Here is a 42,618-nt window from a genome sequence, read left to right as displayed (position 1 = left end):
TGGACCCGACGTTCGCATCTGCGAGCGACCCGCCTTCCAGCCCCGGCGACAGGAATAACGTCCTTCCAACCCGACTTCTTCAGCAGCCTGCTAATCCCAACTGTTCGCTGGCCCATGGCAGCCTCGGCACTGCGCTCGCCATTTCCGGACGGACCGACGAGGCGATTAGCCGGCAGGAGATCGCGATCCGGATGAACCCGCGCGATCCGAGCATATTCTTCCGGTTCTCCGGCCTTGCGCTGGCACATTACCAGGCCGGGCGCTACGCGGAAGCCGCGGATTGGGCGGGAAAGTCCGCCCGCCGAATGCCGCGCTGGTATTTCGCGCATTTCGTACTGGCCGCAAGCCTTGTCGCCTTGGATCGGGTGGAAGATGCCCGTCAGGCCGCTACGATCTGCCGCGAACATCTGCCCGATGTCAGCTTGGCCGATCTTCAACGCATGCCGCTTCGGAACGAGGAGAAAATGGCCTGTCTGCGCGTACGGTTGAAGACTGCCGGCTTCGGTATCGTATCTTGAGATACCTCAAATAAGATGTCACCCGGGGTCGTATCGCGGTTCGGCTGACGTCGGTCGTTCAATGAGATAGGCACCTATGTCGGCTCTGGGCCGATCGCGATGGGCGCGCCGAGGCTGCAAGGGCGATCACACCCAAGATCGACGCGGTCAGTTTAGGCTCTCAGCCGACTTGCGGCGGTGCAGAAGTTCACACAAGCCTCGGTAAATCTGAATGTCGGCTTCCGCTTCCGCGGGCTGGCACGCTCGACACCGCGGCGAAAGTCCGGAACCCGCCCTTCTTGCGCAGGACCTCGCGGATGCCGTGTAAACTGAGCACGTGCGGCGAACGGCAGAAAGGTCCGCACTGCGGACTTTGACCTGCTGGGCGATGCTGAACGCAGCCGGGAACGAACGCTTTGGGGGAACTGCGTCGCAGCGACGTCCACCTTGCCGAATGTCTGCAGTTGGTCCGGAGCCACGGTCGCCACCTCCGAGACAGCCAGCGCCCTCCGCGCTGAAAAATCCACAACTCTCTGCCCAACCTGATCCTTCTACGACGCGCAGCAAATGACCGGTTCCGTGCCTGAATTCCGTGCTATCCTTCACTTACCGATGTTCTTGCGGCGCCAAGTGCTCGGCCACGTTGTTCCAGAACCTGTTGGGATTAACCTCTTCCGTTCCCGAGATGTGGGGTGTTCGCACGCAAGGCTCCACGAAGACCACCGGCTATTCGTAGGGATGCGATGAATAGATGGTCTTGCGAAGCTGAATTTTTGTTCCTCGTCGCATCCCCGCGGCCCCTGTTCCAAGAGGGACGGCACATGCGAATGGCATGTAGGTTGGCAGCGGTCATAAGAGGTTCTCCCAGCCGACACGCCATACCACGACACCAACCCGACATTTGTAAAGCCAAGTTGCCACGGTCATCTAGCCCTGCGGCGACGGCTGCAACGAAATGCGTGATCGTCGGGGACGATGCCTAAAGTTGCGGCTGGCAATCGCGCTCGCTCCGTTCCCCCGGAGCGTGCAAGTCCAGACATCCGCGCCCTTTCGCGTAAATTATAGTATCGTAGAGTAGCCGACCCGTGACGAGCGGCCTTTAGAAGAGTTGACAACCCGAGGATGGACAAGCTCTCCGTTATGCACGCGTTCCGCCGCATCGTCGAGCGCGGCAGCTTCGCCCGGGCGGCGGAGGATCTTGGCGTGTCGCCCGCGCTTCTGAGTCGCGAGGTGAAGCTGCTCGAGGATAGCCTCGGGACTACTCTTATTACGCGCACCACGCGCGCCATGTCGCTGACCGACGCCGGGCGGCTCTACTACGACGAGGCGAGCGGCGTCCTGGATGCAGTGGCCGGGGTCGAGACGCGCATCCGCGACGGCGCCGGTGCGGTGCGCGGGCACCTGAAAGTCAACGCGTCCAGTTCTTTCGGACAGACGATGATTGCGCCAATTTTGCCCGGATTTCTCGACGCCTATCCCGACTTGCGGCTAACCTTGTCCATGGACGATCGCGTCGTGGACATGGTCGAGGGCGGATTTGATGTCTCGATCCGGATCCGGGCGACGATGCCCGACTCGGCACTCTTGGCGCGTAAGATAGGGACGATGCACCAGCGGGTCTTCGCTGCACCCTCCTACCTGGAACGCGCGGGTATGCCGTCGACGCCGGATGACATCGCACGGCACCGCGTGATCGGCTTCCTGCTTGCGGACCACCTCACATCCTGGGAGTTGCAAGGCCCTTCCGGCACGACCACGATCGACCTCGACCCGCCGGTTCGGGTCGGCAACAGCCTTGTCCTGCGCGATCTCCTGATCGCCGGCCAGGGCATCGGCACCTTGCCGGACTTCGTCTCGAAGGAACTCGAGGCTCGGGGCGAGCTTGTCCGGGTTCTGCCCGACTGGGAGCTTCCGGCCCCCGGGATCTTTGCCGTGACGGCGTCCCGGCTCGGCATGGACGCGAAGGTCATGGCATTCCTCGACCACTTGGGTGCTGCGCTGCGGTCCTGACATTCTTCAACCACCGTAAATAATGAAGTGACAGCCGGCCGGTTATTCCGGCCCGGCCGATCCCCGATGCTCTCAGGCAAGAAAACCCAAACCCTGAGAGGATCCCATGACCCGCGTTCTCGTTCTTTACTATTCCAGCTATGGCCATGTCCGCGCGCTCGCGCGGGCCGAGGTCGAAGGCGCGCGATCCGTGCCCGGCACCCATGTCGACCTGCGCCGTGCGCCCGAAACCGTCCCCGAGGAGATCCAGCGGACGGCCGGTTTTCAGCCCGACGACACGCCTGTCGCCAGCCCGTCCGATCTCGAGGCTTACGACGCCATCATCTTCGGCACCCCGACGCGCTTCGGCATGATGGCCGGACAAATGAAGTCCTTTCTCGATCAGGCCGGCGGGCTCTGGGCACGAAACGCGCTGGTGGGCAAGGTCGCGGCGGTCTTCGCATCCACCGGTTCGCAGCATGGCGGGCACGAGGCGACGCTGCTTTCGTCCCAGATTCCGCTGCAGCATTTCGGGATGCTTATCGCCGGCATGCCCTACACGTTTGCAGGTCAGACCACGGCCGAGGGCATCGTCGGCGGCGCCCCGTATGGCGCAGGCACCATCGCCGGGGCGGACGGCTCACGGATGCCCACCGAGACCGACCTTGCCGGTGCGCGGTTTCAGGGCGCGCATGTGGCGCGGATCGCAGCGCGGCTAGCCGGAGGCAAACTGGCAGAGGAAGCCGCGTGATGGCCGTCCTTACCATCGACTTCTTCCACGACGTCGTCTGCTGCTGGTGCTTCAACATCTCGTCGCGGATGCGCGTTCTGTCGACCGAGTTCAACCTCGGCATACGGCACCGCACCTTCGTCCTGCAGGACAGCCCCGCCGAAATGGCCGAGCGCTGGGGCACGCCGGAGGAGGCGCGCGAGATCATTCTCGGGCATTGGGCCGCCTGCCGGGAGGTCAGTGATCGGCCGGAACTCGTTGATATCGACGCCATGCGCCTGGCCCCGTTCGACTATCCCCACGGGATGACGGCCGCGCTTGGGTGTAAGGCGGCGGAGCGGCTCGGGGGGCAGGCCGCGCACTGGGATATGTTCGACCGCCTGCAGCGCGCGCATCTGGCCGAAGCCCGGAACATCGCAGATCCTGCAACAGTGCTGCACGTGGCTCGGTCCCTCGACTTTGAGGCAGCGGTCTTCGCAGAGGTGTTCAACGATCTTGAAACCATGCGAGCCGTCGAAACTGATCGGCAACACGCCCGCGCGCTTCAGGTCCGGTCCATCCCCGCCCTCATCGTCCGCGACACCGGCGCGCGGCTCGTCAACGGACCGCGCGAGGATCTGGCTGCGCAACAGCGCGCTGCCCTCCGCCTCGTCGTCTGAAAAGCGCCTTCCAATGACCATCCCGTTCCTCCACCGCAAAGCTCCGGGTCGCTGCCGTATTCTTCAAAGCGGGCCCTGTGATCTGTCGCCCCACCTGATGCGCGACATCGGCCTCGATCCGGGGCCGGACCGTCCACACTTGCCTTTGCGCTCGCTCTGGTGAGCCCCGTCAGGAGACGCACCCATGTCACGCACGACCGATATTCTTCTCACGGCCCTCGCCCCGGCGATCTGGGGCAGCACCTATCTGGTCACGACCGAGGCGCTGCCCGCAGGCTATCCCGTAACGCTTGCCGCGCTGCGCGCCCTTCCAGCCGGGATGCTGCTGCTCGCCCTTACGCGCTGTCTGCCGCCCCGCGCCTGGCTCGGCCGTGTTTTCCTTCTCGGCTGTTTCAACTTCGCGCTGTTCTGGGCGCTGTTGTTTGTGGCCGCATACAGGCTTCCTGGCGGGCTCGCCGCCACGCTGGGGTCGCTGCAGGCGATGATGGTGATCTTGATGGCGCGCGGGTGGCTCGGAACGCCGATCCGGGCGGGCGCGGTTGCGGCGGCCGCGGTCGGCGTCTTGGGCGTAGCCCTGCTGCTGATCGGCCCCGAAGCAGCGCTTGACCCCGTGGGTGTCGCCGCAGGGCTTGGCGGCGCGGCGTCCATGGCGGCGGGCACTGTCCTCAGTCGGAAATGGCAACCGCCCGTCTCGGCGCTAAGCTTCACCGCGTGGCAGCTGACTGCGGGCGGATTGATCCTGCTTCCATTCGTGCTGATCATGGAGCCGGCTCTGCCGCCACTGACGATGACCAACATCGCCGGCCTCCTGTGGCTCGGCCTCATAGGCGCGGCGGCGACCTATGCGCTCTGGTTCCGGGGCGTTGCCCGGATCGAGCCCGGAGCCGTCTCCATCCTCGGCATGATGAGTCCCGTGACGGCCGTGTTTCTTGGCTGGGTGCTGTTGGGTCAGACCCTGTCGCTCGTGCAGGGCATCGGAGCGGCAATCGTTCTCGGCGCCGTCTGGGCGGGACAGCGGGCAAACCGCCCGCCCGCCGGGGACGCTACGGCGCGCCCGGCAATGCGTGCGCGATCGCCATTCAAGACAGGAGTTTCCGGATGATAGTGCTGAAACTCACTAAAGACGTTGCGCGCGACGCGCGGCTCCCTGCGGCGGGAAAAATTCTCTCTTCAACGGTTTACAGGACTGAACATGCCCGTGTATGCCTCGGAGGCCCTATGTAAGTGCTTGAAATGTCATTATAAATTGACTTTCTCGAGTCTCCCGTGCGCGGACTGGGCATGGTTACGCTCATAATTGTCGAAAACACGGAGAAAAAGCAGTTTCGGCGGAAAAAAAAATGTGCGCATGGGAGGGGTGCGGGTCTGCGGCAAAACCGCGTTTCAGGGATTGACCCCACCCCTCCCCCTGTCTCTTAGGGGCGGTGCTCCGTGAACAGCCGCTTGCGAGGTTTCGTCCGGATCAGCGCTGCGCACTCCATGCGACGCTCACGGCGCGGCGCCTCCGGCTCCATCGCGCGGCCCGGTGCGCCCGCCTTAATGCCGGCCAGCGTGGCCCACAGTGTTTCAATCAGCTGCTTCGGCTCACCTTTCCCGATCGGCGGCACGCTCCTGCCGCTGTTTCTCGCGGTCGCGCCACTCCTTCGGCACGGACTGCAGGCTGTTCCGATCCCAGACCAGTGTGGGTTCGCCGCTGTGCGGGCGGATATTGTGAATGACCGAGCTATCAGGCGCCGGGGCCTTGTCTTTCTGCAGGATGCTGGTTTGCCGGCAGGTCCAGTTGTCGCGCTCCAGGAGTTCCAGGCGCAGCTGGCGCCAGGCTTTCGTGTTGCAGAGCCGGCGCAGGTTGTCGCCCTGGGCGCCGCACCTTGTCGCGCAGCCGTTCCGCCTGGGCACGATCCGTTGGACCAACCGCCCCGGGCAGCGCGCCCAGGCGATCGGGCAGCTTCGCCAGCCGGGATACGGGCGCGTCTCCCTTGGCCCTCGACCCCGGGCAGGACCAGGCCAGGCCTTCGCCGCCAGCGACCTGGCAGGCCCGGACATCGGGGACCAGCGACAGCGCCGACCAGGTGCCGGCCTCGATCGCATAGAGGACGAACACGTCGCCGTTGTCGCGCTCTGCCACGGCCACGCGGCGGGCGTTGCATTCGGCCCGCGCCAGCAGGGCGGCGCCGTCGACGGCGCACCATTGGTTTTCGCTTTCCAGGTGCGTCTCGGGCAGATCAGCCAAGGCGACGAACGGCCAGGCGAGACAGGCGGCCAGCAGGGCCGCGAACGTCAGCGTGCGCATTAGCGATCCTCCAGAAACACAAACGGCCGCGCGCCCTCTCGGGCTGCGGCCGTTTCCTCTTGGCGCATTTCTGCACTGTTGGCCTGTTGCTAGTCCGCGCCGTTATCAGCCGTCAAGCCTGGCGCGCAGGCGACGGTACTAACCGCCCAGCCGGACAGACACGCGGTCGAGCATATCCAGCACGTTCTGGCCCAGAGCGCGGGTGTATTTCGACTGCACCGACCAGCCGTGCGCGCGCAGGATATCCTGCAGATCGCGGCCGTGGACGCACACCGCCAACAGAAGCGGAAACGCATTGATTTCCTGGCGTTCGCCGATTCGGCGCTGCACCTCAAACACCACTCGTTCTGGGCCGCGCCTGATCCGCCCGGTGGCCGTGTCGACGGTCCAGCCGTTGGCCACCGCCTCGACCAGGTGCAGCCGTGCGGCGTGCTTGCTCCGGGTCGTCGCGCCGCCGTCCGACTGGCCGCCCTTGCTATCGGTGCCCTCCAGGCTCGCGCCCTTCACGGCGCCGATCCGCTCCACTGAATTGCCGACCAGCTCGGCCGCGATCCGGCGGTGATCGGTCTCCGGCAGGGCGGCCAGGACGCGCGGCAGCGCCCGGCGGGCGGTGCGATAGCCCAGCGGCGTAATGCGCTCCTGCCCATTGGACCGCCGTTCCGACAGCTCCGCCAGCTCCACCGGCGCCCGCGCGCCGTCCTGGTAATGCCGCTGCCGCCGCCGGCCCGCCGCCTGGATGATCGCCGCGTTGACGCGCTGGAGTTAGGTTGTCGCCGCCGCCCGGCTGTTTCCATTCTGGATCATGCGCAAACCCCTATATGTTGTGGCTCCACCTATGTATAGCCCTATCTCTCGCTTGTCCTGTTCCCATTTGGGAACAGGATGGGAATAGAATGGGAGTAGAGGGAAGCGCGCAAGATATTGAGAATAAAGCCAAAATACGCAGCGTGGGAGTAGCGGGAGTAGAAATCTCGCCTCACACGCGAGGCGCTATCGCGTCATCCCTGACCCCTTCACGCATATATGGAAAAGGTCGCAACTCTGTTCCCGCTACTCCCAAAATGGCGCAAGATCTTGAAAATATTGCAATTTCTAATCCCATCGCTGTTCCCAAACCCTGGGATTATGGGAGTAGACGGTGGGCATTGGCGCAGTTTGAGGGATCGGGGGGAGACGGGGGAGGAAAGGCTCAGCCGGGCCGGCACTGCACGTCCCGCGCGTGTGCGGCACCGCTGCCGCGTAGATTTGCGCGGACAGTGGACCGTTCAGGCCGGGCAGCGGTGCGGATCGAGGAGAACTTGTGGTCGGTTCAAATGCCACGACACGGTGTGCTCGCGAATGCTTGAAACAGAAATAATTAGTCGTACGTCACGCAATGTGGGCGACAATTCATTGATAAGGCGCCTATATCTCGGCAAACTCGACGCTGTCGACGACATTTTGCTGTCGCCCATGAACGCAGTTCCCGGGGAGGATCAGGTTGCCGCTAAAGCTCTTTCGCCGGAAACCGGGGGGACCGTGGTACATTCGCGGAACGATCCAAGGACGTCAGATCTACGAGAGCACGGGCTGCTTTAAGAAGGCCGAGGCGGAGGCGCTCAGGCTTCGGCGGGAAACCGAGATTCAGCATCGGCATGCCTATGGCAAGGCGGCAACGCTGACTTTCGCCGAGGCCGCACTAGCCTACATGGAGACGGGCGGGGAGCCACGCTTCCTCGAGCCGATCCTCCTTCATTTCGGCCCGGATACGCTCCTTGCAGACATCGACAACGCGGCCGTTAACGAGGCGGCCAAGGCAATTTATCCAACGGCGGCGGACAGCACGATCAACCGCCAGCTCATCACACCGATATCCGCGATTGTCAGCATGGCGGCTGCGGAGGGGCTCACCCCGTTTCGCAAGTTTCGTCGGCGCAAGGGTAGTCGCGTCCGGACACGTTGGCTGACCCCCGAAGAAGCCGAGGCCCTGATCGGGGCCGCCGGACCTCACCTTGTGCCGATCCTCGGTGTGCTGCTGGGCTCCGGCATGCGGGTCAGCGAGGCGCTCAATCTTGATGTTGCGCACTTCTACCCTGTCACGGCTGAAGCCTGGGTGGCGGATACGAAAAACACCCACCCGCGCATGGTGCGGATGCCACGGAGAGCGGTTGACCTGATCCTGACCTGTCCCTTGCCGGCGTCGGGACCGCTGCTACGGAAGCCCAATGGTCTGCCATATGCTGGGCGCCAATCCGAGGGCAGCCAGATCGTCAATGCGTTTTCTCGGGCCCGCGACAAGGCAGGTTTGGGCCGGGACGTCACGCCGCATGTCTGTCGCCATACGTGGGCGACCTGGTACAGCGCGGCGACCGGCGATTTCGGCACACTTCTCGATCTCGGGGGGTGGAGGAATGCCGACATGGCGCAGCGCTATCGCAAGATCGCGCCGCGCGATCTTGCTGACCGACTTCTGGAGCACGGATGGGATTTCCAGGGGACTGGCGGCGGCGAGGCGGAACGTAAGCCGGGACGCGTTCGCGCGGTGAAGTAGACTGCGCGAGAAAGCGGCCGGTCGTCACGCTTCGCGCACCATGCCCGGATGTCGCCAATATCGGTCGGGCGAGGGCCAGCGCAATCTGGCGCGGCAGGTTGTGCTCGCAAGTTCCGCTGTCAGCAAATGTCACCCGGCATGACGGCTGCGTGTGGACTGTCTCCCGCAACAGGCGACCGCGACAGGCCGTAAAACGATGATTGCTCGGGTGCCGCCCGCCACTCCGTGCAAAATCCGTGCACTGCGCTCCTAGCTCGAGGCTTAGTATTTGATTTTATAGGGAAAATCTTGTCTGCGGCGTTCCCTTACCAAGGGAGTGCTCTACCCCTGAGCTACGGCAGCCCCGTGTCGTGCGCGGCCTATTAGACGCAATCCGCCAATCGCGCAAGGGCAATCTGGACGCTCCAACCGGCCTCATGTAGACAGGATGCATGAGCAGAAAACAGGGGCAGTCATCCTCCGGCGCGGCCGGGAAAACGCGCGAAGACAGGCTGAAGGCCGCGCTGAAGGCGAATATCGCCCGGCGCAAGGCCCAGGCGAAGGCGCGGGGCGGGGACGGCAAGCCCGGAAAGTGAGGCAGGCATGGATTCCATTCTCGTTCGCGGCAACGGCGCGTTGGCCGGCGACATACCGATCGCGGGGGCGAAGAACGCCTGCCTGACGCTGATGCCGGCGACGCTCTTGAGCGACGAGCCGCTGACCCTGACCAATGCGCCGCGGCTGTCCGACATCCGCACGATGACAGAGCTTCTGTCCTCGCTGGGCGCCGAGGTGACGCAGTTGCAGGACGGCCACGTGCTGGCCCTGTCGAGCCACGCCATCGACAACCTGACGGCCGAGTACGACATCGTCCGCAAGATGCGCGCCTCGATCCTGGTGCTGGGGCCGATGGTGGCGCGCTACGGGCAGGCGCGGGTGTCGCTGCCCGGCGGCTGTGCCATCGGCGCGCGGCCGGTGGACCTGCACCTGCGCGGGCTGGAGGCGCTGGGCGCCGAGCTGGAGCTGAAAGAAGGCTATGTCGAGGCGAAGGCGCCGGGCGGGCTGAAAGGCGCGGTCGTGGAGTTTCCCTTCGTCTCGGTGGGGGCGACGGAAAACGTGCTGATGGCGGCGGTGCTGGCCAAAGGCACAAGCGTGCTGAAGAACGCCGCGCGCGAGCCGGAGATCGTGGATCTGGCGCGGTGCCTGAAGAAGATGGGCGCGCAGATCGAGGGCGAGGGCAGCCACGAGATCACCGTGCAGGGGGTCCAGGCGCTGCACGGGGCGACGCATCCGGTGGTGCCGGACCGGATCGAGCTGGGCACCTACATGCTGGCGCCCGCCATCGCCGGCGGCTCGGTGGAGTGCCTGGGCGGGCGGATGGAGCTGGTCTCGGCCTTCGCCGAGAGGCTGGACGCGGCCGGCGTGCAGGTGGAGCAGACCGAGCGCGGACTGAAGGTGACCCATTCCAACGGCCGGGTGAAGGCGGTGGACGTGGAGACCGCGCCGTTCCCGGGCTTTCCGACCGACCTGCAGGCGCAGATGATGGCGCTGATGTGTACCGCCGAGGGGACCAGCGTGCTGGACGAGCGGATCTTTGAGAACCGGTTCATGCACGCGCCGGAACTGACCCGGATGGGCGCGCGGATCGAGGTGTCGGGCGGGACCGCCACGGTGACCGGGGTCGAGAAGCTGAAGGGCGCGCCGGTGATGGCGACGGATCTGCGCGCCTCGGTGTCGCTGATCCTCGCCGGGCTCGCGGCGCAGGGGGAGACGCTGGTCAGCCGCGTCTATCACCTGGACCGCGGCTACGAGGATGTGGAGCGCAAGCTGTCGGCCGTCGGCGCGCTGATCGAGAGGGTTCACGGCGCATGACCGACGACGCCCGGTTCGAGGATGCGCATGAGCGGCCGCTGCGGCTGAAGGCGCTGGAGCCGGACGACCTGCCGGTGATCTCGGCGCTGGTGCAGGACGCGGTGTTTCCGGTGACCGAGATGTCCTGGCTGCCCGCAAAGCGGCGCTTCGCGGTGCTCCTGAACCGGTTCCGGTGGGAGGATCTGCCGGCCGAGGAGCGGCGCGGGACCTACGAGCGGGTGCAGTCGCTTTTGGTGGTCGAGGACGTTCTGAAGGTGTCGAGCCAGGGCGTGGACCGGCGCGACACGGACCTGATCCTGTCGCTTCTGTCGCTGGCCTTCACGCCGGGCGAGGACGGGGCCGGGCGGCTGGAGCTGGTGCTGGCCGGAGACGGCGGGATCGCGCTGGAGGTAGAGGCGCTGGAGGTCTCGCTGACCGACGTGACCCGGCCCTATGTGGCGCCGTCCGGGAAGGCGCCGCGGCATCCAGACTAGGGTGTCCAAGGTTGGACGGGGGGTCAAGTCCCTGATCTTGTTATAGATAGCGCTAACTGGTCCGTGGACGTCCAGGCGGCATGACGCCGGATCGGGCGTGCGCGATGGCCGCGCGCCCCCCCGTCCCGCGCCGCCGCACGGCCGGGGTGCACGACACCGCGGGTCGGGCCGCCGTCAGGTCGCGGCGACCCCCGGTGCGCCGGCGTCGCCTTTACCGTCTTCGTCGCTGAAGGTCAGATAGCTCTCCAGCTCGGCGCGGACGTCGGGGGCCAGCGCCTCGGAATGCAGGACGCGGGCGTAGAACAGGGTGAAGTAGATCACCTTGACCGCCGTGACCACGCGCTTGAACGCCGAGGAAAACAGCTTGCCGAGGAAAATGCAGACGAAGAGCGGAAGCCAGTTGAAGACGCTGTCGGCCGAGACCGGCAGGTAGTCGAAGGCCTCGGGCGGCAGGACCTCGCCCAGCCGGCCGGCCTCGAAGGCGGCGGGCATGGCGCCGCTGGCCCAGACGCCCACGACCAGGCCGAGCAGCACGAGCAGCGTGTAGAGCGGGGCGACGATGGTGGCGACGACGCGGCCGATCACGTCGATCCCGAAGACGCCGACCAGGGTTTCGGGGACGTTCTCGCGCGTGGCGCGCAGCTTGCCCATGCCGTCGCGGAAGCCGACGCCGTCCACCGCGATAGCGGGCAGGAGGAAATGGTTCACCAGATCCCAGCCCTCGGTCATCGCGCCGAGGACGAGGTTGGTCAGCAGCCCGTTGTTCTCGCTGTCGCGGCGCCGCCAGGCGATCCAGGCCGCGGCCATGTCCAGCAGGGCCAGGATGCGGATCTGCCCGCCGAGCGTGCCGGCATGGCCGGCGGCCTCATCGTAGCTGCGGTCGCGGCCGGCGGCGGTCTCGAAGACCAGCCAGCTGAGCGCCAGTTCCTGCCGGTTGAAATAGAAGAAGTGGTAGATGCCCACGACGAGCCAGGCCAGCAGGAGCAGCGTGCCGGTCGTATCGGCCTCGGCCACGTAGGCGGCGATCATCGCGAAGAACAGCGTCACCAGGATCAGCGAGAACAGGATCATCCGGATCACCGGCGTGACGATGTCGCGATCCCGGCCGACGATGGTGGCCGTGTTCTTGAGAAGGTAGCCCAGTTGCGAGAAGCGCTCGCTCAGGCCCGGTTTGCGAAATCGTGTCATGGCAATCCCTTTGGTCGTATCGGACATGTTGGCTCCGGCGCCCGGACCCTCGCGGAAAAGTCCTGACGTATCAAGGCCGTGTCGTGCGGGGCACGATGCCCGGCCGGTTGACGCCCGCGGCCCGGTCTGGTCAGGCTTCGCGCAGGACCATCGGCCGCGGACCCCGTGCGCGGTTGCCATCGAGGGTGGCGGCGCGGGCCATACGGCGGCGGATGCAACGCGCGAAGAGGAGATCCCATGGCCGCGGCGCAGACTGCGATGAGCCGAATCGGCGGGTGGCTCGCCGTCCTGTCGATCGGGGCGGGGATACTCTACGTCCTCTACGTGCTCTACTGGTCGGGCGACGAGGTCGCGGCGTTCGAACTGGAGCCGCGCGGCCGTACCGATGAGCTGGCGGTCCGGCTGGACCCCGCGATGACACCGGTCCGGGCGATCCTGTCGCTCGATTATTCCGGCCGCCGGGGCGGACGCATCGCCAGCTATGACGTGGCGATCGGCGGCGATGCCGAGGCGGGCATCAAGGACATCTTCACCGAAAGCGGGATCGCCAACGATACGAGCGACGACACGAGCCGGTCCAGCCGGGTGCGGACGCAGAACATCAACCTGGGCAGCTTCGAGGTGCCGCTGGAGGCGGGCTATCTGCTGCGCGCCGAGATTGCGCCCTCCGGGCGGGTGGATGTGGAGGCCGCGCGGATGACGCTTGCCGCGAACAGCGCCGTCTGGGACGCCCGCATCATCGCCGGGCTGGTCGGGGCGATGGTGCTGGGCTTCGGGCTCGGGGTCGCTGGCCGGAGGTCGGACGGGTAGGGCAGGGCGGCAGCTCTGCCGTCAAGCCTGCCGCGGGGCATTCGGAGTTCGTGTCGGCGGCCGTGGGCTGCCCCCGGCCGCGGCCGGGACGTGCCGCTTGTGGTGCGGCGGCACGGTCGCTAAGGCTTTGGGCCGAAGGAGTTGCCGATGCCCGTTTTCCTGTCCACGACCGAGGCCGATTTCGAGGCGCGTTTCGCCGCGCTGTTGTCGATGAAGCGCGAGGAGAGCGCGGATGTCGACGACACCGTGCGCGCGATCATCGACGACGTGCGGGCGCGGGGCGACGCGGCCGTCATCGAGCTGACGGCGAAGTTCGACCGGCTGGAGCTGACGCCGGAGACGCTGGCGTTTTCCGACGACGAGATCGAGGCGGAATGCGCCAGGGTGCCTCCCGAGGAGCGGCAGGCACTGGAGATCGCGGCGGACCGGATCCGCAGCTATCATGCGCATCAGTTTCCCGAGGACGAGCAGTGGTCCGACGCCGCCGGCGCGACGCTGGGCTGGCGCTGGACGCCGGTGGCGGCGGCGGGGCTGTACGTGCCGGGCGGGCTGGCCTCCTACCCCTCGTCGATGCTGATGAACGCGGTGCCGGCGCAGGTGGCGGGCGTGCCGCGGCTGGCGATGTGTGCGCCGACGCCCGACGGCCAGGTGAACCCGCTGGTCCTGCTGGCGGCGAAGCTGTCGGGGGTGGGCGAGGTCTATCGCATCGGCGGCGCGCAGGCGATTGCCGCCATGGCCTACGGCACCGAGAGCATCCCAGGCGTCGACAAGATCACCGGGCCGGGCAACGCCTTTGTCGCGGCGGCGAAGCGGCGGGTGTTCGGCCGGGTGGGCATCGACATGATCGCGGGGCCTTCGGAGATCCTGGTGATCGCGGACAAGCACAACGAGCCGGACTGGGTGGCGCTGGATCTGTTGAGCCAGGCCGAGCATGACGAGAGCGCGCAGTCGATCCTGATCACCGACGACGCCGCGTTCGGGCAGGCGGTGGCCGACGCCGTGGAGGCGCGGCTGCCGACGCTGGCGCGGCGCGCGATCGCGGGGGCGAGCTGGCGCGACTTCGGGGCGGTGATCGTGGTGCGCGACCTGGCCGAGGCGGCGGCGCTGTCGGACCGGGTGGCGCCGGAGCACCTGGAGATCTGCACCGAGGATCCCGAGGCGCTGTTGCCGGAGATCACGCACGCGGGCGCGATCTTTCTGGGGCAATGGACGCCGGAGGCGATCGGCGACTATGTCGGCGGGCCGAACCACGTGCTGCCGACGGCGCGGTCGGCGCGGTTCTCGTCGGGGCTGTCGGTTCTGGACTTCGTCAAGCGGACCACGGTGGCGCAGATGACGCCGCAGGCGCTGCGCGCCATCGGGCCGGCGGCCGAGACGCTGGCACAGTCGGAGTCGCTTCAGGCGCACGGGCTGTCGGTGCGGGCGCGGCTCGACCGGCTGAACGAGGGGGTCTGAGGATGAGCGACGCCACCATGGACCTGCGCTCGGTCACCATCGACGACAGCGGGCTGCCGCCGCCGACGCCGGAGATCGAGCAGGAGCGGAAGGTGGCGATCTTCGATCTGCTGGAGGACAACTCGTTCCGGCTGCCGGGGCGCGCGGGGCGCGACGTGCCGGCGCCGCCCTACGACCTGGAGCTGTGCATCCGCGACCGGCGGCTGGTGTTCGATCTGTCGGGCGATGACGGGCAGGTGGCCGAGTTCCACCTGTCGCTGGGGCCGTTCCGGCAGGCGGTGAAGGATTACTACCAGATCTGCGACAGCTATTTCGACGCGGTGAAGAAGCTGCCGCCGAGCCAGATCGAGGCGATCGACATGGCCCGGCGCGGTATCCACAACGAGGGCGCGCGCATCCTGCAGGAGCGGCTGGCGGGCAAGGCGGAGGTGGACATCGACACGGCAAGGCGGCTGTTCACCCTGATCTGCGTGCTGCACTGGGGGGGCTGAGCCGGTGCCGCGCGCGCTTCCGCACTCGGTGTTGTTCTGCTGCGACCACAACGCCGTGCGGTCGCCGATGGCCGAGGGGCTGATGAAGAAGCTCTACGGCACGGATGTCTACGTGCAGTCGGCCGGGGTACGCAACGACCTGGAGATCGACGGCTTCGCCATCGCGGTCTGCGACGAGGTGGGGGTGGAGCTGTCGCGCCACCGGTCGCGGAGCTTCGAGGAGATGAAGCAGTGGGGCGACGACCTGTCGAGCTTCGACCTGGTGGTCGCGCTGTCGCCGGCGAGCCAGCGGCAGGCGCTGGAGATGACGCGGCACTATCACATGGACGTGGAATACTGGCCGATCCTCGACCCCACGGGGCTGGGCCACATGCGCGACGAGAAGCTGGACGCCTATCGCCAGACCCGCGACCAGATCGCGGGCCGGATTCGCATGCGGTTCGGGCCGCCGACGGCGGAGGAGGCGGGGTGACGTTCGTCGGGCCCGCGGCGCCCCGGTGGGGCGGCGGGCCCTTCTCACGGCATCCCGACAGCTGGAACGTTCTCCGCGCGCGGGGTGCCGGCAAGGGGGAGCGAAAGCCATCGAGGGATATTGGCGCGGGGTGCGGCGAAGGCCGGCAAGGAGCCTATACTGACCACTCCCGGCAGAGCCATGTTCGCGCGTGCAGCCAGACGCGCTCCGATGCGAGCGGGTCCGTACCGGCCCATGGCCATGCCGTAGACCGCTCCGGTGCAGCTTCACCTGAAGGAGCGTAACCGCAATCCGGGTGCCGAGGGCAGTGTGCAGCAAAAAGAACTTTGCTACACACTACCGGCTGTGTGTATCAATCTAATATTTGATGCACACAAACGAAAGGCAGGGGTCAGATGGGTCCGGTATCGCACTCCCGCGCAGCCCAAGTCGCTTATCAGGATTTGCTGCGCATGCATCTCGACGAGGCGGCGTCGGAGATCGTGGGCAGCATCGAGGCGCGTCAGCGCAACGGGCGGACCTATCTCTACGACCGGTTCCGGATCGGGACCGAGATGAAGAGCCGCTACCTCGGCGAAGATAGCCCCGACTTGCGCGATCGCCTGGCGCGCGCGGCCGATCTGAAGGCAGAGGCGCAGGAGCGAAAGAAGCGCATGTCGCGCCTGGCGCGCGTCCTGAGGTCCGAAGGGATGATCGGAACGGACCGGGAGACAGGCTCGTTGCTTCTGGCCTTCGCGCGCGCCGGCGTCTTTCGGCTGGGCGGCACGTTGATCGGGACCGGAGCCTACGCGCTCTATCAGGGGGAGCTTGGCGTACGCTTTGACTCTGACGAACTTGCCCAGACGGGGGACATCGATTTCGCGAGCTTCGAGCGGCTCTCGGTGGCTCTGGGCGACCGCGTCGAGGAAGAGCCGGGGGATATTCTTCGGTCGATGAAATTCGAGGCTGTCCCCGGGGTTTTCGACCGGCGGATCTGGAAGTGGTGTCAAAGCGGTGGCGAGGCCATGGTCGAGTTCCTGACGCCGGCTTTCGGCGACGAAGGCATCAAGCCGCTTCCGGCGCTGGGAGTAAGCGCACAGGCGCTGAACTACCTCAATTTCCTGATTGCGGAGCCGATTCACGCGCTGGCGCTCTACCGCTCCGGCGTCCTCGTGCAAATCCCGCGCCCCGAGCGCTTCGCGATCCACAAGCTGATCGTGGCCGACAGGCGGCAGAGCGGCCCGGACGAGGCGAAGGCGCGGAAAGATCGGGCACAAGCCGAGTTCCTCATCCGCATCCTCGCGGAAGATCGGCCCGACGATCTTGCCGAGGCATACGAGCACGCGCTGTTGCAGGGCCCCCGATGGCGCGAACGGATCGCCTCAAGCCTCGGGCGCATGTCGGCGACAAAGGATCTCCTGCACGGGCTCGCGTGAGCTGGTGCGGATGGTCGTGCTCCGCGGATCGACAGATCTGTTCGGCGCGGCGAGAGACTTCGTCGGGGATCGTCCCGACGCGCTGTCTGGCGAACATGATCTCAAGTGAGATGTCGGTGAAATTCGACAGTCCGGAACGTCATCGTGCATGCAGTGAAAGACAGCTACCCGCCGTCCTGAAGACGGCCCGTTTGATCCCGAGCGCCGGTGTTCAACGCGCGGGCATGATCGGCGTCGATGAGGCCGGGGGTCGGGTCGCGTGCCGGCCCCCCGCCCGCGGCGGTCTTGACCCCGGCCCGGGCGGGAGGCTAGCAGCGGCGGCGTTGTCTACCGATGGAGCCCCGCGATGCCGCTGGATCTGCGACCCCTGACCGGAGAGGCGGTGGAGGCCGCGCTGGACGATCTGGCGCGGCTGCGGATCGCGGTGTTTCGCGACTGGCCGTACCTGTATGACGGCGATCTCGGGTACGAGCGGGACTACATGGCAAGCTATCGCGACAATCCGCGGGCGATCCTGGTGGGCGCGTTCGACGGCGACCGGCTGGTGGGGGCGGCGACGGGCACGCCGATGGAGGACCATGCCGAGGATTTCGCCGCGCCCTTCGCGGGGCGGGACCTGGCGGAGATGTTCTATTGCGCCGAGAGCGTGCTGTTGCCCGAGTACCGGGGGCAGGGCGCGGGGCATGGCTTCTTCGACGCGCGGGAGGCGCATGCGCGGGCGCTGGGGCGGACATGGTCGGCCTTCTGCGCGGTGGTGCGGCCGCAGGATCATCCCTTGCGGCCGGCCGAATACCGGCCGCTCGATGCGTTCTGGCGCAAGCGCGGCTATGCGCCGGTCGAGGGCGCCGTCGCGTATTTCCGCTGGAAGGACGTGGACCGCGACACGGAGACCGAGAAACCGCTGCAGTTCTGGATGAAACGCCTATGAAGATCGCCGCCGCCGCCTATCCCGTCGACTGGCACGACAGCTGGGCGTCCTACGCGGACAAGCTGTCGGCCTGGGTGGAGCAGGCGGCGGCGCAGGGGGCCGACCTGCTGGTCTTTCCCGAATACGGGGCGATGGAGCTCGCGTCGCTCGCGGGCGCGGAGGCGGCGGCGGATCTGGCGCGCTCGGCCCGGGCGGTGGCGGAGCGGATGCCGGAGGCCGACGCGCTGAACGCCCGGCTGGCGACGGCGCACGGGGTGCATGTGCTGGGCGCCAGCGGGCCGGTGGCGGATCGCGGCCGCTTCGTGAACCGCGCGCGGCTGTTCGCGCCGGACGGGACCAGCGGGTTCCAGGACAAGCAGATCATGACCCGCTTCGAGCGCGAGGAATGGGGCATCGCGGGGGCCGCGCCGTTGAAGGTCTTCGACACGGCGCTGGGTCGGCTCGGGGTGCTGATCTGCTATGACAGCGAGTTTCCGCTGCTGGGCCGGGCGCTGGCCGAGGCCGGCGCGGAGATATTGCTGGTGCCGTCGAACACCGAGGCGGCGTCGGGCTATCACCGGGTGCGGATCGGCGCGATGGCGCGGGCGCTGGAGAATCAGTGCGTCACGGTGCTGTCGCCCACCGTCGGCGCCGCGCCGTGGTGCGAGGCGGTCGACATCAACACCGGCGCCGCCGGCATCTACGGCCCGCCCGACCATGGATTTCCCGAGACCGGCGTGCTGGCGCAGGGCGCACCAGACGTGGCCGGCTGGGTCACCGCCCGCGTCGACCTGGCCGCGGTGGCGCGGGTGCGCGCGGAGGGGCGGGTTTTCAACCATGCCGACTGGCCGCAGCAGGATCTGCCCGCAAAAGGCGTGGAAATCTGTCACATGCGTGCGTGAGACCTTGAAAAGAACGGCGTTTGGGGCCATTTAAGCGGCGCCCGCAATGACGCGGGCACGCTGACACGGAGTGACCATGGCCAAGGAAGAACTGCTCGAATTCCCCGGCGTCGTGAAGGAACTCCTGCCGAATGCGACGTTCAGGGTCGAGCTGGAAAACGGCCATGAAATCATCGCGCACACGGCGGGAAAGATGCGCAAGAACCGGATCCGGGTGCTTGCGGGCGACAAGGTGCAGGTCGAGATGACGCCCTACGACCTGACGAAGGGTCGTATCAACTATCGCTTCAAGTAGTCCTTGCCTTTCGCGGCGAGGTTTCGAACCGCTGGCGCGGTCCGACCGGCCGGGGGGCTGCGCCCCCCGGGTTTTGCGTATTTGGAACGAGAAGAAGCTGCGGGTGTGGTGCTGTCGGGGGGGACGGGACGCCTCTGGCGGGAGTATTTCTGCCAAGATGGAGCGGCGTTCGGTGTTCCGGGCGGTGCGGCATGCGGCTGATCCTGGGCTCGGGGAGTCCGCGGCGGCTGGAGCTGCTGGGCCAGCTGGGCCTTTCGCCGGACGCGGTGTGCCCGCCCGAGGTGGATGAGACGCCGATGAAGGGCGAGCTGCCGCGGGACTATTGCACGCGCATCACGCGGGCCAAGGCCGAGGCGCTGGCGGGCGGGGCGGATGACGTCATTCTCTGTGCCGATACCACCGTGGCCATGGGCCGGCGGATTCTGGGCAAGCCCGCCGATGCCGGCGAGGCGGCGGCGTTCCTGTACGCCCTGTCGGGCCGGCGCCACCGGGTGATCACGGCGGTGGCGGTGAAGCGCGGCGATCGGCTGTGGAAGCGCGACGTGGTCACGCAGGTGAAGATGAAGCGGCTGTCGGACGGGGAGGTGAACGGCTATCTCGCCACCGGCGACTGGCAGGGCAAGGCCGGCGCCTATGCGATCCAGGGGCCGGCCGGGGCGTTCGTGCCGTGGATCCAGGGGTCGTTTTCCGCCGTCATGGGGCTGCCCGTGCATGAGACGGCGCAGCTTCTGCAGGCGGCCGGCTGGCCGGTCTGGCCGCGATGAAGGGGAGTGTCGTGGCCCTGGGCGCATGGCGCGGGCGGGCGGCGGTCGCGCGGCTGGTCGACGGGCGGCTGGAGGATCTGCTGGTCGATCCGGGCGGGGACGCGCCGCTGCCGGGCGCGATCTTTCGCGCCGTGGCCGACCGGCCGATGAAGGGGCAGGGCGGCGTCACCGTGAAGCTGCCCGGGGGCGCGCGCGGATTTCTGCGCCAGACGCGCGGGCTGCGGCCGGGGCAGGCGCTGCTGGTGCAGGTGTCGACCCATGCCGAGCCCGGCAAGGCCGTGCCGGTCTCCACCCGCCTGATCTTCAAGAGCCGCTTTGCCATCGTGACCCCGGGCGCGCCGGGGGTGAACGTGTCGCGGCGCGTGCGGGACGCGGCGCTGCGCGACCGGCTGGCCGGGGCGGTGGCCGGGCTGGTGCCGGAGGGGGCCGGGCTGATCCTGCGCTCGGCCGCGGCGGAGGCGGGCGAGGACGCGGTGATCGCCGACGCTGCCGCGATGTGCGAGCTGGCGCGCGACGTGACGGCCGAGGCGGCGGGCGGGCCGGAGTTGCTCCTGGACGGGCCGGACGCGCATCTGCTGGCCTGGCGCGACTGGCCGGAGCCTGAGTTGGTGGCCGAGGGGGCCGGGGCCTTTGCCGAGCACGAGGTGGAGGAACGGATCGAGGCGATGCTGCGCCCGCGCGTCGACCTGTCGGGCGGGGCCTATGCCTTCGTGGAGCCGACGCGGGCGCTGGTGGCGGTGGACGTGAACACCGGGGGCGACACCTCGCCGGCGGCGGGGCTGAAGGCGAACCTGGCGCTGGTGCGCGACCTGCCGCGGCAATTGCGCTGTCGCGGGCTGGGCGGGCAGGTCACGGTGGATTTCGCGCCGTTTGCGAAGCGCGAGCGGCGGCAGCTGGAGACGGCGCTGGGTGCGGCGTTCCGCGCCGATCCGATCGAGACGGCGCTGGCCGGCTGGACGCCGCTGGGGCATTTCGAGCTGCAGCGCAAGCGGGAGCGGGCGCCGCTGGCGGAGGGATAGCGTCGGGGCCGCGGAAAAATGCGGCGCACCGTCTGGACAGCGCGCGCTGCCGGTTATAGAGAGTGCCGACCCGAGCGGATACCGCTCACCCGTGCCCGGGTAGCTCAGGGGTAGAGCAGTGGATTGAAAATCCTCGTGTCGGTGGTTCGATTCCGCCCCCGGGCACCAATTCTCCCCTTATCCAACAATCAGTTGATGAAATTGGGCCAAAAATCATCCGTTTTCCACTCCCGCTGGACATTCAGGGAACCAAAAACCCTTGTCATGAGGGACTAAAAACAAAAAGCTAATATTAGCCAGATAATTAGCTAAATGTTGTATATCCGAATTTTTTGTGGTAATCCTCCTCTCGGTTACCACAGATTACCACGCGGATTACCACACAGGTTACCACGCCGCGTTACCACGAGAGGAGCGGGCCCGAATGGCACCCAAGCGAACAGAAACCGATTCCCGCGAGTTCCATTCCGTAGAAGCCGAGCGCGCCTGGAACCACTTGGAGAGCGCTGCCGCCGAGGTTGGCGGCCTCGGCCTCCGGCAACTCGTCGTCGATGTCCAAGCGGTCATGGACGCGCTGAACGACGAGTGCGGCGTCCCGCCGGAGGACTCCTGATGTCGCTCACCGAGGCTCAAATCTCGAAGGTCCAGCCGACCGGAAAGACCCAGAAGCTCTACGACGGCAGCGGCCTCTACCTGGAAGTTCGGCCTTCGGGAATGCTGATCTGGCGCATTGCCTGCCGCGTGAACCGGAAGCCCAAGACCGTCACGCTCGGCGACTACCCCAAGCTCAAGCTGCGCGCTGCGCGGATCGAGGCGATGAAGGTGCTGGACAGCATCAACTCCGGGCTGGACCCGTCCGCGCCGCCGGGGGAGCCCGACCCGCTCGACGACTTCCTGGATTTCTCTGGCGAGGAGGTCGACCCGCGCGATACGTGGCGCGGGCTCTGCGAGGACTGGTTCGAGAAGCGGCTCCGCGAGGGGATCGCCGACCTGACGCAGAAGAAGACGCTGATCCTCCTGGCGAAGACCTACCCCGGCATCGGCAACAAGCGCGCCCGCGACCTCGGGCTGCGAGACTTCGTGCCGATCCTCCAGGCCGAGGCCGACGCCGGGCGGCTGGAGACAGCGAAGCGGCTGCGGTCGGTTTGCTCGGCCGTGCTACGGTACGGCGTCCAGACCGACCGGGCTGACCGCGACTTCATGCACGAAGCGCGCGATGTGACGCCGGCACCCCAAGTCCGCAACCGGCCCGGGCTCACCGACCCCCGGCAAGTCGGGTCGCTCATGCAAGCGCTCCGCGACTATTCCGGCTCGCCCCAGACCCGCGCGGCGCTCCTGATCCAGGCGTATTGCTTCCAGCGCCCGGGTGAGACCAGGACGATGGAGTGGGCCGATCTCGACCTCGATGCCGCGCTCTGGACAATTCCAGCCGAGAAGATGAAGCGGAAGCGCCCGCACATCGTGCCGCTGGCCCGGCAGGTCGTCGAGGTGATTGACTGGATTCGGCCGGTGACGATGCGGTCGAAATGGGTCCTGCCGATGGGTCGGGATTGGGGCCGTCCGCTCTCCGAGGCGACGATGAACCAAGCCTTAGTGCGGCTCGGCTTCGAGAAGAGCGAGCACGTTCCGCACGGCTTCCGCACGACGGCCTCAACGATGCTCTACGAGCACGAGTGGAATGGCGACTGGATCGAGCTTCAACTATCTCACGTCGAGGATAACAAGGTTAAAGGCGCCTACAACAAGGCGCTTCACCTGAAAGGCCGCACCGAAATGATGCAATGGTACGCCGATCATCTGGATCAACTGGCGGAAGAGTAAGGCGGCGACTGGAGATACAGTTCGAGTACGGGAGGCACGGGGCGCGACTGCCGGTGCGAGCGCAGTCTCCAAGAAAAAGTCACTTCAATATCAAAGCCTTGAGGCTTCGATCCGCGGACCTAAAGGCGCGTGGCTAAAAAATCTATTTGACAGTCGCATGTTTGAAGCCGCAGCATATTCAATATGCCGAAGCACTATTCAAATAGAATAAAAGACGAGGAAGCGGGGGTTCGGCCGCTTTCGACCGTTTTGCGGACTCTGGAACTCATCGACTTCTTCGCGGCGCAGACGCGGCCGCAGAAGCTATCGGAAGTCAGCCAGGCGACGGGCCTGTCGCCGGCAACCGCCTATCAGCGGCTCTTCACCCTGATCTCCGCTGGATGGCTGGAACAGGACGATGTTGGCCGCTACCGGCTCAGCATGCTGGCCACTCGGCTGGCGGCGGCGGCACTGGAGCAGGCCGATATCGGTATGCGATCGGAGCCCGCGCTGGCCCGTCTCGTCTCGCGAGTGGGAGAGACGGCTTCCCTCTCGGTGATCGACCGCGGCTTGCCGTGCATCGTGGCCCGCGTGGAATCCGACAGCCTGCTGCGCGCCGATCAGAAGCTCGGCACGCTGATGCGGCTGAACGACTCGGCGTCGGGACGTGTGCTTGCGGCATTCGCGGATGCCGCCACATTGCATCGCCTGCGCGAGGGTGATCACCCGCTCCCGTCCGATGACGTCCTGGAAGAGGCCCGGGAAAAGGGCTTCGCCGTGTCCACCGGCTACACGAACAGCGGTGTTCTGGCCGTGGCGGCGCCGGTCTATGACCTGCACGGGCGCTGCCGGGCGGCGGTCTCGCTGGTCGTGCCGGAAATGCGCTTCAACCTGGATCGTTTCGTCGACCCGCTTCTCGAGGCGGCGTCCGAAATCACCGGTATTCTCAACGGTAGCGAGACCGAATGACGACAAGCATTCACACCCGCGACGCTATGGGCCGGCCCGGCCTCCGCGACTGGCGCGAAGTCATGAAGCCGAAACGGCTCGCGGCGATGCAACCCAGCAGACTGAGCGGAACGCGCGCCTTCATGGCGAAGATGATCCGCGAGCGCTGGGACATCTCGCTGGAGCGCTTCGACATAAACGCGGATGCAGAGGGTACGGTCGTCTATTCGATCAAGGCACCGGGGCAGGAGTTCAGTTTCATTGCCTTCTCCTACCCGCCGCGCCCCGAGGGGCGCACCGGCCGCATCATCGGCCGAGCGTGGGACATGAAGGGGACGCTGAACGAAGGACCGGCGACCGAAGCAGACATCGAGCGCGCACGCGTCCACCTTCCACTGCTGTATCGCGGACGTGCGACGCCGAATGCGCTCGTCTGGTGTCGGTCGAACCGGTCGATGCGGGCGTTCAACGCGACGCTCGACGCGCTGGCCGAGGGGCGGCAGCCCGAGATCGGCGAGCTCAATACCGTTTGCTACTTGATGCGCAACACGGGGCTGGACGGCAATGGCACATTCGGCACACGGTCCTTCCCGTCGCTTGGACTAGATCACGCGCTGGGCGGTGTCCTTGAGGCGCAGCTGCTGGTCGCCTACCTGATGCGCGAATTCTCCTGCGATCTGGTCGAGCATCTGGCGCGGCTGCGCTCGGAAAAGGCGGTGGCACTGGATCCGGCTCTGCGCCGCTATCTTGGCGTCGGGAATGGATCGGCGCTTGGTCTGATCTTCTTTGTGCAGAAGCATCCGCGGCTGGTGAATTCGTGGATATCGGCGCGCGAACAGGCCATTGCGGCCGCCTGCGGGCTGGAGCCCGTACCGGGCGACCCGCGGATCGCGGACCTGGTCGGGCTGGTACGACGCGCGAGCACGTTCCGGGCACAGGACCGCATGGTCTATGAGACGTTCACGTCAAGCGCCGAGGTCGCGGCCGACCTGCGTGGGCTGCTGCCGCCGCTGGAAGAACTGCGCGACGCGGGCACGGTCGACGGCCGGGCCGAGCGTTTTCCGTTCGACGCGCTGGCGCGCCGGGCCGAGGCCACGATGGCGCCGGAAAGCTACGAAACCTTCCTGTCGCTGCTGATCGAGCTTGTCCCCGATACGGCTCAGGCCCTGTCGGCAGAAATCGGCGGCGCGGACGAGATTTCCGTTGATCCGGCGATGACGGCCGCCGAACTCGCCGCGCTGATCGACGCAGAATACGGCTGGGCGTTGGAGATGGACATGTCTGCGCCCGACGCTCAGGACTACATCTGGTACAAATCCGAGACCGCCGAAGAGCCGCGCCGCGGCCTGCGGCACGAGGCGCCGGAGGCACGCGATCTCGGTCTCGACCTGCCCGGGGACATCCAGCGGCTGCGCGCCGACTTGGCGTCGGCGCCGGCCGACCAGCCGATGGCGCATTTCCTGCTGATGCATCCGGCGCACCGCCTGATGGTGGCACGGACGCAGTCGCTGGCCGGCACCCGTTTCCACACACCGCATGCCAACATCAACGCGGCCGGTTTTGTGCCGATCGACATCGTGCGGCTGATGAACGTGACGTTTCACGGAATCGACAAGACCCGCGATTTTCTGCAGCGCAACCTGCGCGGCGTCCTGTACCACGGTGCGCCCACCCGCGATGACATCCGCGCAGGGCGCGGCGACCGCTGGTTTTATCCCGAGGAGCCCCGGCAATGAGCGAGGCCGAGACGCTGCGCGTGATGCCGCGCGAAATGCGGATGATGAGCGAGCGCATCCTGTCGCTGACAGCGCTGCCCAAGGGATTTGCCCTGATGGCGAGCGACGTCGTGATGTATTCGGAGGCGATGGGGCTGGGCGGCTTCGCCCTGCTTCTGGAGCGCCTGGAGGCGTTGGAGACCGCCGATCCGTCGCGGATCGCGCTTGACGGGACGCGGCTCGACGCGAGCGGGCAGCACGCGTGGGTCGCTATTCCGTCACTGATCGACCTTCTGGGGCTGGCGGCGGCGCGCGACGGGACGGCGCGGATCGAGGTCGCGAACGCGGCGGCTTCGAACGAGTTGCGCATCGCGGAAGGGCTGGGGGCCCGCGAAGGGCTGGCCGTGACCGTGGAAAGAACCATCGTGACGGCGACGCCGGGGGGGGGCGGCGACCGGATCCTGGACCGCGTGATGCGGGACGGCTGTGCGATGCCGGCGGAGTTATGGTGGCGGGTCTACGACCTGGCGCAAACCGCGCTCACCCCCGATTCCGTGGTCTCCCGCCGCCATGCCGGCCCGGTCATCGTGACCGAGGACGGCAAGGTCATCGGGCGCAAGGACAACGACGACGACACCGACGTGAGCTTCATCGGTTCGGTCGAGAAAAGGAAGACGCAGGGTAAGACGGCATGACCAATATCATCGACGGGCTGCAATGCGGCCATTTCGACCGCGACAGCTTCACCGCGCTGCAGTCGGCCGGGCTGAGCGGCGTGGTCGTGACCTGCGGCTTCTGGGAAGGAACGGTCGAGAGCCTGGATAGCCTGGGCCGCTGGCGCGACCTGATCGCCGAGAATTCCGATGTCACGACCATCGCGCTGACGCCAGACGACATCGTGCAGGCAGGCCGGGACGGCAAGGTCGCCGCGATTCTGGGCTACCAGAACGCCAACCTGTTCGAGGGGCGTATCCGGTTCGTCGAGCTGTTCGCCGAGCTTGGCGTGCGCGTCGTGCAGTTGACTTACAACAACCAGAACGAACTGGCGGGGTCCTGCTACGAGGCCGAGGATTCCGGCCTGGCCAGGTTCGGCAGGGAAGTGATCCTGGAGATGAACCGCGCCGGGATGCTGGTGGATTGCAGCCATGTCGGCAACCGGTCCACGCTCGACGCGATCGAGGCGAGCGAGAAGCCCATCGCGGTCACTCACGCCAATGCCGACAGCCTGTTTGCGCACAAGCGCAACAAGACGGACGACGTGCTGCGCGCGCTGGGCGAGACCGGCGGCGTGATCGGCTGCGCCGCTTACCGCAACATCACCGGCGACCACTACTGCAAGAGCATCGAGAACTGGTGCGAGATGGTGGCCCGCACGGTCGAGATCGCGGGCATCGACAGCGTCGCCATCGGCACCGACCGCAGCCACAACTTCACGGCGCCGGACTATGCCTGGATGCGCATGGGGCGCTGGACGCGCGGCATCGACTATGGCGCCGCCTCGGCCGCGCGACCGGGCAAGGCGCCACCGCCGGATTGGTTCCTGACGCTTCAGGACATGGACAAGATACCCAACGGCCTCCGCAGCGTGGGCTTCTCGGAAGAAGAGGTCGAAAAAATCGCCCACGGCAACTGGTTGCGCCTATACCGCGCCACCTTCCGCAACTCCGACAGCTGAGAGGAAAACCGATGACAGCCAAGCAAAGAAGCATGCTCGTGCGGCCAAGCCGCCGGCGATTCCTGCAGGGTACCGCGGCCGCAGCCGCGACCACCCTTGCAACGCCGCACATCGCCCGCGCACAAAATACCGAACTCTACATCAACTCCTGGGGCGGGCCTTGGTTGGAAGCGGCCACGGCCAACCTGTTCGATCCGTTCACGGAAGAGACGGGCATCAAGATCAACACGGTTTCGCCCGTGTCCTTCGCCAAGCTGGCACAGCAGGTGCGCACCGGTGTCTACGAGTTCGACGTGACCACGCTGGGCGGCGGCGACATCGTGCGTGCGAACGAAGCCGGGCTTCTGGAGGACATCGAGCCGCCCTATGAAGGCGCCCTGTTCCAGAACGGTGCTGCGAGCCATGCCTTCGCGACCAAGCTGGCATGGCGCACGGACGCAGGCTGGGACGGCACGCCACAGAATTGGGCCGATTTCTGGGATGTCGAACGCTTCCCCGGCTCGCGTTCCCTGCAGCGCTATGCCGCGCGCGTCCTTCCGATCGCACTCCTGGCCGACGGTGTGCCGATGGACGAACTCTATCCGCTCGACATCGAACGGGCCTTCGCGAAACTGGACGAGATCAAGCCGCACATCCGTGTGTGGTGGACCGGCGGATCACAGTCCACGCAGCTTCTGCGCGATGGCGAGGTCGACATGATCGGCATCTGGCACGGCCGTTACTACGAGGCGCTGGATGCTGGCGCACCGGTTGCCGCGACCTGGAACCAGGCCGAGATCGACCGCGCGTACTGGGTCGTGGCGAAGGATACGCCGAACATGGAAGCGGCCAAGCAGTTCGTGGAGTTCGCCACTTCGCCAAAGCCGCTGGCAGGCTTCGTCACCCAGGGCAACTATGGCGCGCTTAACCCGGCGGCAAACGAGTTCATCCCGGACTCCGCCTTGCCGCGGATGCCGACATCACCCCAGAACTACCCGCTTACCTTCGAGCAGGACATGGCGAACTGGGGCGGCGATCCGCACGAGGTGTCGATGCGCTTCGACGAATGGCTCGCGACCTGAGCTGATCCGGTCCGGGCCGCTTCCGGTTCGGACCCGTGACGCCCACCACTCGCAAAGACCCGGAGACGACCGGACGGCCGGTTCGACTCCGGGCATCGTTCAGGCTGCGACGAAAGGACGTTGCCGGATGGCTGTGACCGTTTCCAATCTCGCCGGACGCAAGAACCTCTGGCCATGGCTGCTGCTCGCGCCGTTGGCGCTGTATCTCGCGCTGTTCTTCCTCGTGCCGCTCGGCCAGGTCGCTATGATGAGCGTCACGGAACCGCGCGTCGGCCTGGACAACTACGAAAAGGTGCTGACCGGCACGCTCTATCGGCGCGTCTTCATCAACACCTTCTTCACGGCCGCGCTGGTGACGGTTTGCTGTCTGCTGGTCGGTTACCCGCTGGCCTACCTGATGAACCACACGACCGAGCGGCGCGCCATGGCGATCCTGCTGTTGATCACCATGAGCTTCTGGACATCGTTCCTGGTGCGCACATACGCCTGGATGGTCCTTCTGGGCAACAACGGGCCGGTCATCTGGCTGCTGGCGACGATCGGTTTCGCGGATCCACCGGGAATTCTATTCACGCGGTTCTCGTCGACTCTGGCGATGGTACACATCCTCGCGCCCTACATGATCATGAACATCTACTCGGTCATGAAGAAGATCGATCCCGCGCTGATCCGCTCGGCCGAAAGCATGGGGGCCTACGGCACGTCGCTCTTCCGCCATGTCTATCTGCCGTTGACCGCGCCCGGCATCGCCAACGGCTCGGTGCTGGTCTTCGTGATCTGCCTCGGCTTCTACGTCACGCCCGTGCTGCTGGGTTCGCCCACCGAGCAGATGGCCGCCGGCCTGATCGGCCACCAGATCGAGCAGTTCCTGGCCTTCGGGCTGGGCTCGGCCATGGCCATTGTCCTGCTGATCGTCACGCTGATCGTGCTGTGGATCTATTCCCGCCGCTTTGGCCTCGACCGTCTCTACGGATAGGAGAAGACCGTCATGGACCGCCTCATGCGCTGGATCGGGATCGGCATCGTCATCTTCATCGCCGCGCCGCTAGTGATCGTGGTGCCGATGTCGTTTTCCACCGCCGCCTCGCTGCAATTCCCGCCGCCGGGGTTCTCCTTCGGCTACTACGTGCAGTATTTCAACGATCCGACCTGGTTACGGCCGACCTTCAACTCGCTATTCATCGGGGCGATGACCACGATCCTGACGATGGCGCTGGTCGTACCGGCCACCTTTGCGCTGGTGCGGCACAAGTTCTGGGGAAAGGGGGTCGCCAACCTGATGATGATGATGCCCATGGCGGTGCCGCACATCGTCATGGCGGTTGGCTACTACTCCTATTTCGGGTCGCTGCGGCTGGTGCATTCGCATCTCGGCGTGGTGTTGGCCCATACCTGCCTTTCGGTGCCCATTACCTTTCTGGTGCTGTCGGCCAATCTGAAGGGGTTCGACCGCACGCTGGAACGCGCCGCTCGCAGCCTGGGTGCGACGCCGCGCCAGACCTTCTGGTACATCACCCTGCCTATTCTGCGGCCGGGGCTGATGATCTCTGCACTTTTTGCTTTCATCCAGTCGTTCGACGAGACAGTCGTCGCCATCTTCATCTCCGGCCGCGATGCGGAAACCCTGCCGCGGCGGATGTTCGACTCGATCCGGCAAGAGGCCGACCCGGTCATTGCCGTGATCTCCACACTTCTGTTCCTCGCCGTCTTTCTCGGACTGATCGCGCCGCATGTGCTTCGGATGGTGCGCAGGTCGCTGGTGCGGGTGCCTCTGCCCAAGCCCAAGAAGATGGCGGCCCAGCATCGGGAGGCCGCATGAAGCCCTATCTTCAGCTTTCGGGCGTCAACAAGGCGTTCGGCGATTTCGTCGCGCTCGACGACATCAACCTGGACGTCGAGAAGGGCGAGTTCGTCACCTTCCTCGGGCCGTCCGGGTCAGGCAAGACGACAACGCTGATGATCATAGCCGGTTTCGAGGACGCGACCCACGGCGCCATCACCATCGAGGGCCAGTCGCTTGCGGGGCTTGCCCCGCAGGAGCGCAATATCGGCATCGTCTTTCAGAACTACGCGCTCTTCCCCCACAAGACCGCCGAAGAGAACGTCTTTTTTCCGCTGCAGATGCGAGGCGTGAAGAAGGCCGAGGGTTTGAGGAAAGCGGCCGAGATGCTGGAACTTGTCGGGCTCGAAGGGTTTGCCCACCGCTACCCCAAGGAGCTTTCGGGCGGCCAGCAGCAGCGGGTCGCATTGGCCCGCGCACTGGTATTTGAGCCCGACCTCTTGCTCCTTGACGAGCCGCTCGGCGCGCTGGACAAGAACCTGCGCGAGGCCATGCAGATCGAAATCAAGCGGATCCAGAAACGGCTGGGCGTCACCACGATCTTCGTTACCCACGACCAAACCGAGGCAATGTCGATGTCCGACCGCATCGTTGTATTCTCAGACGGAACGATCGAACAGGCCGCGCCGCCGCTCGACGTCTACCATAAGCCGACAACCCGTTTCGTTGCCGACTTCATCGGAGAAAGCAATCTGCTGGACGCCACGATCCGGAGCGCCGATGAAGGGCTCGCGGACTGCCCCATTCTGGGCCAGGTAGCCTACCGGACCGAAGGTCAACCGCGCCTTCACGACGGCCAGGAGGTGGCACTGCTGATCCGTCCTGAGCATCTTAAGCTTTCGCGGAAGCCGCTTGAGGAGTGCCGGCATGCGTCGATGACAGTGGAGACCATCGTCAACTACGGCGACAATGCGCTGGTGATCGGCCGCAAGGACACCGCACAGATCCGTGTTCGCGTGCCGGGCGCCGATGTGGTGACCCTTGAGGAGGGCGACGAGTGCCACGTCAACTGGACTGACCATGCGGTGTTCGTCCTGGAACACTGAGCATGTCGGCCGGTTGGGTGGTGTCAGAAGGAAACTCGTTGAGTCGGGCAGGGGGCAGTGTCAAAGGAACCCGGCTTGAGGCGGGGCAGGGGCGTCGGTAGCGTCCGGCCATGACCCGACGCTGTCCATTCAAGTACTTCAAGACGTCGCGCGGGCACTGTCACGTTAACCGGGTGGTGATCAAGGCGGTGTGTGGGCAACGTTGTCTATGCGCCCCCTCACCTATGCTCGCCACCGGTTTCCACCAGCGATCATCCAGCACGCCGTCTGGCTCCATTTCCGGTTCGCGCTGAGCTATCGCGACGTTGAGGACATGCTCGCCGAACGCGGCATCGACGTGTCTTACGAAACCGTCCGGCGTTGGGTCCACAAGATCGGCGGCATCTATGCCGAGCGGGTCCGTCAGCGCCGACCAAGACCTTCGGATCGATGGCACCTCGATGAGGTCTTCCTCAAGATCGACGGCAAGACCGTCTATCTCAGGCGCGCCGTGGACGACGAAGGCGAGGTACTCGACATCCTGGTTCAGTCAAAGCGGGACCGGAAAGCCGCATTGAAATTGCAGCGAAAACTCCTGAAACGGCAGGGCTATGTCCCGAATGCCATCGTCACCGACCGTCGTCGGTCCTATGGCGCCGCACTGCGTGAGTTGGGTTTGCACGACCGGCACGTGACTGGCGGACGCTCGAACAACCGAGCGGAGGTTTCACATCAGCCAACCCGACGCCGAGAGCGACAACAGATCCGCTTCAAGTCACCCGGCGCCGCACAGCGCTTCCTCGCCTCCCACGCCGCAATCTCCAATCACTTCAACCTCCAGCGTCATTTGATCTCCCGCAGAACGCTGAAGGTGTTCCGCTCCACGGCAATGGCGGATTGGCGCGAGATCGTGGCTGCCTGACGTCGGATCGACAGGCTCCGCCCGCCACCGCGACTTAACTTGACAATGCCCCCATTGCGCTTCGCGGCTGATTCCACCGGGTCCATATACGTCCACACATGCCAGCACCATACCGGCGGCTGGACATTGTCCTTGGGCGAGATCGCCGATATGGTCTTGAAAAGGTCCCGGACGACGAAAATTCCTTCGAGGCCGAGACCGGGGACAGCTCCCATTGTGTAGCCTGCCGTTTCGGAAACAACTGCCTGCGCGAGGAGTTCGGCACCCATTATCCGCCTTATGAGGTGTGCGTGGCGCTATTGATCGAGACCGTCCGACGCGGCGGCGACATTTAGTGGAGCGGTCGCCCGTCTGGCATGCTCCTCAGGTTCTTTGGGCGCGCCAATCCGCGAGCGTTCGCGGCATCGTCTTCATGTGCTTGTCTACTCTGTTCGCGACCATGATGCACGGCCTCGTGCGCGTCGTCGGGCAAGACCTGCCCGCCTTTGAAGTTGCTTTTTTCCGCAACCTGTTCGGACTGCTGATTCTGTCCCCGCTGCTGTGGCAATCCCGGTTCCGGGTCCTCCGAACAGAGCGGGTTGGCCTGCACGCTCTGCGGGGTCTTGCGAACGTTTTGGCGATGTTTCTTTTCTTCTCCAGCCTGACAATGATCCCGCTAGCCCGGGTCAGCGCGCTGAATTTCACAGCCCCGATCTTCATGGCGCTGATGAGCATCGTATTTCTGGGCGAGCGCTTTCGCTTCTACCGCTGGGCCGCGATCTTCGCCGGTTTCGCTGGAGTGCTGATCATTCTGCGTCCCGGCTTCGACGTGATTGACGCCGGCTCGCTGCTAGTTGTCGCTTCTGCAGCCTTCTGGGCAGTGGCGATGGTGTTCATCAAGATGCTTTCGCGCACGGAATCCAGCCTGACAATCGTCGCCTGGATGGGGATTACTATGTGTCTGTTCTCGTTCGGCCCTGCGCTTTGGGTCTGGCAGACGCCGACACTGGAGCAATTGTTGCTTTTGATGCTGGTCGGTTTCTGCGGGACGGTGGCGCAGATGGCGATAAGCCAGTCGCTGAAAGTGGCCGATCCGACAGCGGTTCTGCCATTCGACTTTCTCAAGCTGATCTGGGCGACCCTGATTGGCGTACTATTCTTTGCCGAGGTTCCGGATGCTTTCACCTGGATCGGCGCTGCGGTGATCTTCTCCTCGGGCCTGGCAATCGCATTCCGGGAGAAGCGCCTGAGCAAGCCAAGCATGCCGCCTCCCAGATTCTAAAAGCCCCTAACCGCTGCAGGTGAAGAAGGACGACCGCAGAAGCGACCTTAGGGCGGCCGGTGTTGCGATCTTGTCCGCACTGGCGGCCCGGCCCGTGACGTTACACGTCGATGGTCGCCCCGCTCACACCCCGACAATGTGCGGAATTTCCACCACACCCTCGGATACCAACGTTCGGAGAAGCGGTCCAAGCCGCAAGAGACGCTAAAATCGACCATTGCTGATCTGGCGGGCAAGGCCGCGTTCCGCTGCACATAATGTGGGCGAAGTATGGCCCGCGTGGGCCGGAATTCGGTTGTGCCTTTCCTTCGCGGCAAATGTGTTTTATATAGAGGACACTATTCCTGATGCAGAACAGAGGAACGTCCCTATGCTTAACCCACGCCTCAATCGCCGTGCGTTGCTGCGCAATATCGGAGCTGCGAGTGCCGCCACCATGCTGCCGGGCTTGGGTCGTGCCCAAGGCAATGCGCCAGAAGTGACGTCTGTCGAGATCATCAGCGTTCGCGACCCTCAGCACTCGGGCCAGCTTGCGCTTGCTCTTGAGTACGGCTTTTTCGAAGACGAAGGGCTGGACGTGTCGCCCAACTACACTGTTAACGGCCCGGACCTTCCGAGCCTGGCCGCAAGCGGACGGGTCAAGGTCCTGTTTGCGGCGATGGAGCAGGTGGCATCCCTGCGACTGCGCGATCTGGATTTCCGCTGGGTGATGAAGCTGTCGGACATCTCGAACACCCAGGGCGTTGTGGTCGGCAACAATTCCGGTATCGAAGCGCCCGCCGACCTGGAGGGCAAGCGCATCGGCATGTACGCCGGCGCCTCGGTCGAGCTTGCGATCGAGAACATGTGCGAGGAATACGGCGTCGACTTTTCCTCGCTTGAATTCGTCAATATGGAGCCGCCGGAGCAGGCGATCGCGCTGATGCAGGGTGATATCGACGTCATGGCCTGCTGGGAGCCTTATGTCACCAATGCGGCGCGCAGCGGCGGCCGGCTGTATTTTACCGGCAGCAAGTCCTACATCGAGACGCCCGAAGACCCGACGGACGTGAACTGGCTGTACCTCGCCACGGGGCTGACGACGTCGGGCGATTTCCTGGCCGAAGCGCCCAACACTCTGAAGGCCATGATGCGGGCGATGATGCGGGCCAACGAGATCATCATCAATGACCCGGCGGCGGCGGTCGATCCGATTGCCAAGGGGCTTGGCATTCCGACCGATGGTCTTGAGGGTATCCTGCGGGCCAATGACTACCGCCCGGATCTCGACCAGCGGCTGGCCACGGGATATCCGGATTACATCCACTGGGCGGTCGAGCGCGGGTTCCTGAACGAATTCGTGCCGCTCGACGAGATTGTGGACACGTCGCTGCTGGCCGAGGTTGCGCCGGATTCGGTGAAGATCTGAGGCGGTTATGACGGCACAGATTTCCATCCAGGGACTCACCAAGACGTTCCCGGGACGGAACGAGAGCGCGGCGTTCACCGCGCTCTCGGGCATCTCCCTGGACATCCCGGCCAACGAGTTCGTCTGTCTTTTGGGGCCGAGCGGCTGCGGCAAGTCAACGCTGCTGGGGCTGATCGCCGGGCATGAACAGCCGACGGATGGCGCGGTTGTGGTCGGCGGCACGCGCGTCACGGGACCGGCCGCTCAGCGCGGCATGGTGTTTCAGCAATACGCGCTGTTCCCGTGGTACACGGTGGAGGACAACGTGCGGCTGGGGCTGAAGGTGCAGGGCCTGTCCGCGCGCGAACAGATGGAGCGGACCGAGCGCATGCTGCGCGCGGTGCATCTGTGGGACCATCGCAGGAAGTTTCCGCGCGAGCTGTCCGGGGGCATGAAGCAGCGCGCGGCGATCGCCCGGACGCTGGCAATCGACCCCGACGTCCTGCTGATGGACGAGCCCTTCGGCGCGCTGGACGAGCAGACGCGCAACCGGCTTCAGGACGAGCTGCTGTCGATCTGGCAGGGCAGCCGCCGGACCGTCGTCTTCGTGACCCACAGCGTGCAGGAGGCGGTGACGCTGGCCGACCGCGTCGTCGTCATGGCCCACGACAAGGGGCGGATCGTCGCGGAACTGCCCGTTTCCCTTCCCCGACCGCGCGACCGGATGAGCGTGGAGTTCGTGGAGGCCGAGCGCGAAGTAAGCGCCTGCCTGAAGCGGGCCGAGTCATCCAACGCGCCCAACGTGATTGCATGACCCGGAAGGATGACATGGTATCGACAACCGAAACCCCGCTGATCCCGCGCGGCCCGCGCCTGCGCGCCGCGCGCATTCCGCCCAAGGCGATCACGCTGATCGCGGTCATCGCCGCGTGGCAGGCGCTGGCCGTTTTGAACGATCACTGGGCGTTCTACAACGCCACACTCGTCCCGTCGCCGAGCGGCATCGTCATCGCGGTGATCACTCTGTGGCAGGAGGGCACGCTCTGGACCCACCTGTCGGCGTCGTGCCTGAGGGTGCTGCGCGGCATGGGGCTGGCCATCCCGATGGCGGTAATCATGGCCTACGTCGTGGCCTCGTTGAGATGGGCGGAGATCGTTTTCGACCCAATCATCGAGTTTGTCCGCCCTGTCCCGAGCCTGGCGTTGCTGCCGATCTTTATCGTGTGGTTCGGTATCGGCGAGCTTACGAAGACGATCTTCATCACCTACAGCGCGTTCTTTATCATCTTCATCGCCACGCTCGAAGCGATCCGCGACGTCGATCCGGTGTTGCGCCGCGCGGCGGGCAGCATGGGCATGTCCGCCCGGCAAATGGCCTATCACGTCACCTTCAAGTCGGTGCTGCCGCAGATCATGGTGTCGATCCGCCTGGCGCTGGCCACCTCGTGGTTCGTGATCGTCGGGGCGGAGTTCCTCGCCGCGAACGAGGGGCTCGGCTATCTCATCAACTTCTCGCGGGTGTGGTTCAAGATCGACACGATGATGGCCGCGGCGGCGATGATCGGCCTGCTCGGCCTTGCCAGCAACTACCTGCTTCTCGCTCTCGAACGCCGCCTTTTCGCGTGGCGCGAGCGTTGACACGATTCCAAGGACATCCTGATGACATTCGACTACTCCGCCTATATCCCGCCCGCGCATGTCGGCCCCGGCCCCCGAAGGGACTTCGTCGGCTACGGCCGAAAGGGGCTGAAGATCACCTGGCCCGATGGCAAGAAGGTCGCACTTGCGCTGGTGGTCAATTTCGAGACCGGGGCCGAGAGTTCCTGGGCCAACGGCGATCGGCGCAACGACCGGATCTTCGAGTTTCCCTACGACCTGGAACCGCAGCATCGCGACCTCGCGACCGAGGCGGTTTCGGAATACGGCGGCCGCGCCGGCGTCTGGCGCATTCAGCGGATGCTCGATGCGCTGGGCGTGAAATGTACGTTTTCAAGCTGCGCACTCGCGCTCTACCGAAATCCGGAAGTCGGCGCCTATATCCGCGAGGCCGGGCACGAGGGGGCATCGCACGGCTTCCGCTGGGAAGAGGTCTGGAAGATGTCGCGGCCAGAGGAGATGGCCCGCATCCGCGCGGCGGTTGAGATCATCCGCGAGACCTGCGGCGAGCGGCCCATCGGCTGGCAGACCCGGCACAGCGGCTCGGTCAACACGCGCGAGCTGCTGGTCGAGGAAGGCGGCTTTCTCTACGATTGCGATTCCACCGCGGACGATTTGCCGTTCTATGTCGACGTGAACGGCACCGATCACCTCGTGCTGCCGTATTCCAGCACCTATAACGATCACCGGTTCATCATCGGCCAGGGCTATTCGAAGCCGCAGGACTTCTTCGACTATTGCCGGGAGGGTATCGATTATCTTCGGATGGAAGGCGCGACGCGGCCCAAGATGATGACCATCGGCATCCACGCACACTGGATGGGGCAGGCGGCGCGGACAGCGGCGCTACACCGTTTCCTCGAATACTGCCTGGACTGCGGCGACGTCTGGATCGCGCGTCGTCGTGACATCGCCGAATGGTTCGATGCCAATCATGCTTCCTTCGTCGCGGCGACACGGGACGAACACGCGGCATGAGCAAAGATACGGATGGGCGGCCGGTCGCGCTTGTTACCGGTCACACGGGGTTCATCGGGCGCGCCCTCCTGCAGGAGCTGCCGAGGCTGGGGTGGCACGCGCGGGGCCTGACCGACGCACAGGGCGCCGCGATCGACCTGCGCGACGCGGATACCGTGGCCGAGGCTGTGGATTGGCTCCGCCCCGATGCCATCCTTCACATGGGCGGCGTCTCCGGCCCGATGCAATATGCCGGCGAGTCCGCCGCCGTGTTGCGCGTGAATATCGAGGGGACGCAGGGCCTGCTGGACGCTGCCGCGCGCGTCGGCACGCGGCGCGTGATCGTTGCGGGCTCTGTCGCGGGGTATGCGACGCGCGGCCCGTCGGGGCCCGAGCCCGACAGCATCTATGGGCTGACCAAGCGGGTGGCCGAGCTGCAGGCGCATCTCTGGGCACGGCAGACGGGCGGGGCGGCGACGGTCCTGCGGATCGGCTCGGTCTATGGACCGGGGCGCAGGTCAGCCAACCCGATGCACCAGATGGTCGAGGAGGCGCTGCGCGACGGGCGCATCCGCGTGGCGCCGCACGTCATGGAGCCCTGTATCGAGATTTCCACCTGCGCCGCTCTGACCGCGCGGCTCGTCCGGGTCGAGGGGCTGCGCCCGCGCTACGACGTTGTGACGGACCGTCCGCGCTCCGAGGAGGTGGCGGACATCGTCGCCGAGCTGACCGGCGCGACGGTACAGTGTCTGTCCGGGGGCGACGACGGGGCCGGCCGCCCGGAATTTCCGGAACGGTTCGACGCCGCGCCGCTGTTCGAGGATACCGGCGTCACTTCGGCCGTGTCGCTGCGGACCGGCCTGCGCCGGCTGGTCGACGCTTTCACCCCGGCAGCCTGAAAGGAGCGGGACGATGCAGATCGAAGGTAAGCGTGCGCTGATCACCGGAGCCGCCGGAGGCATTGGCCGTGCCATCGCGGCGCTCTATCTCCGAAGTGGCGCACGGCTGTTCCTTGTCGACCGCGATGCGGCGCGGCTCGACGACGTGATCGGCGCGCTGGCGGCCGAGGCGCCGGGCCGGGTCGATGGATGTGCGCTGGACGTGACGGAGGAAGACGCGGTGCACCGGATGGTTTCGGCAGCGCAAGAGTCCCTTGGCGGGATCGACGTGCTGGTAACCTCCTCCGGCGCGATATCCGAGACCGAGATCGAGGACATGCCGCTGTCGGAATGGCGCACGATCCTGGGGGCCAATCTGGACGCGGTGTTCCTTGCGTGCCGGGCGGTTCTACCGATTATGAAGCGGCAGGGCGCGGGGCGGATCATCACGATTTCAAGCCAGATCGGCCAGCGGGGCGCGCCGCGCTTCACCCACTACGCCGCCGCGAAGGCCGGCGTGATTGGCTTCAGCAAGGCGCTGGCGCGCGAGGCCGCGCCCTTTGGCGTCCTGGTCAATTCCATCGCACCCGGCCCGGTTCTTACGTCATTTAACAAGAATCTTCGTTCCGAAACGCTCGATGGTACAGCGGCTGCCCTGCCGCTGGGCCGCGCGGCCGAGCCGGAGGAGATAGCCGGCGCCGCTCTCCTGCTCGCCGCGTCGCCGCATGGCGATGTCTTCTTAGGTCAGACCCTTGGCCCGAACTCGGGCGATGTCATGCCATAGCATCTTGTGCTTAAGTCGCCCTTGGGAAATCTGGCGGCAGGACGCTCCCGAAAAGCTCATGAATCTGCGTCACGCTATCCAGAAGCGCCTCTGCAATGCTCTCTTCCTGCGGCGCGACATTCTCCACACGACCGACGCAGTCAAAGATGTACCTGACGCGACCGTCCTGGCCAAAGATCGGCAAGGCGAGCGCCATGATCCCTTCGGTAAACTCGCCGACGCTTCGCGCGTAGCCGCGCGACCGGGTTTCTCGAACGGCCATGCGCGCGTCGTTCGCCCCGGCGGCGGTCCTGGGTGTATAGGCTTTGAGGTTAGCGATGCTAAACCATGAGTCGATTTCGTATTCCCGCTGCCAGGCGAGGTAGGCGCGCATATGCGCGGTCGCGTCGGGCGGAAGCCGGTAGCCCGAGGGATAGGAAATCTCAATGTCGTTTGCGGCACTCACTTGGTCCAGTACGAGGAACGAGTGATCAGCGAGTGGCTCTGACAGCACGCAGGAAATCCCGGTTCGGGCAGTAAATGCCTCCATGTAGGGCCGAAGCGTGGAAGGGCCGAATTGCTGTCGCAGCAGAGACGAGAGATCACGGCTGATCCCGTGGTGCAATTGGTAGGTGTGGGTCACCGGATCGAAGCGCAGCCAGTCGAAATGCGTCAGGGTCTTCAGAAGACCATGGCAATGGCTCTTGCTGATGCCAAGGGCCTGGGCAACCTCCGCCAGTGTAAGGGGCTTCGTGGCCGCGTTGAGACATCGCAATATGCGGATGCCCTTCTGCAGCGCCGGCACGAGGGATCTTTCCGATCCGTCCGCGCGCTCCTGAACATGTCCCTTGAGACGGTGCTGACCGGTCGGTGCCTGTTCAAGACTCTCGAATTGATCTCCGCTTGGCGCGCGGGTTGTCATGGAAGGTCCTCGTTTCCAATTTGGGCCTGCGTTCAGGATACAGAATAGCAGTCTGTATAGGAAGGCATCTGCCGGCAGTGTTAAAGGAAACTCGGGTTGAGACGGGGCAGGGCCGCCGGTAGCGTCCGCCTATGGGCCCGACCCCGCTCATTCAAGGGGCCTTCTGTTCGAGTTTTCCGTGATCCGTACAGAAGTTGCCTTGATCAGTGACGACAACCCGGTTGTTCATGAGCGCCACTTCACGGCCTTTCCCTGATGCACTTGTTAGTAGCCAAACCCGCTGCGGGTCCTTCCTGGCAACAGTGCTCTGCCGCGGGGGGCGCTGAGCCCGGTATTCGATAATATTCGAAAAAGCGCATATGACAGCTTTTAGGTCAGGCGTTGTTACCTATCTGCCCCGGGTTTTGTGCGGAGATACGCAAATGACCCCAATATGTTGTGCCGCACTGCGCAGGGGCGCACAGCCAATCAGGCGCAACGTGCATTTTTGCGGATTCTGTGGGCATAGATGTGCATCCATGCACAGGCTGGCTCGGCAGCCGAATGTGGCGGCAACGGGGCATTGTCCACGGGGAGGAACCACAGCGTTTTTCGGGGGTTTGGCGGCCGTGCCGGGCGGAGATCGCGTTGCCGAGGCTCCGAAAGCCAAGGGGCGCAGCCGCTAGGCCACGCCCCTCTGTGCCGGGTTGGCCCCGGTCGTTATGCCCCGCTCGACAGGGGCCTGGCCGCGGCCCGGGCGTACTCAGGGAGGCAGTCGAGGTACACCGACAGCAGGTCCTCCTCCGCGTCAGGGCCAAGCCGCACCGAGTTCGCGGTGCTGGATTGCCGTTGCCGAGTTCGGAAGAAACCGGCGTGTTCGGGGTTCCGCTCCATCCACAAGCGCGCATAGAGCGCCGTGTAGTTGTTGTTCAGACGAACCTTCTCGCTGCTACGGGTCTCCACGCGGACCTCCCAGCGTAGCCTCTCCCAAAGCGCCTTCGCGCCGAACCCCGTCTCGCCGCTCGCGACGAGCCGCCGCGCGAACCGGTCGAACAGGTCGTAGACATGCGGGTTTTCACGGTGGAACCTCTCGAAATCGGGCGCGATCTGGTCGGTCATGGTGACGTTCCCCCGGGGGCCGCGGCCCGGGCGTACTCGGGGAGGAGATCGAGCCGTCTCCGGTACGCGGACAGAAGCATCTCGCGCTCTTCGGCGCCCTGGCTGTTCGTTGCGTCCTCCACGAGGCGGAGCGCGTCGAGCTGCAGGAGCCGCGATTGCACGAGATCGTCGTCGCTAACTTGGGATGGACGCGGATCGCGTAGAGACCGCGCTTACGATGACGCACGAGGCTTCGAGTGTATTGGTCTGAAGCGTTGCGTCGAACCCGCGTGCAAAGCCGCGTGCGGGACGCATGCTCTTTGTTGGCGACGGTTCGCTAAGCGGGTCCATCCCGCCGTTCCCTGAGCGTGCTCTATTTCCGCAGCGACGACGAACGTCGCCGAAGGTAGGGCGGAAAGTGTGAATTAGCCAAGATGCAGCATGTCACAATAGGAAGCGTCAAAGCAGACCCTGTAGCGGACAAGTGAGTAATCAGAGTGGCATCAAAGCGTGAGCGGCCCAGGGGCTTTGAGATCGCCGATCCAGCGAGACACCACAACCTTGACGTTGTCCCCAATGAAGACGACAGTTTTCATATGGCAGACAGTTACCTACAGCTAGCCGAAGAGGTGCTAAGAGCGCGGGGCAAACCGCTTTCAGCCAAGTTAATTTTGTCGGAAGCTCAGAGATTCGGTTTCATGCCGGAGCATCTTTCTGGCGCAACCATGCATAAAACGCTTCAAGCAAGGATATCCGATGACATAAACATTTTCCAGCAAGACTCAAAGTTCTACCGTGTCGGCGTCGGGACATATTTCCTGCGTGACCTTTCTTCTGACCCTACACTTCCGTGGGCGCTTCGCAAAGAAAAGGAACCACCTGGGCGCACAAAGAGCATAGACACCTGCCGTATTCTCCACAGCAATGAGTTGCCCAAGGACTCCAGATGTTTGGTGGCAACTGATAAGGCTCTTTCTTGGGTGCGTCGTAACAACTCGTTCAAGTACGCTCACAATCGACTTCCGTCCGAAACTCTCGTTGGAACATTTACCATAGTTAGGCAAGGTAATAGGCTACTTCTGCATAATTTTGGAAAGTTTTCGCACTTTTATAGTGAGGAAGTCGCCGAGAATTCGACTATAGGGTTTAGACGATACATTGAGGAGTTTGACGATGATATTTTTAAATCGACAGAATTTGGCGTCGACTTTTCCTCGGCGCGCGAGGTCATTAGAAATATTGCCGTGGGACCAGAAAAAGATTTAATCGATGATCGAAAGATAAGACAAAGCATCAAATTACTGGGCGCTGCATTTGAAGCCATACAGCATTCCATCTTCCTAATAGCTGAAGTCAACTTGGAACAGGTCAGCAACCAAGGCATTTTTCTCAGAGAAAGGAAGGATGTTAGAAACCCAAGATGGCTTTGGATAGATGAAATTGATCTTCATTTGATTGACCCGCTTTCAAGAGCAATACTAGATTCTGGGCTTGTTGAATGAGCTACATTCAAGAAAAGGAGAAGACCGTATTCTTGCATTTCTTAAATCGAGAAGCCTCCGAAGCGACCGGTGTTCTCCGAACCGCCGCACAAGACCTTAGGACTCTCGATGTTCTAACGTTCACGCATTGCAGCAACATGACAGTAAATGTTTCTCAAATGCTTGAATATACAATTGATAGATCGGAACTCGTTCAACCCCTGTCCAAGCTTTGTGCTGCGGGCATTCTTGTAACTACCAGCCATGACAAAAATTTCGGTGAATTTATTTCAAGCCGCCAACAAATGTACGAAAAGGTCGCGCATCGCTACCCGATATACTTCACTGACTCATCGGTTCTTGAGAGATTTTCAATTAGGCAAAAAAACAGCTTCTCTATGACGAATGTGCTTCGCCGAGATAGTCACACGTGAAGAATGGGCAAGCGATTGAGAACGTGTGGTTTTGGCTGCATTTGCAGTATCCGTTTTCGCAAGGTTTCCCGGCTTTTGG

The 42,618-nt window shown here is 64.8% G+C and carries 44 protein-coding genes and 2 tRNA genes; 40 read left to right on the top strand and 6 right to left on the bottom strand.

What is annotated here, in order from left to right; all coding sequences use genetic code 11:
* The 5 genes from P1J78_RS15475 to P1J78_RS15455 all read left to right on the top strand — a co-directional run.
* A partial coding sequence (locus P1J78_RS15475) for a tetratricopeptide repeat protein (RefSeq protein ID WP_374213307.1) occupies positions 1-518 on the top strand: 518 nt, incomplete at its 5' end.
* 1,101 nt (positions 519-1,619) lie between these two features.
* A complete protein-coding gene (locus P1J78_RS15470) occupies positions 1,620-2,507 on the top strand; it encodes a LysR family transcriptional regulator (protein WP_275568277.1) in 888 nt (295 codons plus the stop codon).
* Between the two features lie 106 nt (positions 2,508-2,613).
* A complete protein-coding gene (gene wrbA, locus P1J78_RS15465) occupies positions 2,614-3,237 on the top strand; it encodes an NAD(P)H:quinone oxidoreductase (protein WP_275568276.1) in 624 nt (207 codons plus the stop codon).
* Entirely contained in the window at positions 3,237-3,875 is a 639-nt protein-coding gene (locus tag P1J78_RS15460) for a DsbA family oxidoreductase (RefSeq protein WP_275568275.1), read from the top strand. Before wrbA ends, P1J78_RS15460 begins: the two co-directional genes overlap by 1 nt.
* A gap of 184 nt (positions 3,876-4,059) precedes the next feature.
* Positions 4,060-4,977, top strand: coding sequence for an EamA family transporter (locus P1J78_RS15455; protein WP_275568274.1), 918 nt, complete (start codon positions 4,060-4,062; stop codon positions 4,975-4,977).
* Between the two features lie 624 nt (positions 4,978-5,601).
* Here the strand turns inward: P1J78_RS15455 and P1J78_RS15450 are convergent.
* Together P1J78_RS15450 and P1J78_RS15445 are read right to left on the bottom strand one after the other, a co-directional pair.
* Complete coding sequence (locus P1J78_RS15450) at positions 5,602-6,165, bottom strand: hypothetical protein (protein ID WP_275568273.1); 564 nt, start codon at positions 6,163-6,165, stop codon at positions 5,602-5,604.
* 138 nt (positions 6,166-6,303) lie between these two features.
* Entirely contained in the window at positions 6,304-6,846 is a 543-nt protein-coding gene (locus P1J78_RS15445) for a hypothetical protein (protein WP_275568272.1), read from the bottom strand.
* Between the two features lie 799 nt (positions 6,847-7,645).
* Between P1J78_RS15445 and P1J78_RS15440 the strand changes: the two genes are divergently transcribed.
* Positions 7,646-8,695, top strand: a complete 1,050-nt coding sequence (locus P1J78_RS15440) for a tyrosine-type recombinase/integrase (protein ID WP_275568271.1) — start codon at positions 7,646-7,648, stop codon at positions 8,693-8,695.
* A gap of 173 nt (positions 8,696-8,868) precedes the next feature.
* Here the strand turns inward: P1J78_RS15440 and P1J78_RS15435 are convergent.
* Positions 8,869-9,038: transfer RNA gene (locus P1J78_RS15435), tRNA-Thr, on the bottom strand.
* An 88-nt stretch (positions 9,039-9,126) separates the two neighbouring features.
* Here P1J78_RS15435 and P1J78_RS15430 point away from each other — a divergent pair.
* Genes P1J78_RS15430 through P1J78_RS15420 form a run of 3 tightly spaced genes read left to right on the top strand, consistent with a single transcriptional unit; the run spans position 9,127 to position 11,019 of the window.
* Entirely contained in the window at positions 9,127-9,270 is a 144-nt protein-coding gene (locus P1J78_RS15430) for a hypothetical protein (protein ID WP_275568270.1), read from the top strand.
* Between the two features lie 7 nt (positions 9,271-9,277).
* Complete coding sequence (gene murA / locus P1J78_RS15425) at positions 9,278-10,546, top strand: UDP-N-acetylglucosamine 1-carboxyvinyltransferase (RefSeq protein WP_275568269.1); 1,269 nt, start codon at positions 9,278-9,280, stop codon at positions 10,544-10,546.
* Positions 10,543-11,019 (top strand): DUF2948 family protein, encoded by a 477-nt coding sequence (locus P1J78_RS15420; protein ID WP_275568268.1) that lies wholly within the window; start codon positions 10,543-10,545, stop codon positions 11,017-11,019. The genes murA and P1J78_RS15420 overlap by 4 nt, the downstream gene beginning before the upstream one ends.
* 174 nt (positions 11,020-11,193) lie before the next feature.
* Here P1J78_RS15420 and P1J78_RS15415 read toward each other — a convergent pair whose 3' ends face one another.
* Positions 11,194-12,207 carry a hypothetical protein gene (locus P1J78_RS15415; protein WP_275568267.1) on the bottom strand — a complete coding sequence of 338 codons (1,014 nt, stop codon included), beginning with the start codon at positions 12,205-12,207 and terminating at the stop codon, positions 11,194-11,196.
* Positions 12,208-12,444: 237 nt separating this feature from the next.
* Here P1J78_RS15415 and P1J78_RS15410 point away from each other — a divergent pair, with 237 nt between their 5' ends.
* The 29 genes from P1J78_RS15410 to P1J78_RS15270 all read left to right on the top strand — a co-directional run bounded on the left by P1J78_RS15410 (position 12,445) and on the right by P1J78_RS15270 (position 38,646).
* Positions 12,445-13,017: a hypothetical protein gene (locus P1J78_RS15410; RefSeq protein ID WP_275568266.1), complete on the top strand. Its 573-nt coding sequence runs from the start codon at positions 12,445-12,447 to the stop codon at positions 13,015-13,017.
* Between the two features lie 147 nt (positions 13,018-13,164).
* On the top strand, positions 13,165-14,472 hold the full coding sequence (hisD, locus tag P1J78_RS15405; protein ID WP_275568265.1) for a histidinol dehydrogenase: 1,308 nt from the start codon (positions 13,165-13,167) through the stop codon (positions 14,470-14,472).
* Between the two features lie 2 nt (positions 14,473-14,474).
* On the top strand, positions 14,475-14,963 hold the full coding sequence (locus P1J78_RS15400; RefSeq protein WP_275568264.1) for a UPF0262 family protein: 489 nt from the start codon (positions 14,475-14,477) through the stop codon (positions 14,961-14,963).
* Between the two features lie 4 nt (positions 14,964-14,967).
* Positions 14,968-15,435: an arsenate-mycothiol transferase ArsC gene (locus P1J78_RS15395; protein ID WP_275568263.1), complete on the top strand. Its 468-nt coding sequence runs from the start codon at positions 14,968-14,970 to the stop codon at positions 15,433-15,435.
* Between the two features lie 395 nt (positions 15,436-15,830).
* On the top strand, positions 15,831-16,850 hold the full coding sequence (locus P1J78_RS15390) for a nucleotidyltransferase family protein (RefSeq protein ID WP_275568262.1): 1,020 nt from the start codon (positions 15,831-15,833) through the stop codon (positions 16,848-16,850).
* Positions 16,851-17,196: 346 nt separating this feature from the next.
* A complete protein-coding gene (locus P1J78_RS15385; protein ID WP_275568261.1) occupies positions 17,197-17,778 on the top strand; it encodes a GNAT family N-acetyltransferase in 582 nt (193 codons plus the stop codon).
* Entirely contained in the window at positions 17,775-18,659 is an 885-nt protein-coding gene (locus P1J78_RS15380; RefSeq protein ID WP_275568260.1) for a carbon-nitrogen hydrolase family protein, read from the top strand. Before P1J78_RS15385 ends, P1J78_RS15380 begins: the two co-directional genes overlap by 4 nt.
* 76 nt (positions 18,660-18,735) lie before the next feature.
* The gene (gene infA / locus P1J78_RS15375; protein ID WP_007205486.1) at positions 18,736-18,954 is read left to right on the top strand and encodes a translation initiation factor IF-1; all 219 of its coding nucleotides are present in this window, start codon (positions 18,736-18,738) and stop codon (positions 18,952-18,954) included.
* A gap of 191 nt (positions 18,955-19,145) precedes the next feature.
* On the top strand, positions 19,146-19,718 hold the full coding sequence (locus P1J78_RS15370; RefSeq protein WP_275568259.1) for a Maf family protein: 573 nt from the start codon (positions 19,146-19,148) through the stop codon (positions 19,716-19,718).
* Entirely contained in the window at positions 19,715-20,737 is a 1,023-nt protein-coding gene (locus P1J78_RS15365) for a ribonuclease E/G (RefSeq protein ID WP_275568258.1), read from the top strand. Before P1J78_RS15370 ends, P1J78_RS15365 begins: the two co-directional genes overlap by 4 nt.
* A 93-nt stretch (positions 20,738-20,830) precedes the next feature.
* A tRNA-Phe gene (locus P1J78_RS15360) sits at positions 20,831-20,905 on the top strand.
* A gap of 256 nt (positions 20,906-21,161) precedes the next feature.
* Entirely contained in the window at positions 21,162-21,350 is a 189-nt protein-coding gene (locus P1J78_RS15355) for a hypothetical protein (RefSeq protein ID WP_275568257.1), read from the top strand.
* Positions 21,350-22,558 (top strand): tyrosine-type recombinase/integrase, encoded by a 1,209-nt coding sequence (locus P1J78_RS15350; RefSeq protein ID WP_275568256.1) that lies wholly within the window; start codon positions 21,350-21,352, stop codon positions 22,556-22,558. Before P1J78_RS15355 ends, P1J78_RS15350 begins: the two co-directional genes overlap by 1 nt.
* A gap of 183 nt (positions 22,559-22,741) precedes the next feature.
* Positions 22,742-23,506: an IclR family transcriptional regulator gene (locus P1J78_RS15345; RefSeq protein ID WP_275568255.1), complete on the top strand. Its 765-nt coding sequence runs from the start codon at positions 22,742-22,744 to the stop codon at positions 23,504-23,506.
* Positions 23,507-23,628: 122 nt separating this feature from the next.
* Positions 23,629-25,221 carry a hypothetical protein gene (locus P1J78_RS15340; RefSeq protein ID WP_275568254.1) on the top strand — a complete coding sequence of 531 codons (1,593 nt, stop codon included), beginning with the start codon at positions 23,629-23,631 and terminating at the stop codon, positions 25,219-25,221.
* A complete protein-coding gene (locus P1J78_RS15335) occupies positions 25,218-25,895 on the top strand; it encodes a hypothetical protein (protein WP_275568253.1) in 678 nt (225 codons plus the stop codon). Before P1J78_RS15340 ends, P1J78_RS15335 begins: the two co-directional genes overlap by 4 nt.
* Positions 25,892-26,875, top strand: coding sequence for a membrane dipeptidase (locus P1J78_RS15330; protein ID WP_275568252.1), 984 nt, complete (start codon positions 25,892-25,894; stop codon positions 26,873-26,875). Before P1J78_RS15335 ends, P1J78_RS15330 begins: the two co-directional genes overlap by 4 nt.
* Positions 26,876-26,886: 11 nt before the next feature.
* Positions 26,887-27,936 (top strand): ABC transporter substrate-binding protein, encoded by a 1,050-nt coding sequence (locus P1J78_RS15325; RefSeq protein WP_275568251.1) that lies wholly within the window; start codon positions 26,887-26,889, stop codon positions 27,934-27,936.
* A 127-nt stretch (positions 27,937-28,063) separates the two neighbouring features.
* Positions 28,064-28,912 carry an ABC transporter permease gene (locus P1J78_RS15320; protein ID WP_275568250.1) on the top strand — a complete coding sequence of 283 codons (849 nt, stop codon included), beginning with the start codon at positions 28,064-28,066 and terminating at the stop codon, positions 28,910-28,912.
* Positions 28,913-28,924: 12 nt separating this feature from the next.
* Complete coding sequence (locus P1J78_RS15315; protein ID WP_275568249.1) at positions 28,925-29,755, top strand: ABC transporter permease; 831 nt, start codon at positions 28,925-28,927, stop codon at positions 29,753-29,755.
* Positions 29,752-30,822, top strand: a complete 1,071-nt coding sequence (locus tag P1J78_RS15310; protein ID WP_275568248.1) for an ABC transporter ATP-binding protein — start codon at positions 29,752-29,754, stop codon at positions 30,820-30,822. The genes P1J78_RS15315 and P1J78_RS15310 overlap by 4 nt, the downstream gene beginning before the upstream one ends.
* A gap of 208 nt (positions 30,823-31,030) precedes the next feature.
* Entirely contained in the window at positions 31,031-31,723 is a 693-nt protein-coding gene (locus tag P1J78_RS15305) for an IS6 family transposase (RefSeq protein ID WP_275568247.1), read from the top strand.
* Positions 31,724-32,009: 286 nt separating this feature from the next.
* Positions 32,010-32,984, top strand: coding sequence for a DMT family transporter (locus P1J78_RS15300; protein WP_309568134.1), 975 nt, complete (start codon positions 32,010-32,012; stop codon positions 32,982-32,984).
* Positions 32,985-33,354: 370 nt separating this feature from the next.
* Entirely contained in the window at positions 33,355-34,392 is a 1,038-nt protein-coding gene (locus P1J78_RS15295; protein WP_275568245.1) for an ABC transporter substrate-binding protein, read from the top strand.
* Between the two features lie 7 nt (positions 34,393-34,399).
* On the top strand, positions 34,400-35,185 hold the full coding sequence (locus P1J78_RS15290) for an ABC transporter ATP-binding protein (RefSeq protein WP_275568244.1): 786 nt from the start codon (positions 34,400-34,402) through the stop codon (positions 35,183-35,185).
* Entirely contained in the window at positions 35,182-36,009 is an 828-nt protein-coding gene (locus tag P1J78_RS15285; protein WP_275568243.1) for an ABC transporter permease, read from the top strand. The genes P1J78_RS15290 and P1J78_RS15285 overlap by 4 nt, the downstream gene beginning before the upstream one ends.
* A gap of 21 nt (positions 36,010-36,030) precedes the next feature.
* The gene (locus P1J78_RS15280; RefSeq protein ID WP_275568242.1) at positions 36,031-37,005 is read left to right on the top strand and encodes a polysaccharide deacetylase family protein; all 975 of its coding nucleotides are present in this window, start codon (positions 36,031-36,033) and stop codon (positions 37,003-37,005) included.
* The gene (locus P1J78_RS15275) at positions 37,002-37,883 is read left to right on the top strand and encodes an NAD-dependent epimerase/dehydratase family protein (protein WP_275568241.1); all 882 of its coding nucleotides are present in this window, start codon (positions 37,002-37,004) and stop codon (positions 37,881-37,883) included. The genes P1J78_RS15280 and P1J78_RS15275 overlap by 4 nt, the downstream gene beginning before the upstream one ends.
* Positions 37,884-37,896: 13 nt before the next feature.
* Entirely contained in the window at positions 37,897-38,646 is a 750-nt protein-coding gene (locus P1J78_RS15270) for an SDR family NAD(P)-dependent oxidoreductase (RefSeq protein WP_275568240.1), read from the top strand.
* 10 nt (positions 38,647-38,656) lie between these two features.
* Here P1J78_RS15270 and P1J78_RS15265 read toward each other — a convergent pair whose 3' ends face one another.
* Both P1J78_RS15265 and P1J78_RS15260 read right to left on the bottom strand, forming a co-directional pair.
* Positions 38,657-39,547 (bottom strand): IclR family transcriptional regulator, encoded by an 891-nt coding sequence (locus P1J78_RS15265; protein ID WP_275568239.1) that lies wholly within the window; start codon positions 39,545-39,547, stop codon positions 38,657-38,659.
* Positions 39,548-40,246: 699 nt separating this feature from the next.
* Positions 40,247-40,645, bottom strand: a complete 399-nt coding sequence (locus P1J78_RS15260; protein WP_275568238.1) for a hypothetical protein — start codon at positions 40,643-40,645, stop codon at positions 40,247-40,249.
* Positions 40,646-41,220: 575 nt separating this feature from the next.
* On the opposite strand from P1J78_RS15260, the gene P1J78_RS15255 reads away from it, so the two are divergent.
* Positions 41,221-42,126 (top strand): winged helix-turn-helix domain-containing protein, encoded by a 906-nt coding sequence (locus P1J78_RS15255; RefSeq protein ID WP_275568237.1) that lies wholly within the window; start codon positions 41,221-41,223, stop codon positions 42,124-42,126.
* A complete protein-coding gene (locus P1J78_RS15250) occupies positions 42,123-42,539 on the top strand; it encodes a hypothetical protein (RefSeq protein ID WP_275568236.1) in 417 nt (138 codons plus the stop codon). The genes P1J78_RS15255 and P1J78_RS15250 overlap by 4 nt, the downstream gene beginning before the upstream one ends.
* Positions 42,540-42,618 lie beyond the last annotated feature (79 nt).

This window comes from Psychromarinibacter sediminicola, assembly GCF_029168335.1.
In the GTDB taxonomy this organism is placed as follows: Bacteria; Pseudomonadota; Alphaproteobacteria; order Rhodobacterales; family Rhodobacteraceae; genus Psychromarinibacter; species Psychromarinibacter sediminicola.
The sequence above is the reverse complement of the archived record's forward strand: the minus strand, read 5'-3'. Positions and strand labels throughout refer to the sequence as shown.

Bases quoted from the DNA above. Each gene is read 5' to 3' on its own strand.
- P1J78_RS15470 (WP_275568277.1), top strand. From the start codon at position 1,620: ATGGACAAGCTCTCCGTTATGCACGCGTTCCGCCGCATCGTCGAGCGC.
- wrbA (WP_275568276.1), top strand. From the start codon at position 2,614: ATGACCCGCGTTCTCGTTCTTTACTATTCCAGCTATGGCCATGTCCGC.
- P1J78_RS15460 (WP_275568275.1), top strand. From the start codon at position 3,237: ATGGCCGTCCTTACCATCGACTTCTTCCACGACGTCGTCTGCTGCTGG.
- P1J78_RS15455 (WP_275568274.1), top strand. From the start codon at position 4,060: ATGTCACGCACGACCGATATTCTTCTCACGGCCCTCGCCCCGGCGATC.
- P1J78_RS15450 (WP_275568273.1), bottom strand. From the start codon at position 6,165: ATGCGCACGCTGACGTTCGCGGCCCTGCTGGCCGCCTGTCTCGCCTGG.
- P1J78_RS15430 (WP_275568270.1), top strand. From the start codon at position 9,127: ATGAGCAGAAAACAGGGGCAGTCATCCTCCGGCGCGGCCGGGAAAACG.
- murA (WP_275568269.1), top strand. From the start codon at position 9,278: ATGGATTCCATTCTCGTTCGCGGCAACGGCGCGTTGGCCGGCGACATA.
- P1J78_RS15420 (WP_275568268.1), top strand. From the start codon at position 10,543: ATGACCGACGACGCCCGGTTCGAGGATGCGCATGAGCGGCCGCTGCGG.
- P1J78_RS15415 (WP_275568267.1), bottom strand. From the start codon at position 12,207: ATGACACGATTTCGCAAACCGGGCCTGAGCGAGCGCTTCTCGCAACTG.
- P1J78_RS15410 (WP_275568266.1), top strand. From the start codon at position 12,445: ATGGCCGCGGCGCAGACTGCGATGAGCCGAATCGGCGGGTGGCTCGCC.
- hisD (WP_275568265.1), top strand. From the start codon at position 13,165: ATGCCCGTTTTCCTGTCCACGACCGAGGCCGATTTCGAGGCGCGTTTC.
- P1J78_RS15400 (WP_275568264.1), top strand. From the start codon at position 14,475: ATGAGCGACGCCACCATGGACCTGCGCTCGGTCACCATCGACGACAGC.
- P1J78_RS15390 (WP_275568262.1), top strand. From the start codon at position 15,831: ATGGGTCCGGTATCGCACTCCCGCGCAGCCCAAGTCGCTTATCAGGAT.
- P1J78_RS15385 (WP_275568261.1), top strand. From the start codon at position 17,197: ATGCCGCTGGATCTGCGACCCCTGACCGGAGAGGCGGTGGAGGCCGCG.
- P1J78_RS15380 (WP_275568260.1), top strand. From the start codon at position 17,775: ATGAAGATCGCCGCCGCCGCCTATCCCGTCGACTGGCACGACAGCTGG.
- infA (WP_007205486.1), top strand. From the start codon at position 18,736: ATGGCCAAGGAAGAACTGCTCGAATTCCCCGGCGTCGTGAAGGAACTC.
- P1J78_RS15370 (WP_275568259.1), top strand. From the start codon at position 19,146: ATGCGGCTGATCCTGGGCTCGGGGAGTCCGCGGCGGCTGGAGCTGCTG.
- P1J78_RS15365 (WP_275568258.1), top strand. From the start codon at position 19,715: ATGAAGGGGAGTGTCGTGGCCCTGGGCGCATGGCGCGGGCGGGCGGCG.
- P1J78_RS15355 (WP_275568257.1), top strand. From the start codon at position 21,162: ATGGCACCCAAGCGAACAGAAACCGATTCCCGCGAGTTCCATTCCGTA.
- P1J78_RS15350 (WP_275568256.1), top strand. From the start codon at position 21,350: ATGTCGCTCACCGAGGCTCAAATCTCGAAGGTCCAGCCGACCGGAAAG.
- P1J78_RS15345 (WP_275568255.1), top strand. From the start codon at position 22,742: ATGCCGAAGCACTATTCAAATAGAATAAAAGACGAGGAAGCGGGGGTT.
- P1J78_RS15340 (WP_275568254.1), top strand. From the start codon at position 23,629: ATGGCGAAGATGATCCGCGAGCGCTGGGACATCTCGCTGGAGCGCTTC.
- P1J78_RS15335 (WP_275568253.1), top strand. From the start codon at position 25,218: ATGAGCGAGGCCGAGACGCTGCGCGTGATGCCGCGCGAAATGCGGATG.
- P1J78_RS15330 (WP_275568252.1), top strand. From the start codon at position 25,892: ATGACCAATATCATCGACGGGCTGCAATGCGGCCATTTCGACCGCGAC.
- P1J78_RS15325 (WP_275568251.1), top strand. From the start codon at position 26,887: ATGACAGCCAAGCAAAGAAGCATGCTCGTGCGGCCAAGCCGCCGGCGA.
- P1J78_RS15320 (WP_275568250.1), top strand. From the start codon at position 28,064: ATGGCTGTGACCGTTTCCAATCTCGCCGGACGCAAGAACCTCTGGCCA.
- P1J78_RS15315 (WP_275568249.1), top strand. From the start codon at position 28,925: ATGGACCGCCTCATGCGCTGGATCGGGATCGGCATCGTCATCTTCATC.
- P1J78_RS15310 (WP_275568248.1), top strand. From the start codon at position 29,752: ATGAAGCCCTATCTTCAGCTTTCGGGCGTCAACAAGGCGTTCGGCGAT.
- P1J78_RS15305 (WP_275568247.1), top strand. From the start codon at position 31,031: ATGCGCCCCCTCACCTATGCTCGCCACCGGTTTCCACCAGCGATCATC.
- P1J78_RS15295 (WP_275568245.1), top strand. From the start codon at position 33,355: ATGCTTAACCCACGCCTCAATCGCCGTGCGTTGCTGCGCAATATCGGA.
- P1J78_RS15290 (WP_275568244.1), top strand. From the start codon at position 34,400: ATGACGGCACAGATTTCCATCCAGGGACTCACCAAGACGTTCCCGGGA.
- P1J78_RS15285 (WP_275568243.1), top strand. From the start codon at position 35,182: ATGACCCGGAAGGATGACATGGTATCGACAACCGAAACCCCGCTGATC.
- P1J78_RS15280 (WP_275568242.1), top strand. From the start codon at position 36,031: ATGACATTCGACTACTCCGCCTATATCCCGCCCGCGCATGTCGGCCCC.
- P1J78_RS15275 (WP_275568241.1), top strand. From the start codon at position 37,002: ATGAGCAAAGATACGGATGGGCGGCCGGTCGCGCTTGTTACCGGTCAC.
- P1J78_RS15270 (WP_275568240.1), top strand. From the start codon at position 37,897: ATGCAGATCGAAGGTAAGCGTGCGCTGATCACCGGAGCCGCCGGAGGC.
- P1J78_RS15265 (WP_275568239.1), bottom strand. From the start codon at position 39,547: ATGACAACCCGCGCGCCAAGCGGAGATCAATTCGAGAGTCTTGAACAG.
- P1J78_RS15260 (WP_275568238.1), bottom strand. From the start codon at position 40,645: ATGACCGACCAGATCGCGCCCGATTTCGAGAGGTTCCACCGTGAAAAC.
- P1J78_RS15255 (WP_275568237.1), top strand. From the start codon at position 41,221: ATGGCAGACAGTTACCTACAGCTAGCCGAAGAGGTGCTAAGAGCGCGG.
- P1J78_RS15250 (WP_275568236.1), top strand. From the start codon at position 42,123: ATGAGCTACATTCAAGAAAAGGAGAAGACCGTATTCTTGCATTTCTTA.